This window comes from Flavobacterium sp. CG_9.10 (assembly GCF_015752245.1).
In the GTDB taxonomy this organism is placed as follows: domain Bacteria; phylum Bacteroidota; class Bacteroidia; order Flavobacteriales; family Flavobacteriaceae; genus Flavobacterium.
Map to the genome: position 1 here is coordinate 1 of NZ_JADOVD010000004.1, position 57,671 is coordinate 57,671.

Genomic DNA, 57,671 nt, shown 5'->3' on the forward strand with positions numbered 1-57,671 from the left:
CTAATTCCGAAGAACTATACCCCTCGACTTGCATGTGTTAAGCCTGCCGCTAGCGTTCATCCTGAGCCAGGATCAAACTCTTCATCGTATATTGTTTGCTTAATAAATTAAGCTATTGTTATTTGACTGAAGTTCTAGTGGTTTTTTCAAATCTTTCAATTCTATTACTCTCTTATTATTGTTTTAAGATCTCTCTTAAAACGGCTGTCAATTCAATATGTCTAGGAACGTGTTCTTCTTGTTTAAACCGAATTTATTTCAGTTTCTTTGCCTTGATTAAAACTAATTAAAGTGTCTCTCAAAGCGGGTGCAAAAGTGCAACTTCTTTTCTAATCTCGCAAGAAAAATTTAAAGTTTTTTTTGAAGATTTAAATCCTCAATTTCTTTATCTTTTCTTACCAGTCTTTCAAGGAACTTTGCATGTTTTGCGGAGTGCAAAAGTAATAAGCAAAATCAAATCTCACAAGCTTTTTTTCATTTATTTTTAGAAATGATTTCTAATCCTAAACCCTATACTCACTTGACAATCTTTTAATGAACTTATTAGCTGTCGCGGGTGCAAAACTACACTCTTTATTGCGTTATTCAAGCTTTTTTAAACCTTTTTTTTGATGTTTTCTTAACGTTTGCTTTAACTCGCTGAAAACGTGAATTTTGAAAGTATTTTTTTTTGATCTACTTCCGATCCTGAATCGTCGGGATGGGACTCACCCACGAAAAAGGTTGACTTTATCAGCAAAAACCGTGTTTGTCATTATATATAGGTAGTAAAAGTACAGTCCTATATATAAGGTAACAAATGAATACTAGTCAATGAGGTCTCTCTTTTCGAAGTGACAAAGTCCGCGGTATGTTGTACTAGGTTAAAAAAGGAAAGTAAAACCGACAAGAAAATGGAATGAAATAGCCCTAGCTGTTAGAAATTTTTCCTATATAAAAATAACAAAGTCGCTGATTCGTTGCCCGCGTTAGGGATAGCAGCGAAAAGCACGCAGAAAAGTGGAGGGAAACGCAACTTTATGAGGACTTGTAGTGAATAGCCCGACCGTTTATAAAAAAGAGGCTATTACCTTTATTGATAATAGCCTCTTTTTTATAAAGGGAAACGCCCAAATGAAAGTTTTAATTTGTTTTTTGCACTTTGGACAACCACGAATCCGTAAGGTTGTCATAATCTACTGGAGTTGCTGGATTTTGATTTTGTAATCGTCCAGATTCAAACCCTCTTACCAGTATGGTTTCGATCAAATAATCTTCGTTAACATCGTACGGAGCATATTTAGTTTTCAAGTTGATGTCAAACATACTCGCTGCCGTGTTAGACCAAAAAGCTTTCCAACCGCTTTTGAGATTTTTAACGAGATCGTAAGTCGTTGTCCCTGTTTGACGATGAATTAACTTTACAAGTATTTGGCCTTGCTTACGCGATAGCTTTTTGAGTTTAGATTCAAATTCATTACTAAGGTAATCTTCTACTATCTTGAAATATTTCTTTTTTTCCCTATTCGTTTTAAGTGCTGCCATTCCTTTATTAAGAATAGTCAATCGTTCCGATGCCAGTTTTGCATAAGGATACGTTTTATATACTCGGTTTTGAAGGATTAAAAATTGCTTTTTTGCTTCGGGATCGAGTTTCTCTTTAAAGACTACTAATTCTGGTAATTGTATGGTGTCATTAAGTATGGTATCGCTTTCAGTCAATACATAGCCCATTTTGGTCGTATCTTTTTGGGTAACTTGTGCATTGACATATATTGTAGTAAAAAGAAAAAATAAGAAAAGTTTAATCATCTTCATTAGTAGGAAAATTTAATTGCCAAAATTATACAATATATACACAACTGTAATGCCAAATTTATAATTTAGCAAAAAAATAATTTTATGAGTTCTAAATCAATATTAAAAAAGTCGTCACTTGAATTTTTAGAAAACTATCTTAATAATGCTTCGCCTACTGGTTATGAAAGTGATGGGCAAAAATTATGGATGGATTATTTGAAACCTTACGTTGATACTTTTATAACGGACACTTACGGTACTGCTGTAGGAATTATAAATCCAAATGCTCCATATAAGGTAGTAATTGAAGGTCATGCAGATGAAATTTCCTGGTATGTGAATTATATTACTGATGACGGTTTAATCTATGTCATTAGAAACGGAGGTTCTGATCACCAAATTGCTCCTTCAAAACGAGTAAATATTCACACTAAAAACGGAATTGTAAAAGGTGTTTTTGGCTGGCCCGCTATTCACACTCGAAATAGAAAGAAAGATGAGGAAGTGGCTAAAGTTGAGAATCTATTCATTGATATTGGCTGTGAAACTAAGGAACAAGTCGATAAAATGGGTGTCCATGTGGGCTGCGTGATTACCTATCCTGATGAATTTATGATTTTGAACGAAAACAAATTTGTTTGTCGCGCTATCGATAACCGTATGGGTGGGTTTATGATTGCCGAAGTAGCTCGTTTGTTACACGAAAACAAGATAAAACTTCCTTTCGGGTTGTACATTACTAATTCTGTTCAGGAAGAAGTTGGTCTTCGTGGTGCCGAAATGATCACCAAAACAATTAAACCAAATGTTGCTATTGTCACGGATGTATGTCATGACTCGACTACTCCAATGATTGACAAGAAAATTGAAGGAGATACAAAAATAGGAAAAGGTCCTGTCGTGACTTACGCGCCTGCGGTTCAAAATAATTTGAGAGAACTAATTCTTGAAACTGCTATGGCTAAAGAAATTCCATTCCAGCGATTGGCTTCCTCTCGTGTTACGGGAACTGACACAGACGCTTTTGCGTATAGCAATGGCGGAGTTGCATCAGCATTAATCTCTTTGCCACTGCGTTACATGCATACAACGGTTGAAATGGTCCACCGTGACGATGTTGAAAATGTAATTAAACTTATTTATGAAACTTTATTGAAGTTAGAAAACGAAGAAACTTTTTCTTATTTTAAATAATATCCTCACCGCAACCTTCTCCGAAGTAAAGGGAGAAGAAAGTGATGAAAAATTGATACTACAATACTCTGACAGGTTTCAAAAACCTGTCAGTTTTATAAAAGTCACAATTTCAAAAATCTAATTCTTATGAAAATTTTATTACTTGAAGACGATTTTACTTTATCGAAAGAAATTGGGACTTTTTTTGCTTCAAAAGCTTTCGCATGCACTCCTTATTATGATGGTTTGTTATTGCTCAAAAAATACAAACCTAACGAATACGATTTAATCATCCTTGATATTAATGTTCCCGGGAAAAACGGAATCGAAGTTTGCAAAACCATTCGCGAATTAGACAAAAAAACTCCTATCATAATGCTTACCGCCTTCAGCGAAATTGAAGATAAACTGATTTCTTTTGAAAATGGAGCCGATGACTATTTGGTAAAACCCTTTCATTTTGAAGAATTATTTGCCAGAGTAAATTCGCTTTTGCGAAGAAAGGAAACGCCTCAACAAGCTAAGGAAAAAATTGTGATTCAGGATTTAGAAATTTTTGAAACCGAAATGAAAGTTTTTCGGTCTGAAGTAGAAATAAAATTAACACCCAAAGAGTTTAAATTGTTATTGACATTAGCGAATGCAAACGGAAATGTACTTTCAAAACAGTTTATAGCCGAAAAATTGTGGGACTATCATATAGAAACGAACCAAAATACAATAGAAGTTTACATTAATTTTTTAAGAAAAAAAATAGACAAAGACCATCCGGTAAAACTAATCCATACAAAAATTGGGTACGGATATTATTTAAAAGAAACCGAATGACTTTAAAAAATCGAATATCACTTTTAGTAAGTTTGCTTTTTACAGTCTTATTTGGCTTGGCTTCTGCGTTTATTTTTGTCTTGTATTCTAATTTTAGAAAACAGGAATTTAACGATCGCTTGGAAATAAAAGCGCTGTCGACCATCAAATTATTGGCAAATGTTAAAGACGTCGATTACAAAATAATGAGATTGATAGATAAAAATTCTACTAATGAATTGTATAACGAAAAGAAACTGATCTTTGATTCAAACTTCAAATTAATATACAGTAGTGTTGATGGTACTAAAATTAACTGGTCGGTGGCCGATTTAAAATTTCTAAAAAAGAATAAAACATTTTTCAAAAAACAAGGCTCGAATGAATTATTTGGTGTTTTCTTTGATACCAATGCCAAAGATTATTATGTCTTAATTTCTGCAAATGATAGTTATGGTAAAAGGAAATTAGTGTATCTAGAATATATTCTTATCCTATCATACTTGCTTTTTACTGCAATTTGTTGGGTTTTGACGTCTTTCACCGTCAAAAAAACAATGAAACCTTTAAGTTCCTTTTATCAAAAAATTAAAAAAATAAACGAGAATAATCTCGACACCAGAGTTGAGGCAAAAAGCAATAAAAACGAAATCGATTTGATTGCCACTGAATTTAATTTTATGATGGACCGAATTGAAGTCTCTTATCAAAAACAAAAAGAATTTACCGCCCATGCTTCGCATGAATTGCGAACTCCATTATCCAGAATCACTTCCCAAATAGAAAATAAAATTGGTGGAAATGAAATTGACTCCAATTCGAAAAACTTCTTAAACATTATACTGAATGATGTTAATCAACTGACTGAAGTGATTACTTCTTTATTGATTTTATCTAAATTAGATAACAAAAAATACGAGAATAAAGAAACTCACCGACTTGATGAAATCCTATTTACGGCTATTGAAAAATTGAATAAAATATTTCCTGATTTTATCATTCTTTTTGAAATGGAAGAAAGCGAAAACTTAGATTCTCTACTTGAAATTCGCGGTAACAAAAAATTATTGGAAATAGCTTTTAGCAATATTTTAAAAAATGCTTTTGTTTACTCCGATAACAAACAAGCAAAAGTGAAAATTAGCTGTTTGGCACAGAACCTCATTATTTCCGTTTCAAATACTGGAAATACATTGGATGAAAAAGAACAAAAAAATCTCTTTCAGCCTTTTATGCGCGGAAAAAATTCAAACGGAACTTCTGGATTTGGTCTTGGTTTGCGAATCGTACAACGCATTCTTACGCTTCATAAAGCAAAAATAGTTTATAGTGTTCCTTCTAAAAACACTAATTTATTCCAACTCCTATTTCATATCTAGATCGTAAGTTTTTGTATCGATTCAAAATTGATGGATTTACATTCCTTTAATGTGCCATCAAACTTTGTTGTGCATATATCTTAATCTGAGCTTACCTCCTATTATCATTAAACTCCTTCCATTTTTAAGGTCTTTTTAAGGTCAATTTTAAGGCTTCTTAAAGCCTGTGAATAGCATCTTTGTATCCAATAAAAAACAAATGCAATGGAAAAAATATTGGGATTATCACTGATTCTATTTGAGAATCAAATTATTACTTCACAAAACACTCTCATAATTTAAAGTCACCTTCTCACTATTTAGACTTTGATTTAAAGTTCTAACTAAATTTTAAGCAGATTGTGTTCTTAGGAATTTCAATCTAAAATCATTTATTAAAAAATAAAACCATGAATAAAATTGTAATCCTTCTTAGCATCTGTGCGGTAATGAATTTAGCAAGCTGTAAATCTGACAAGAAAGAAGTTGTAGAAATATCTGAATTTACTGTTACAAAACCAGTTGTAAAAGACACCACTTTTACAAAAGAATACATTGCACAAATACAATCTTTACAAAATGTAGAGATAAGAGCTCAAGAAAAAGGGTACCTGGAAAACTTATATGTTGATGAAGGCAGATCAGTAAAGTCTGGGCAATTGTTGTTTAGCATTATGCCAAAATTATATCAAGCAGAATATTCAAAAGCAAAAGCCGATGCTAAAATAGTCCAGATTGAATATCAAAACACTAAAACCTTAGCCGATAAAAACATCGTTTCTAAATCGGAATTAGCAATGGCTAAAGCCAAATTAGAAGAAGCCAATGCCGATGTAGTCACGGCTGAAACACATCTTTCATTCACAAAAATTAAAGCACCTTTTGATGGAACCATTGATAGAATTCAATTTAAAAAAGGGAGTTTGATTGATGAAGGAACCATTTTGACAAAAATTTCAAATAATAGAGAAATCTACGCCTATTTTAATATGTCGGAAGTGGAGTATTTAGATTATAAATCCAGAGCCAAAAACGATATAAATAATAAAGCAGGCTTGTTACTATCCAACGGTGAAAAACATAAATATCAAGGTCAAATTGAAACGATTGAAAGTGAATTTGACAACAACACTGGAAACATTGCTTTTAGAGCAAAGTTCCCAAATCCTGAATTACTATTAAAAAATGGTGAAACAGGAAAAGTACAATTGGTAGTTCCAATTCATGACGCTTTGATGATACCTCAAAAAGCTACTTTTGAAATTCAAGATAAAATATATGTTTACGTTGTTGATCAAAACAATAATGTCAAATCAAGAAATATTATTATAAAACAGCGATTATCAAATATATACATTATACAATCTGGACTTTCTAAAAATGATAAAATCCTTATGGATGGAATTCAAACTGTAAAAGAAAATGAGAAAATTAAACCTAAGTTGGTCCCTTCTGAACAGATTTTTAATCATTTAGAATTAATCAAATAATAGCGATTTTTAATCATTCAAAACAAGTATTATGTTTAATAAATTTATACAAAGACCAGTACTGTCTATTGTTATTTCGCTTATAATTGTATTTTTAGGTATTTTAGCTTTAATACAATTGCCCATTACGCAGTTTCCTTCTATCTCACCTCCAAAAGTAAATATTACTGCCGATTATCCTGGTGCAAATGGAGAATTGATGATTAAATCGGTAGTGATTCCTTTGGAAAGAGCAATAAATGGAATTCCAGGAATGAAATACATTGCCTCTGATGCAGGTAATGATGGAGAAGCTTCGATACAGGTGGTTTTTGAATTGGGAACGGACCCAAATATTGCTGCGGTTAACGTTCAGAATCGTGTTGCAGCCGTTGTGAACAAGCTTCCTCCAATTGTTGTTCGTGAAGGGGTAAAAATTACACGCGAAGAATCTAATATGTTGCTGTACATCAATATATACAGTAAAGATCCAAATTTGGATGTGAATTTCCTTTATAATTTTGCCGATATCAATTTACTCTCAGAGTTAAAACGTGTTCAAGGAGTTGGAGACGCAGATGTTCTTGGAGACAGAGAATATTCGATGAGAGTTTGGTTGAAACCAGATAGAATGTTTGCTTACAAAATTTCTTCTGATGAAGTAATGAAAGCATTGGATGATCAAAGTTTTGAAGCATCACCTGGAAGATTAGGTGAAAGCTCAGGAAAGAAATCCCAAGCATTTGAATATGTTTTAAAATATCCTGGTCGCTATACCACAAAAGAGCAATATGAAAATATTGTTCTTAAATCAAACCCAAATGGAGAATTGCTTCGTTTGAAGGACGTAGCCGATGTTGAATTTGGAAATGCCTACTACAATTTATATTCAAAATTAAATGGAAAACCATCTGCTGCAATTGTAATCAAACAATCTTACGGAAGTAATGCCAGTGAGGTTATTAAGAATGTAAAAAAGAAATTAGAAGAAATAAAGGGAACTTCATTTCCTAAAGGGATGGATTACGAAATTGGATATGACGTTTCTAAATTTTTGGATGCTTCAATCGAAAAAGTAATACACACATTGATTGAAGCGTTCTTGTTGGTTTCCTTAGTGGTATTTATTTTCTTGGGCGATTGGCGTTCTACTTTAATTCCTGCTATTGCTGTTCCAGTATCCTTAATTGGAACCTTCTTTTTCATGCAGTTATTTGGAATTACGCTTAACTTAATTACGCTATTCGCATTAGTATTGGCAATTGGTATTGTGGTAGATGATGCGATAGTCGTCGTCGAGGCCGTTCACGCAAAAATGGAGGAGTTCCATGTAAATGCACTTGAAGCTACTAAACTAGCCATGAAAGATATTGGAGGAGCAATTATTGCGATTACCTTAGTTATGGCCGCAGTGTTCATTCCAGTTTCGTTTATGTCGGGTCCTGTTGGAATTTTTTACAGACAGTTTTCGGTAACCATGGCTACGGCAATTATTCTGTCTGGTATTGTTGCACTTACTTTTACACCTGCTTTATGTGCTATGATGTTGAAAAACACACATGGAGTTCCTAAGAAAGACAATATATTGAATCGATTATTGGCAAAATTTAATAACTGGTTTAATGGTTTGCAAGGAAGATACCAAAAACTGGTTAGTCTTATTGTAAACAGAAGAGTGGTAACAATGTTGGTCCTTTTAGCGTTTTGCTTAGGAACTTGGTCATTAAGTTCTAGTGTGCCTTCTGGATTTATACCTAATGAGGATCAAGGACTTTTTTATGCTGTTATTCAAACACCTCCAGGTTCAACACTTGAAAGAACGGATCAAGTTGCCGACCAATTGCAAAAAATTGCTTCTGGAATGGAAGGAATAAAATCGATTTCTTCCATGTCAGGTTATGAAATATTGTCTGAAGGTACAGGTTCTAATACGGGAAGTTGTCTTGTGAATCTTAAGAGTTGGGATGAAAGAAAACAGACTTCTCAACAGATAATGGATGAATTGGAAGAAAAAGCCAAAAATATAAAAGGCGCAACTATTGAGTTTTTTCCTCCTCCTGCTGTTCCTGGTTATGGTGCTGCTGGTGGATTTGAACTACGCGTTTTAGATAAAGCTGGTAGTGGAGACTATAAAAAAATGGAAACGGTCACTAGGAACTTTGTAAAAGAACTAACTAAAAGACCTGAACTTTCTTCTGTTTTTAGTTTTTATAGTGCCAGTTTCCCTCAATATATGTTGAAAGTTGATAATGATAAAGCAAAACAAAAAGGAGTTTCTATAGCAGATGCAATGGATAATCTTTCCACTCTTATTGGAAGTAATTACGAAATCAATTTTATTAAATACGACAGACAATATAAAGTGATGGTACAAGCTTTGCCACAATACAGAGCAATGCCAGATGATATTTTAAAGCTTTACACCAAAAATGATCAAGGTGAAATGGTACCTTATGGAGCATTCATGAGTATTGAAAAAGTTTTTGGTCTATCTGAAATCACCAGACACAATCTATATAACGCATCCGAAATAAGTGGTGGTCCGGCAGCTGGATATAGTAGTGGAACCGCACTTAAAACGGTTGAAGAAGTTGCAGCCAAAACACTACCTAAAGGATTTGGAGTAGAATGGGCAGGTATTTCAATAGATGAATCTCGACAAGGAAATCAAGCGCTTTATATATTTTTAATTTCACTCATATTTGTCTATTTGGTGCTATCAGCGCAATACGAAAGCTTCATGCTACCGTTGCCGATACTGCTTTCGTTACCTGTTGGGATTTTCGGAGCCTTCTTTCTACTTAAAGTATTGGGCTTAGAAAATAACATCTATGCACAAATTGCGATGGTGATGTTGATTGGTATTTTGGGGAAAAATGCCGTATTAATTGTAGAGTTCGCAGTACAACGGCATGCCGCAGGGAGGACCGCTATGCAGGCTGCGATTGAAGGAGCGACAGCACGTCTTCGTCCAATTTTAATGACCTCTTTTGCTTTTATTGCTGGATTGATTCCGTTAGTTTTTGCATCTGGTCCTGGAGCAGTAGGTAATCGAACTATTGGAGCAGCGGCTGCAGGAGGAATGTTATTTGGAACGATATTCGGTGTAATAATTATCCCTGGATTGTATTACATTTTTGCGAAAATTTCTGAAAAACATATTCTCATAGAAAATGAAGAAGAAGAAACGTTAACAGAAATTTTTAGAAAATCACTGAAAGGCATATTTTCGAAAAAAAAGAATAAGAAGAACAAGCTTTAAACGAAGAAATCGAATAAAATGAAGGAATTAAAAAAAAGTAAGAAAATAGGTTTCATAATATTATTGGGAACTTTTGCAAGTTGTAAAATGCTTGCTCCAGTTCACTATATCGAAACACCGCAAATACCGCTGGCGTACATGGATTCTAAAGACACCATTAACTCAGGAGCTATAAAATGGAAAGCGTTTTTTCCTGATAAAAATTTACAAAGTTTAATCGATACCGCTCTAACGAAAAACATCGACTTACAAATGACTTTGCAAGACATAGCAATTGCAAGTAATAATGTTCGTGCAAAAAAAGGGCTGTTATTTCCTAGTGTTACCGGTGGTATAGCTGTTGGTACTGAAAAAGTGGGGCGCTATACCAGCCAAGGTGCAGGAGATGCTTCGGCTGAAATTACTTCAGGCCAAATCGTGCCGGAACATTTAAATGATTTTTCCATTGGCATACATGCCAGTTGGGAAGTTGATATATGGAAAAAGCTTAGAAACTCAAAAAAAGCAGCAGTTTCAAGATACTTATCGACTATCGAAGGCAAAAACTTTGTAGTTACCAACTTGATTGCCGAAATTTCGAATTCTTATTATGAGTTACTTTCATTAGACAATCAATTGGATGTTATAAAAGAGACCATTCAGTTACAGAAAAATGCTTTAGGGATTGTAAAAGTTCAAAAAGAAGCGGCTAGAGTAAGTGAATTAGCTGTAAAAAAATATGAAGCTGAAGTATTGAATTCAGAATCTTTAGAATTTGATATCCAACAACAAATAAAAGAAACCGAAAATAAAATCAATTTTCTTTTAGGACGTTATCCACAAGTAATTGTTAGAGATAAAACTATTTTTGAAAGTCAGGTTCCACAGCAAATAAAATCTGGAATTCCATCTCAATTGTTAGCAAATCGTCCTGATATTAAACAAGCTGAATTAGAGTTATTCGCATCTAAATGTGATGTAAAAGTGGCTCAAGCCGAATTTTACCCCTCGTTTAATATTTCAGGTGGGCTGGGATTTCAAGCATTTAAACCGTCATTTCTTTTTACAGCTCCTGAATCAATTGCGTATTCGTTACTTGGAGAATTAACAGCTCCATTAATAAATAGAAATGGTATAAAAGCCGAATTTAATAAAGCTAAAGCGTATCAGATACAAGCAATGTACAACTATCAAAAAACAATTTTGAATGGCTATATTGAAGTGTCTAATGAATTATCTAATATTAAAAACTTAGAGCAATTGTACAATTTAAAAAACAAAGAAGTTCAAGCATTAAATAGTTCTATCGCGATTTCTAATGACCTATTTAGGTCATCCAAAGTAGATTATTTTGAAGTTTTAATGACACAACGAGACGCTCTTTCTTCGAAATTAGAATTAATAGAAGCTAAAGAACGACAATTTAAATCGGTAATAAATGTTTATCGAGCATTAGGCGGCGAATGGAATTAATCGTTTTTAGAGAGAAAAAAAGGCTTTTCAACAGACTAAAAAAAATTGTTAATTGTTAGGTTAGAAAAAAGGCATCCTTATTTATTTAATGGTGCCTTTTTGATTTTTTATATTTCATACACTCGATAATATAATTAGGAATCTTTTTTTACTAATTTTACAACAAACGATCTAAAATGCAATCGAAGGTAAAAAATATTGAAGCCTATTTAAAAGAGATTCCATTGGAAAGACAGGAAGTTTTTACCAAAATTAGAGCAACTATACAAGAAAATATTCCGAAAGGTTTTGTTGAACAAATGAGTTACGGAATGATTGGATATGTAGTTCCTCAAACCACTTACCCCGATGGCTATCATTGCAATCCAAAATTACCATTGCCATTTGTTAACATTGCTTCTCAGAAAAATTATATTGCCATTTATCACATGGGAATTTACGGAAATCCAAAACTATGAGAATGGTTTGTTGCTGAATATCCAAAACATAGTAAACAAAAATTAGACATGGGTAAAGGCTGCATTCGGTTTAAAAAAATGGACCAAATACCATTTGAATTAATTGGAGAACTCATGCAAAAAATAACAGTTGAAGGTTGGATATATTATTACGAATCCCACTTTAAAAAATCTAAATAATAGTTAACCATCATTTTAAAACCATTCACGTACTTAAAAAATTAAGAGAATTATTACTATTATTTTTTAGTTTTAATATCATTTACGGGTTGTTCCGTAATCGAAGGTATATTTAAAGCTGTTGTTGGTGTTGGTATATTTATCGTGGTAGCAATAATAGCCATAAATATACTAATCATAAGGAAAGTTTTCGATAAGAAATAATTTGAAATTAATTACAATTTGATTGTATTTAGCAATTTAACTAAATCAAAAAACTCCCGCAATTGCGAGAGTTTTTATTTTTTATATACTTTTTTACTTTTTAAACAGTGTACATCTTCGTTCTTAATTCTTGAACTTTTTCATCATCAAGATAATCATCAAAAGTCATATATCTATCAATTGCTCCATTTGGCGTTAATTCAATAACACGATTAGCAACCGTTTGAGAGAATTCATGATCATGAGTGGTAAAAATCACAGATCCTTTGAAGTTTTTCAAGGAATTATTGAACGCAGTGATAGACTCTAAATCCAAGTGATTTGTTGGTTCATTAAGCATCAAAACATTGGCTCGTTCCATCATCATTCTTGACAACATACAACGTACCTTTTCTCCTCCAGATAAAACTCGACATGTTTTCAAAGCTTCCTCACCTGAGAAAATCATTTTACCAAGGAAACTACGAATATTAACCTCGTCACGTTCTTCCTCCGTTTTTACCCATTGACGCAACCAATCCACAAGAGAATAATCGCTCTCAAAAAAAGAATGATTTTCTACTGGTAAATACGCTTGGTTTGTAGTAACTCCCCAATCAAAAGTACCTGAATCCGCTTTTTGATTGCCATTTAAAATTTCGTAGAAAGCAGTTGTTGCACGCGAATCTTTTGAGAAAAGGACAATTTTGTCGCCTTTGGCCATATTCAAATCAACCCCTTTAAACAAAATATCCCCATCTATTGAAGCACTTAGATTTTGTACATTCAAAATTTGATCTCCTGCTTCACGCTCTTGATCAAAGATAATCGCTGGATAACGACGGCTTGATGGTTTTATATCAGAAATATTCAACTTACTAATCATTTTTTTACGAGAAGTAGCTTGTTTTGATTTGGCCACATTCGCACTAAAACGACGTATAAATTCTTCTAATTCCTGTTTCTTTTCTTCGGCTTTTTTGTTTTGTTGTGCGCGTTGTTTTGCTGCTAATTGGCTTGATTCATACCAAAAAGTGTAATTACCTGAATAATGGTTTATTTTACTAAAATCAATATCCGAAATATGGGTACAAACTGAATCTAAAAAGTGTCTATCGTGAGAAACTACAATTACTGTATTTTCATAGTTTGCCAAGAAATTCTCCAACCATGCGATGGTTTCAAAATCCAAATCATTGGTAGGCTCATCCATAATAAGTAAATCTGGATTCCCAAAAAGTGCTTGTGCCAAAAGGACACGAACTTTTATTTTACCCTCAAGATCTCCCATTAAAGTATAATGATGTTCTTCTGAAATTCCAAGATTTGACAACATCGATGCGGCATCTGAGTCAGCATTCCAACCGTTCATTTCTTCAAATTGAACTTGCAACTCCCCTATTCTATCTGCATTTTTATCATTGTAATCTAAATACAAAGCATCCATTTCTTTTTTGATGGCATACAATGTTTTATTTCCCATCATTACGGTCTCAAGAACTGTGCTTTCGTCAAACATATTGTGGTTTTGATTCAAAACCGACATACGTTTTCCTGGTTCCAAATGAATATGTCCCGATGTAGGATCCATTTCACCTGCAATTATTTTAAGAAAAGTAGATTTTCCAGCACCGTTGGCTCCGATAACTCCGTATATATTACCGTGTGTGAAGGTAGTATTTACTTCATCAAACAAAATTCGTTTGCCAAACTGAACTGATAAATTATTAACTGTTAACATAAATATTTTTTATAGAAATTTTTGCAAAAGTACAAAAAAATACACAGATGTAAACTAAATAGCAATGTAGTTATACTTGCATTTTCTTTTTATATTCAACTTAAATTTTTAAAAAGTTGATTTTGTTTTTTTAGTTTAATAATAGTTACTCCAATTTTAATATCTTTAAATAAATTATATCTTATAAAAAACTATTTTTTTAACGCTAACAAATAGAAAAACATCAACAGATTGAACCAAATAACTCAATTGATTTAATATGAATAAAAAATGTACTTTCTTATTGCTTTTTATTTCTCATCTAACTTTTTCACAATCGGAAAAATTATTTTTTTATGTAGAAAAGGATAGTTTAATAGGAGTTAGAAATCAAAATCGTAAAATAATTATATACCCAAAACCAACTTGGAATTCGCCATCCTACTACAATAACCGCGAAATAAAATCAGCACTCTTTAACTTAGATTTTAAAGACAAACCTTATTGTTATTATGACAGAAACGGTAAATTAATATTTAAAACTTTTATGACTTCTGAAGGACCTGATACCTTTCAGGAGGGTTATATACGTTACAGTGAAAATAATAAAAGTGGGTTAATCAGCGATAAAGGCCAAAAAATAACAACTGCTAAATACGACTGGGTATCTCCTATAAAATTTGGTTTTGCCTCATTTTGTAATGGCTGTTATTTTGATACCACCGAAGACGAAGAACATTCTCCATTGATAGGTGGAATTTGGGGCTTTGTAAATAAAAATGGAGTTGAAATAACACCATCTTCTGAAAGAAATCATCCAAAAGATTTTGAAACAAAAGACCACAGGTTCATTCCTTATCAATTTGAATATGATGAAAAAGAAAAGCATATTCTTGATTTTTTCGAAAATCGAAAAGACAAAATAGCCCAAATTAACGGCATTAATTGTAGCGAAAACATTCTATATTTTGAAATTGTTGGGCGTCCTTCCGAATTTGAATCTTTTTATAAAATAAAGACTTTTGAATTATGTGATTTTTACATAAATGCAGCTGATGAAAATTATGATGATTTCAAAAATTTTAAAGTTTCTGCAGATGGGAAAAAATTTTATGTTTTATACATTGATTTAGTTAATTACAAAGAGTATTCAGAATATGTTGAAAGAAAAATTCCAGTAGATAAATGGATTAAAAAAAATCTTAATAAATAGTACTACCTACAACCTCCGTATTATTACTTTAGCTTTTTTAAACTTGCATAAACTGCCACTTCAACATCGGCAGGGCTCCTAGAAGTAAATTGTTCTAATAAGCCATTCAGTATATCAGGATTGACTGTTTTTTTGTTTTCTAAAACTGATAAAAGTTGTTCAGATATATCACTTAGGTTTTTAGACAAAGGTAAAATTGGTTGAATCAATGGAGCATTTGCACTTAATTTAATTAAATCTGAATTCATAGTAATCCATTTTTTAAGAAAGTTAGTTACTAAAGTTTGATTTTCTGTATTTTTATTTTCTAAATAGTTGTTGACCGCTATATTAAAATCATACGCATCCGAAGCATCTGCCGTACAGGCATCAGCAAATAAAGTTAATGGAGAAAACATAAAGTATTTTTTTCCTCCTCCATTTCGCTTATAAACCTTCAATGGTTCACAAACATTAGAAAAATCTTCCAATGACTTTGTTTCTTGATTATTACAAATGTTTCTTAAAATTGCATCTTTACTTTTCAAATGCATGATTCCAAGTTCTTCCAATCTGAAGGATATGTTTTTCAATCTTTTATGTAAACTGCTCAAATCATTTATATTCTCATTACTCCATAATCTTTCGGCTATAGCTGCAGTCCTAGGCCAGATTCTGGAATCTATATTCAATGGAGTTACCAGTTCACTCCACATAGTTGCTTCTCCTCCTAATATCCTGTCCTTTTCCTCTGGAGTAAGAATTGTATTTTTAGGAATTGGATCATTTAAATAGTGACTATCTACACTAAGCATCAAATCAATATAAAATCCATTTGATAAAACGGTCTTAAAACCATTTTTTGCCGCATTAATCAATGAACTGCCAGAAGATTCACCTTCATTCACTCCTTTCCAAGAATGAATTATCGCATCTTTTGACATATCTTTTGTCATGATCTCTTCCCATCCCATTAATTCTTTATGATGCTTTTTTAACATGGGAATCAATTTCATCGTGAAATAGGATTGCAATTCATGATTCGTAGCCAATTTATTTTTCTTCTTAAATTCTTGTATTTTAGGATTTGCATCCCACTCTTTACCTTGATTTTCATCACCTCCAATGTGAAAATAGCTCCCGGGGAAAAGCGGGCTAACCTCGTCAAAAATATCACTTAACACTTGATATGTTTTTGGGTTTGTCGGATCTAATGTTGGCGTGTAAATCCCCGACCTTCTTCCAACTGTGTATGTAATCTCATCACTTGTTTTACTTCCAATTTCAGGAAAAACACTAAGCAATGCCGAGGCATGACCTGGTACATCGATTTCCGGCACAACAAGAATTCCTCTTTGATCCGCATATTTTACAATTGATTTAATTTCTTCTTGAGTATAATAATATCCATCCGAAGCTAATTCAGTTAGTTTTGGGTACTTTTTAATTTCGACTCTCCAACCTTGATCGTCTGCTAAATGCCAATGAAAAACATTCATTTTTACCGAAGCCATTGCGTCAAGATTTCTTTTGATAACGTCTATTGGTTGAAAATGTCTAGCTGCATCAATCATCAATCCTCTCCAGATAAATCGTGGCGAATCTGTGATGGTAGCGGTTGGGAAATAATAAGAAGTGCTGGTATTTTGCAACATTTGCAATAACGTCTCCAAAGCATGTAAAGCTCCCAAATCAGTATTGGCAGTAATCATTATTTTATTAGACTGAATGTCAATTTTATAACTTTCATCTTCATTTAATCCTACTTTTCCATTTTGAATACAATTTATTTGTAATTCTGCCGTAGGAACTTCATTGTTTTTGGTTACATAAGCCTGTTCCAGAAATAAACCTGTCCTTGCATCTAATCTTCGTAAAAAATTTGTTGTTCCTAGAAAAATTCGAGGATTTGGATTACCCGTAATATTTACTTTAAAATTTTTAGTTAAAGCAAAAGTGCCTTCTGTCAAATTTATATTTTGAGGCCAAGGCATTAAATCTAACTGTTCTTTTTTCATTTGCGCATTCGATACAAAAGCAATCAATAATAGGATTTGAATATATTTCATGTATTTTTTAATCTTTTTAAAATGTTGTTTTTTAATATTCAAAACGTTTAAAAGCCTCAATAGCCTCATATTCTGCTAATCCTAAATCATCATATAGTTTAGCAGTGTGCTTGTTTCGGTCCTCTGCCCTTACCCAAAATTCTCTCGAATCATTTCCTTGAAACATCACTCTGTCTTTTTGAGACTGATGGTACAAAATCGCATGTCTTTTCAATAATACTTCATCCGGACTTAATGGTACAGCCATGTCAATTTCGTGAATTTCCCATTCCAGCCAAGCCCCTCGATACAGCCATAACCAACAATCTTTCATGTACGCTTTCGATTTTAATTGTTTCATCGCTGCGAATATGGCATTGAGACATACTTCATGAGTTCCGTGTGGATCAGCTAAATCACCCGCTGCAAAAACCTGCTGTGGTTTTATTTTTTCTATAATTGCAGCAACAATTGCTATGTCCTCCGAACTTATTGGGTTTTTCTTAATTTGTCCTGTTTCATAAAAAGGCATATCCAGAAAATGAATATTCGCCTCTTTTAAACCAATATATCTGGTTGCAGCATAGGATTCCCATCTTCTTATCAATCCTTTCAATTTACGGACTTCAACAGAATCAATTTCATTTTCTGATTTGTTATTTAAGAAATCAATAACCGCCACGAAATTAATTTTACTATTATCATCGCCGACGAAATCGTTACAAACTTCAGCAAATTTTAGTGCCTCGTCATCAGTTACGGCAATGTTTCCTGAGGTTTGATACACCACGTGAACATCATGTCCTTGTTTTATTAATTTCGAAAAAGTTCCGCCCATAGAAATCACATCGTCATCTGGATGTGGACTAAAAAGAATAACTCTTTTTTTAGCCGGATTAGCTCTCTCCGGTCTATTAGAATCATCTGTATTGGGTTTTCCACCTGGCCATCCAGTAATGGTATGTTGCAGCACATTGAACATGTTAATATTCAAATCGTAAGCAGAACCTTCTTGTGCCAAAAGATCAGACATTCCATTATTATTGTAATCTCTATCCGTTAATTTCAATATCGACTGACTTGTATTTTGGCTTAGCCAAACAATGGCTTTGCTTTTTAATTCTTGTGTCCAAATGCATTCTCCAACCAACCACGGTGTTTTAAACCTCGTTAACTCTGATGCTGCTGATTGGTCTAAAACGAACGTGACATTGGTCTGATTTTGCAAAAAAGTAGCCGGAACCTCAGAGCTTACACCTCCCTGAATTGTTCTTTTTATAATATCCGCCTTATTTTGGCCCCAAGCCATCAAAACAATTCTTTTGGATTGCAAGATTGTAGAAACGCCCATAGTAATTGCTCTTTTAGGAACATTATCAATACCATTAAAGTCAGATGAAGCATCTACTCTTGTAATATGATCCAAAGTAATGATTCGGGTACCTGAATTAATATGAGAACCTGGCTCATTAAATCCTACGTGACCCGTGCGCCCGATTCCCAATAATTGAAAATCAATCCCGCCCGCATTTTTTATTTTTAGCTCATAATCAATACAATATTTATTTAAGTCAACAATTGAAACAGTTCCATCGGGAATATTGATGTTTTCTGGTTTAATGTCAATATGATTAAAGAGATGTTGATGCATAAAATAATGATAGCTCTGATTATTCTTTTTTGTCATTGGAAAATATTCATCCAAATTGAAGGTGATTACATTACTAAAACTAAGCCCTTCCTCTTTATGCATGCGCACTAATTCTTCATACACTTTTATTGGAGACGAACCAGTTGCTAATCCTAAAACGCACTGTTTATCTTTCTTTTGTTTCGATTTTATTAATTCAGCAATTTCTTGTGCAACAACTATCGAAGCTTCTGTCGAGTTTTTGAAAATCTCATTATGAATTTTTTCAAATCTCGTTTCTTCAAATTTACCTGCACTTTTATAACTAATGTCTGATTTAATTTCTAGGGCACTCATCAACTGTTTTTTTTTAAAATACTAATTTATAAAGATATGCTTTTTTTAAAATGGTATAGGGAAATAAAAGTACCGACTATTTCTTAAACTTATATTAAGCCGCTGACAACATTTCGTTGGCGACGAGAATTTTTTTAAAGGGAACACAATATAAAATACTTACATAGGCGCGACAAAGTTTAATAGATTCTCCTAAAGATTTAAAAAGTGAAATCTAAGCATAAATACTTTACAAATAATTCGGTTAAAATAAGAAAAAGTCTAAAAAACTTCCCTTTTGCTGCTAATTAATGTATATTATATAATTCTCACAAAAATTATTCTATTTTATTTTTTTTTAATTTACTTAACAAATATATTTACGCTCTTGTAATCTTTTTTTTAAAGAATAATTAACTAAAAACTAAACTATTTATAATTATGAATACAGAACAAACGAAGTCGAATAATTCGGCACTTTATACACTCATAACCGTATTTTTCTTTTGGGGATTTATTGGAGCATCAAACGGAGTTTTCATCCCATTTTGTAAGGCTAAATTTGGTTTAGACCAATTTCAAAGTCAACTTATCGATTTTGCTTTTTATGGAGCGTATTATATTGGAGCTTTACTATTATTTATTTTCAGCAGTTTAGCCAAAAAAGATATTCTAAATGGTTGGGGCTTCAAAAAAGGAATCATCAACGGTTTGTTAATCAGTACTTTTGGAGCTATTTTAATGATTTTGGCCGTATCTCAAGGTAGTTATTTATTCATTTTAGGCGCATTATTCATTGTTGCTTTAGGTTTTTCTTTGCAACAGACTTCTGCACAACCATTCGCAGCTTCTTTAGGAGAACCTCATACTGCGTCGAATAGATTGAATCTTGCTGGTGGAATCAATTCACTTGGAACTACAATAGGACCAATAGTTGTTTCATTTGCGTTATTCGGAGTTATTTCTGGGGTCAGCATTGAAGAATTTGCTCAAAAAGAAGATTCTTTAGACTCCATGAGAGTATTATATGTATTTGTAGGAGGTTTATTTTTAATGGCTGCAGCTTTATTCTATTTTTCAAAAAAATTACCTTCTGGGAAAAGTGATTCTACATTTGAACCTGCCAGCAAAGCAATGAAAACGCTAATAGCAATTACAGTAATTTTAGTAGCAATATTTGCTTACATATTCTCTCGTTATGAAGATCCTGAGTTTATTACTCGTTTTATAGATAATAAAGAAAAGGATTATTTGGGTTTAGGATTAACTGTTGCAACATTATTAATTGTTGTTATCGGGTTACTATTCGCTAATACTACGGCACAAAAAAATCCTGAAGGATGGGGAGCAATGAAATATCCACAATTAGTTTTGGGAATGTTAGCGCTCTTTACTTATGTAGGAGTTGAAGTAACCATTGGTAGTAATCTTGGTTCATTATTAGAAACTGATGCTTTTGGTAAAATTGTGGGTCCTGCATTAGCACCTTATATGTCAATGTACTGGGGAAGTTTAATGATTGGTCGTTGGGCAGGAGCAATTTCTGTTTTCAACCCATCATCACAACTAAAGAAAATTTTACTTATTGTGGTTCCTTACGTAGCTTTTGGAGTAGTTTTAGCTGCTAATGCGATTTCTGGACAAGATGTAACGCCATTATACGGTTATGCATTCATAATCTTATTTCAAATTGCAGGTTTCTTTTTAGGAAAAGATCATCCATCAAGAACATTAATGATTTTCGGTTTAATGGGAATGGCAGCAATGCTTATTGGTTTGTTCACTACTGGAACAACTGCTATTTATGCCTTTATGAGTGGCGGATTGTTTTTAAGTATCATGTGGCCGTCAATTTTCTCTTTGGCAATCGCTGGTTTAGGAAAATATACTTCTCAAGGTTCAGCATTTTTAGTAATGATGATTTTGGGTGGTGGAATTATCCCACCATTACAAGGAAAAATATCTGATATCATTGGAATTCACGATTCTTATTTTATTCCAGTTTTATGTTTTGCCTTTATAGCATTCTACGGATGGAAAGTGATTGCAATATTAGAAAAACAAGGAATTGCAAATGAAGTAGAAGTTGGTGGAGCTCACTAAACTATCATTTAAATTATAATACCTAACCAAAAAACCAAACCAACAAAAAAACTCCCATTCACCTAGGTGAATGGGAGTTTTTGTTTATACCGAAATCTCAAATCAGAAATCGTTGCCCGAGCCTGAAAGGCGAACTGGCGAAGCAATATGCAATCTTAAATCTATTTATTACCTTTTTCGAAATCAGCAACAAACTGAGCCAATCCAATATCTGTCAATGGGTGTTTCAATAAACCGTAAATTGCAGAAAGTGGTCCAGTCATAACATCAGCACCAATCTTAGCACAATTTACAATGTGCATCGTGTGACGAACTGAAGCCGCAAGAATTTGAGTTTCATACCCGTAGTTATCATAAATCAATCTGATTTCTTCAATCAAAGCTAATCCATCAGTAGAAACATCATCCAAACGACCAATAAACGGAGAAACATAAGTAGCTCCCGCTTTTGCAGCCAATAAAGCCTGTCCAGCCGAGAATACTAAAGTCACATTTGTTTTTATTCCTTTATCCGAGAAATATTTAGCAGCCATAACACCTTCTTTAGTCATAGGCAATTTTACCACGATTTGATCGTGCAAATCAGCTAATTCTTCTCCCTCTTTAATCATTCCGTCGTAATCCAAAGCATTCACTTCAGCACTTACATCACCATCAACAAGATTACAAATATCTACATAATGCTTCAAAATACTGTTTTTACCAGTAATTCCTTCTTTTGCCATCAATGTTGGATTTGTAGTCACTCCATCCAAAACGCCTAATGCCTGTGCTTCCTTAATTTGAGCTAAATTAGCCGTGTCAATAAAAAATTTCATAATATATAATTTAATTGTGTGTTTTATAATTTGGGCGTGACCTGCTGAAAAAGCCGGTCAGGCTCTTCGCTACAATCTTTTACTTTTTAAAGAAAAATGTAAAAGGATTTCCACTTCGATCCTTCACGCAAATTCGGTGCAAAATTACAACTTATAATGATTCATTAGCATTTTTTCGTACACTTTGTCAGGCAAGATTCTTTTCAAGACAATCGAGAACTTTTGCATAAACGCCCCTACTTTATAATGAATGTCTGGTTCGGTAGTTTGAATAATCTTATACACCGCTTCGGCCATTTCATTTGGATTACTGCCACTATCTACATGTTCATCCATCATTTTTAGGGTATTGCCATAAGGAATTTCATAAGCAGAACCTTTAATTAAAGGAGCGTGAAAACGTCCCGAAGCAATATTGGTGGCAAAATCTCCCGGTGCAACATTAGTAATTTGGATCCCAAATGACTTTACTTCCATTCGCAAAGCTTCTGTAATTATTTCAAGAGCTCCTTTTGAAGCCGAATAAATACTTCGATACGGTAAACCCATATATCCGGCAATAGAAGTAACATTAATAATTAATCCTGATTTTTGCGCACGCATTTGTGGCAACACTGCTTTCATCACTTCAATTGGTCCAAAGAAATTGGTCTCAAAATTATTTTTGATTTCGTGCATTGGAATTTCTTCCAATGCTCCGGTAATTCCAACTCCTGCATTGTTAATAACAATATCCAGTTTTCCTGAAATCGAAATTATTTTAGCTACAGCCGCATGAATTGAATCTGTATCACGAACATCTACAGCTACTAAAGGAAAAACCGAATTTAATACCCGTTCCGGATTTCGGCTAGTACCATAAACAACAAAGCCTTTGTGATGCAAAAATTCACCAATGGATTTCCCTATTCCCGATGAACCTCCTGTAATTAGAACTACTTTACTCATTGATTTTTGTTTGAGGTTAAAAGTTTTATACCCTTTAAAAATGAGTAGCATTAAATACTCAACTCTTTTTTCGAAAGGTCCAAAAATAAAAAAATCCTCCCGAAGGAAGACTACTTTTGTACGAAATAATTCAAAAAAAAATCTCCCGAAGTGGAAGATTAAAAAAAATGGCAAGCGACCTACATCGCATCGCTCAACCGCTTACCCTTGCTATGTTCCCATCCTGGGGGAGTCTGCAGGAGCAGATCGTGTAGGACTTGCCGGTGCAAATATACAATACTTTTTATATTTTTGCAATACCTTTGCACCTATAAAATAACGTTGTATATTGTCTTATTAAAATTTTAAACCATGAAAAATTATAACTTCCTATCTATCATTTTATTAGGAATTACGCTAGCAAGTTGCAGCGATACAAAAAAAGGAGAAAATTCTATATTTACCATCGATAATAGTACTTTCAAGGCACAATATCAGCCTCAAGAGTCGTTGAAGTTGGCGATTTTAAACCCAAATGAGAAGGCCGTTGACAGTATTATATACTATGTAAATGATAAAAAAATCGCATCAAAAAAAGGTCTTGACAAATTGACTTTTGAATTAAAAGACCAAAAATTAGGGTACCAAAACCTAAAAGCCTTAGTTTATTTTGGAGGAGAAAATTCTGAAGCAACAGCTAGAATCGAATTGGTTTCTAATGTTCAGCCTAAATTATTGAAGTACAAAATTGTAAATACACATCCGCACGATATAGCCAGTTTTACCGAAGGATTAGAATTTTACAAAGACACCTTATATGAAAGCACAGGATTAAACGGGAAATCATTTTTCAGAAAATACGATTATAAAACGGGTAAAGTATATAAACAAGTTAATCTCGATTCTAAATATTTTGGAGAAGGAATCACTTTTATAAACGACAAAATGTATCAACTGACTTGGCAAGAAAAAACAGGTTTCATCTATAATGCAAAAACATTAAAACTAGAAAAAACATTTGCTTACGATAAAGATATTGAAGGTTGGGGAATGACAAATGATGGTGAATACATTTATCAAACTGATAAAACGGAGAAAATTTGGAAAATGGATCCGAATACTCAAAAAATGATTGACTACATCAATGTGTACTCCGGAGATTCTAAAGTAAAAGCCGTGAATGAATTAGAATGGATTAACGGTAAGATTTACACTAATGTTTGGCAAAAAGATGCGATTGCAGTTGTGAATCCTAACAATGGTGCAGTTGAAGGAATTCTTGACATGTCAGGCTTGAGAAAATTAGTCAATGTAACTCCTGAAGATTATTTAAACGGAATTGCTTATAACCCAAAAACCAAAACCATTTTTGTTACTGGTAAAAACTGGAATAAAATGTTTGAAATCACCGTTTCGGAATAATTTTATAAAAAATGACAACCTTAATCATCAATATCAAGGAATTACTTCAGGTTAGAGATTCTTCAATTTTGAAAGTATCCGGTGCTGAAATGGCAATTCTTCCAACAATTAAAAATGCCTATTTAGTAATTCAAAATGGGCTTATTTCTGATTTTGGTTCAATGAAAGATTTACCAAATGTCGATCCAGAAAAATGCATTGACGCAGACGGAAAAATGGTTTTACCTTCCTGGTGCGACAGCCACACTCATATTGTGTATGCAGGTAATCGGGAACAGGAATTTGTAGATCGAATAAATGGATTGACTTACGAGGAAATTGCCAATCGCGGCGGTGGTATATTAAATTCAGCCAAGAAATTGAACGAAACTACTGAAGACGAGATTTACGACCAGTCAAAAGCTCGATTGGAAGAAGTGATGCGTTTGGGAACGGGTGCAGTCGAAATCAAATCAGGATACGGATTGACAGTAGAAGGAGAATTAAAGATACTTCGGGTTATTCAAAAATTATCTCAAAATTATCCCATAACCATCAGAGCGACTTTTCTGGGCGCTCATGCTTTCCCATTAGAATTTAAAGAAAATCATAAAGGCTATATTGATTTAATCATTAATGAAATGCTTCCTGAAATTGCCAAAAACAAACTGGCTGATTACATTGATGCATTCTGCGAAACCAGTTACTTCACCGTCGAAGAAACAGAACAAATCATGGAAGCTGGAATTAGATTTGGTTTAAAACCAAAAATGCATGTCAATCAGTTCAATTCAATTGGAGGAATTCAGGCAGGAGTAAAATACAAGGCGCTTTCTGTAGATCATTTAGAAATTATGAATGCGGAAGATATTGAAGTCTTAAAAAATACTGAAACAATGCCTGTTGCTTTGCCTTCCTGCTCTTATTTCTTGAGTATTCCTTACACGCCTGCACGAGAAATGATTGCTGCAGGACTTCCATTGGCCATCGCAACCGATTATAACCCGGGATCTACGCCGTCGGGAAATATGAATTTTGTTGTGGCAACTGCTTGCATAAAAATGAAAATGACTCCCGAAGAAGCCATAAATGCTGCCACAATAAATGGCGCTTATGCGATGGGAATTTCACAAACACATGGGAGCATAACAGTGGGAAAAAAAGCAAATCTAATCATCACTAAACCTATACCCTCTTATTATCAATTGCCGTATGCTTTTGGAAGTAATCTAATCGATACTGTAATCATAGAAGGTGAAATTTTTACATAAAAAAAGAGGAACTTTAAAAGTTCCTCTTTTTTTTACGCAATTAATTACTTTAGAATTTATTTTAAATTAAAACTGGTTTTAGAAACCAATTGATCTTTATCAAATATATTTACAAAATAAGTTCCTTTTGGAAAATCTTTACCTCGCAAATTTTCTGTAACATCAACTGTTTTATTTTCATAATTAACATTAGATACAAAACTATAAGTCAAAGTGTTATCACCAAAAGTTTCTGTTTTCTTATCTCCCAAAACATTGTTTTTACTGTCAATTACTTGAACATAATACGATTTAGCTCCTGATTGTGCTACTTGATTTTCAGCAATGGTAAAACTAATTTTAAGAACATCTGCTCTACTGGCTTTATCTGTAGCAACCTCTTTTCCAGAACTTTTTAATTTAAAGGCTGAACCTCTCGTATTCAAAACAGTTAATTTGGCAGCTTTTTCTACTACTTTTGAAAGCTCTTGATTTTGTCCTGCTAAGGTTTCATTAGATTTTTTAGCTTCTCCAAGAACAACAACTGTACTATCACGTTGTGTCGTTAAAGTTGTATTCTGTTTTTTCAAACCTGCATTTTCAGCCATTAATACTTTCATATTAGATTGTAATGCAATAGCTTGAGTTCTGTATTTTGACAAAGAAGCTACATCTCCTTTTGATTTACTAAGATCATTCATTAAGTTTACTACTTTATCTCTTTCTTGAGTTAATTCATCAGACATAGAAGTATTTTCGGATATCGCAGCGTCATAAGTAGTTTTCAAATCTTGCAAATTTTTCATTACAGTCTCCTTTTCAGTTAAAGTAGACTTTAATTCTGTTTTTACAACTTCGGTATCGGATGTCATTTTAAATATATATACTAAACTTCCCACTAATAAAACTGCTAAAACTGCAACCACCGCTTTTAAACCTGAACTGCTTTTTTGATTTTCCATTTTTTATTTTTTATAATTAAATTGAAATATAATGACTTGATAACGTAAATTTACACAATTATATTATTTTTAACAATATTTTTTTTTAATAATGGAAAAGATTATCCCTTTTACAATCAATGATCTTGCTAAAATTACTAACCATAGAAGTGGTGAAATAAAATTTGGTGAGAAAATGATAATAGTGCCAAAAGAGACTGATACAGTAGAGTTTCTTAAAACTTCTGAGGCTAAATATGTATTATTTGGAATACCCGAAGATATTGGCATAAGAGCTAATTTTGGGAGACCAGGAGCCGCATCTGCTTGGGATAGTGCTATAAAAAGTATTGCAAATATTCAACACAACCGTTTTTGTAAAGGAAGTCAACTCATTGTTTTAGGACAATTAGATGTTAGTGAAGAAATGAAAGATGTGGAACATTTAGATTTTAACGACATTGACGACAGAGCCAAATTAAGTCAGTTAGTTGAAAAAATAGATAAAGATGTGTCTCATATAATTTTCAATATAGTAAAATCAGGAAAAACTCCTATAATTATTGGTGGAGGTCATAATAATTCTTACGGAAATATTAAAGGTTCGGCTTTAGCCAAGGGTAAACCTGTAAATGCGATAAATTTTGATGCTCATTCTGATTTTAGAATTTTAGAAGGAAGACACAGCGGCAATGGTTTTTCTTATGCCTATGAAGAAGGTTTTCTTAAAAAATATTTCATTTTTGGTTTACACGAAAACTATACTTCTAAAAGCGTTTTGGATATCATTAAAAAAATTGAAGATCGCGTGCGCTACAATACGTACGACAGTATTAATATTAGAAAAGAAAAGGAGTTCAATATGGAGATGGGACTAGCTTTGGAATTTGTAAATGATGATTTTTATGGAATCGAAATTGATTTGGATGCTATTCCTAATATTGCTTGCAGCGCAATGACTTTGAGTGGCTTCTCTGTTGAACAACTTCGTCAATTTGTTTCGTTTTTCGCAAAAAATAAAAACGCAACCTATTTACATATTTGCGAAGGCGCTCCAGATTTAGGAGAAGACAAAAACAATCATCTAATTGGAAAGCTTATAGGTTATCTTGTTACCGATTTTATTAAATCTAATACTAATAATAATCTTGCTTTGACAAGAACCATACTATAACGCTCCCAAAATTCCTATCCAAAATAGCATAAAAATAGGCATGAAGAATATTAATACTATCTTTGCAGCACTATCTATGTACTTAATACAAGATATTTAATACCTAAAATATGTTATTCGAAGATTTATCACTTTCAAAAAGTATACAAAAAGCCGTATTTGAACAAGGCTATTTAGAAGCAACTCCCATACAAGAACAAGCTATTCCAATCGTTTTATCGGGAAGAGATATGATCGGTTGCGCACAAACCGGTACTGGAAAAACTGCAGCTTTTGCTATTCCTATCATTCATCAATTGCACAGAATAGTGGGTTCGTCTAAAAAAGCAAGCCCAATACGCGCCCTAATTATTACACCAACAAGAGAATTAGCAGTTCAAATTGGACAAAATTTTGACCAATATGGAAAATATACCAACTTAGTCCAACTCACCATTTTTGGAGGAGTTTCTCAAATGCCACAAGTGGAGATGTTAAAAAAAGGAATTGATATCTTGATTGCAACTCCGGGACGTTTGCTAGATTTAGTAAAACAAGGTTTTATAGATTTAGATCACTTACACACTTTAGTTCTCGATGAAGCAGATCAAATGCTTGATATGGGATTTGTAAATGATGTCAAAAAAATTGTGAAATTGACACCAAATAATAGACAAACACTTTTATTCTCAGCAACAATGCCAATGGCCATAAGAGAATTGGCCGAAATGTTTTTAAAAGATCCTGCAACCGTAACCGTATCTCCTGTTTCGTCAACTGCCGAAAATGTGGAACAACGCGTTTATTTTGTTGAAAAAACAGAAAAAAGAAATTTACTTTATCATTTAATAAAAAATGAAAACTTATCGAATGTTTTGGTTTTTTCAAGAACCAAACATGGAGCAGACAATGTTGTAAAAGCATTACATAAACATGACATTGCAGCCGAAGCGATTCATGGAGATAAGTCTCAAAACGCAAGACAACGCGTTTTAGATGGTTTCAAAAATAAAGAAATCAATGTTTTAGTGGCTACCGATATTGCAGCTAGAGGAATTGATATTGACCAATTACCATTTGTAATTAATTTTGATTTGCCTAATATTCCTGAAACTTACGTGCATCGAATTGGTAGAACTGGTCGTGCCGGAAATGAAGGTATTGCAATTTCTTTTTGCAGTAAGGACGAGCATCAGTACTGGAAAGATATCCAAAAATTAATAAAAGTAGATGTAAAAATTGTAAACGATCATCCGTATGGCTGGCATTCAGGAAGTCCGGAAACAGCTCCTGCTGCAAAACAAAACAATTCTAATCGCAGTGGCGGAGCTCATAAATCAAGAAAATCCGATATTTCAAAACAAAATAAAAAACGTTGGTATTAATTGGTTCCACTTAGAAATTCAATTGTACTAAATCTTTTTTATCGTTTTTATTCAAATAAGTAATTCATCGATAACAAACTGTTTTTAAACGTTTTAACTGTTAAATTATAAATTGCGCTATAGATTTTAGTTAAATTTATATAACTTAATTAAACAATTTAAAACGTACTATTATGGGAAATTTAGTAAAAAGAAACAATTTTGTCGCATCAGTGGATCCTCTTTTTGATGATATTCTCACAAGAGATATTTTTGATTGGACAAACAAAAATTTTTCGGCTATCGGAAGTAATTTACCTTCGGTAAACTTAAAAGAAACAGATAATAAATTAGAAGTTGAATTGGCTGCTCCCGGATTGAAAAAGGAAGATTTCAAAATCGAAATTGACAACAATATGCTTATGATTTCTTCTGAGAAAGAAGAAGAAGAAGAAGAAGAAGAAGAAGAAGAAACCAGAAAAAAAGGTAATTATGTACGTAAAGAATTTAACTATCAATCTTTCTACAGATCTTTCTATTTGCCTGAATATTTAGATGAAAATAAAATTGAAGCGACTTATAAAGATGGAATTCTACATGTTGAGATAGCCAAAATAAACGGCTCCATGAAAAAAACGCATAAAACAATTGCAATCAAATAAATTAATGATTTATTTGATTTGAATAAATCAAAATCGTTAAATCATTGGCGATATTAAACTTTCCCTTTGATTTAGCGATTTTTATATTTTATAAAAATTTACACTGAAAATTTCAATTAATAATGATATTTAAAAGCTTTTCATTTCAAGTTTTAGCACCAAGATTAGTGATGCACTTGAATAATGTATTGGAGTCAAATGGTTTTACTATAATATCGTTTATTCCTGCAGAAATAGCTTCTTCAGCAATTTCTTCTTTATCAAAAGCTGTCAAAGCTACAATGGGTGTTTTTATTCCTGCACTTCGAATCCTTTTTGAAGTTTCAAACCCATTCATTAAAGGCATATTAATATCCATAAATATAATATCAAAATTTTCTTCTTCCAGTACTTTTATAGCCTGAAATCCATCATCGACTATGGAGCAGGAGTAATTATTTTTTTTGAGAATTTTTTCGGTTACAATTTGGTTAATCTTATTATCTTCAACAACCAGAACCTTCAAAAGTTTATTTAACGATAAATCAACTTGGATACTATTTATTATCTCTTTTGTTTTATTAGGGTCAGATTCAAATGCTATTGTAAATTTAAATTCGGTTCCTTTTCCTAAAGCACTTTCTAAAGAAATATCGCTTCCAAACAATTTCAACAACCTTTTTACAATAGATAGACCTAAGCCAGTTCCTTGATAATCATCCTCTTTCCTTCCTACTTGGACAAATTTTTCAAATATCTTTCCCTGATCTTCAATTGCAATACCTACTCCATTATCCTTTATCTTGAATTCAATAAAATGAAATTTATTAGTTACTTTTAATAAATTCACTTCAATAAATACTTCGCCATTTTTAGTAAATTTCAAAGCATTACCAACAAGATTTATTATTATTTGAGAAAGTCTCAGTTTATCACCGATTAAATTTTCTGGAATTGCAGGGTCAATATTTACATCAATACTATTATTATTATTTTTAGCCAGAAACGTAAGTGAATTTTTAATCATATTTATTTCGTCAGAAATATTGAAAGTCAAATTTTCAAGGATAATTCTGTTCTCCTCAATTTTATTAATTTGCAAAACATCATTGACTAATGACAGCAAATACCGAGCTGAAAACTTAAGAGAACTTAAATGTGGGCTGTTAGCCAATTCCTTGTGCTCATCTAAAAGCATATTTGTAATTCCTATAACGCCATATAAAGGAGTTCTCAATTCGTGACTAATGGTTGACACAAATTGTGATTTTAAAATTGATGCTTCTTCTGCTTTTTCTTTTGCGAAAATTAATTTTTCGTTCGTAGAAGAAAGCTCGGTGTTTATATTTTTCTTGAAAATATTGTTTTTATATAATGTAAAAAGAAACATTAATAATATCGTTAGTACAACAATAAACAATAGCATAATAATTTTTGACTTTCTTAAACTTTGCGTTTGTAAGTCTTTTTCATTTTCAATTTTTTCAATTTCTCTTTTATATTCATCTAACTGGAGGTTAATTCCAGCCCTATTTGCCTTTTCAATTCTTTCTTTATTGAAAAGATCAACTGTTATTTTATCATAAAGAACCAAGTTTTCATATGCTTTTTTATAGTTTCCTTTTTTAAACAAATACTTAGAATATTCTTGATGAGTGTAAGACAAATCTAATTTTTCTTTTCCTTCTTCTCCTAATTTGATTCCTTCTAAAAAAGAAGTAGTCGCTTTTTTATTGTCTTCTTTATATGCGTAATACATGCCATTGAGCATATTTAAAGCCACAATGGTCGATTGATTTCCAAATTTTTGATGATAAGTATTGATAAATTTCAAATAAGGATAACCCTCTTCATAAAAACCGATATCAAAAAAAGCCCAAGCAATATTGAGTTTTGTTAAAACAATCTTGCTAGTATCCGCTATTTTTGCGCAATTCGCTAATGAAGTTTTGTAATAGCTAATTCCTGTTTGAAACTGTTTTTTTTCGAAACAATATATATTGCCTAAATTATTATTTATTCCATATTTAATGGTGTCATTGTCGGTTTTGTTGACATAAGAAAGTCCCTTTTTATAAAAAAAAATAGCCTTATCAAATTCAGCTAATTCCTCAAAATTTGAACCGATAGTTTTATAACAGCATGCAATTAGATTGTTATCCTTGACTTTAATTGCCTCATGCAATGCAAGTCTGGCTGTTACTAATGATTTTTCAAAATTAGAATTACGCAAATAAGTAGATGCTTGTTTTGTTAATTTTAAGATTTCATTATTCGGTGTTGTTATAGGTAAAGAATAACAGTTAACATTAAAAAAAGTTAATGTTACAATTAACAAAAAAAATCTAATTTGGGACATATTTAGCTATTATTGAGTCAAATATACAATTTATTCATAAAAAAAATGAAGAATCTATCAATACATTCATAATTTTAATATTTGGTCATTCAAAAAGTAAAACACAGCAACTAATTGGCAATTCAACCTTCTTTTTACATGCTATATACTTTAATATAAAAACAAAAAACTACAACATAAAAAACCCATTTGATAAACAAATGGGTTAGATCACTATTACGGTAAAAGAATATTTTAGATAATTTCCGGTGTCACCATTTCATCTTCAGCTTCCGCTTCCCATTTCCCAACTACTGAAGTGGCTAATGCATTTCCTAAAACATTCGTTGCACTTCTAAACATATCACAAAAATGGTCTATTGGTAAAATTAATGCAATTCCTTCAATTGGAATTTTAAACATTCCGCAAGTCGCAGCTACAACTACTAAGCTAGCTCTAGGTACGCCTGCAATTCCTTTGCTGGTTAGCATTAAAACTAAAAGCATCGTCATTTGAGTTCCCAAATCTAAATGCACTCCATAAGCTTGAGCAATAAAAATACTGGCAAATGTCATGTACATCATGCTCCCATCTAAATTAAAAGAATAGCCCAATGGAAGCATAAAAGAAACGATTCTGTCTTTGACTCCAAAGCGTTCTAGCTCTTCCGTAAGCTTAGGAAAAACTGCTTCGCTACTTGTAGTTCCAAATGCAATAATTAATGGACTTACAATTCTTTTAAGCAAAACAGTCATTCTGCTTTTAAGAAAAATATATCCTACTAATATTAATACAACCCAAATTGATGAAATTCCAATTAAGAAAGAACCAAAGAATTTAAAATAAGTTATGGCTAATTCTTGGAAATCTCTTACTGCAAAGACACCTGCAATAGCACCGAAAACACCAATTGGAGCAAACTTCATTACGTAGTTTACCATTTTTAAAACGATATGAGATGTTTTATCTAATGCGTTGATAACTGGTTTTACATAACTTCCCAAAGACGCCGCTGCCAAACCAAAGAAAATAGAGAATATGACAATTTGTAAAATCTCATTAGTCGCCATCGCTTCAAAGATACTTTTAGGCACAATATGCTCAATGAAGTTTTCAAAGGAAATACTTTGTGTTTTTGCGGTCACTTCTGAAGCAGAAGCTAAATCAACATTTGGTAAATTAAGTCCAACTCCTGGTTCAAGCAGATTTACAAAAAACATACCTAATAACAAGGAAATGAATGAGGCCGTAAAAAACCAACCAAGGGCTTTCCCGCCTATTCGCCCTACTGCTTTGATATCACCTAATTTAGCAATTCCTACAACTAGCGTTGTAAATACTAATGGTGAAATTATCATTTGGACTAATCTAATAAAAACAGTAGCTAGCATTTTGATTTTGCTGCTAAAGGATAGCGCCGCTTCTTGCGAAATAGAATTATGAATAATAATCCCTAAAAGAGCTCCAAATACCATTGCAATAAGTATTTGAGTCGTTAGGTTTGAAAAAATTGATGCTTTCTTGGTTTCGGTTGTATTCATTTAATTGGTTATCTGTTATCTAAAATTGGTTATTATGAAATTGATTATTTGAAATACGTTTTATTAATTAAATAAAAATCAGCAAGGACTATTGCAGCCATTGCTTCAACAATAGGAACTGCACGAGGAACAACACAAGGATCATGTCGTCCTTTTCCTGTCATTTCAGTTATGTTTCCTTGATTATCTAACGTTTCTTGTTTTTGCATAATGGTCGCAACAGGTTTAAATGCAACTCGGAAATATATATCCATTCCGTTGCTAATTCCACCTTGAATTCCCCCAGAGAGATTAGTTTTTGTAGTTCCGTCAGGATTGTATAAATCGTTGTGCTCGCTACCTTTCATTTTTGCCCCACAAAAACCACTTCCAAACTCAAATCCTTTCACTGCATTTATAGAAAGCATGGCTTTACCTAATTCAGCATGAAGTTTATCAAAAACAGGTTCCCCTAAACCAATAGGCACATTTTGAATTACACAGGTTACAGTTCCACCTACCGTATCGCCTTGTTTTCTGATGTCGCGAATATAATCTTCCATTGCACTTGCCATTACTTCATCCGGACAACGAACAGGATTATTCTCCGTTTTCGAAAAATCTAATTCCTGGTACGGTTTTTCTAAAAATAGCGGTCCAACAGAAGAAACGTAAGCATTGATTTTTATTTCAGATAACATTTGTTTTGCAACTGCTCCTGCTACTACTCTACTGGCAGTTTCACGGGCAGAACTTCGACCACCACCACGATAATCGCGAACGCCATATTTTTTTTCGTAGACATAATCGGCATGACTTGGTCTATAATTATCTTTTATATGAGAGTAATCATCGGATTTTTGATTGGTGTTTGGTATAATAAAACCAATGGGAGTTCCAGTTGTTTTCCCTTCAAAAATTCCGGATAGAAACTGTACATCGTCCGGTTCTTTTCTTTGAGTCACAATTGCCGATTGACCTGGTTTCCTTCTCGACATTTCGAATTGAATTGCATCAAGATCTAATGTGATTCCAGAAGGGCAACCATCTATAATTCCGCCTAAAGCTTCTCCATGCGATTCTCCAAAAGTGGTTAATCTGAATAGTGTACCGTAGCTATTTCCCGCCATTATAATAAGTTTTGAACAAATGTATGATTTTAGTTTAGAGTTCAAAACTTTATCCTGCGATTTCGGGATAAAGTTTTATGAAACATTTAAGGATTATTGACTGTAAATTAATCTTGTGCTAGATTTCTTAACCTTTACTTTCATTTCAATTAATACAAATGCAATTAATTTGTTAAACTTCAAAATAGAGAAAATTGAAAAAAAGAAAAGTTGAACTGGTTGTAATTTCAGATGTACATCTTGGAACTTATGGAAGTCATGCTAAGGAACTATATAATTATTTATCTTCCATAAAACCTAAAATTTTAGTGCTAAACGGTGACATTATAGACATCTGGCAATTCAGAAAATCTTATTTCCCGAAAACACATTTGAAAATTATCCAAAAAATTATTAGTATTGCCTCCAAAGGAACAAAGGTCTATTACATTACAGGAAACCATGATGAAATGCTGCGAAAATTTAGTGATATGAATATGGGAAATTTCACCTTGGCAGATAAATTAATATTAGATTTAGATGATAAAAAAGCTTGGATTTTTCATGGCGATGTTTTTGACACTTCGGTACAACACTCTAAATGGATTGCGAAATTAGGTGGATTGGGATATGATTACCTAATACTTTTGAACCGCTTTGTCAATTGGTTCTTGCTGAAATTAGGAAAAGAACCCTATTCTTTTTCTAAAAAAATAAAGGCAAGTGTAAAAAAAGCAGTCAAACATATTTCTGATTTCGAAAAAACAGCAACTGATTTGGCTATTGAAAAAAAATATGATTATGTTATTTGCGGTCATATTCATGAACCCAAAATGATTCAAAAAGAAAATAAAAATGGATCTACCTTATATTTAAATTCAGGGGATTGGGTAGAAAATTTGACAGCGTTAGAATACAACAAAAAAAGATGGAAGTTATATCGCTACTCTGAAGCCAACTATCCTGTAGAAGAGAACCTTTTTGAAATGGAGGATGTTTTGAGCAACCAATTGATTGCATCAATAATTTCATCTAGATAAAAATTTTAAATTGTATCGCGTTATTAAAAACTTAAAGATTTCAAAAGGTGTGAATTTTATAAAATTTAATTAAAATTTTACAAGTAATATTGTTTGCTTTAACAATACCTTTGTAGGACAAAAATTTACTTATGAAAAAAATTATTTTATCAGCGATTATGCTAATTGGATTAGCATTTACTGCTCAAGCTCAAGACATTTCTAAAAATGCATTAGGTCTACGTTTAGGTGGAAATAATGGTTTTGGTGGCGAGCTTTCTTACCAAAGAGGATTGTCTAAAAACAATAGACTTGAATTAGATTTAGGTTGGAGAAACAGAAATGACTACAACAACAACGGATATGATGACAATGCTATCAAATTAGCAGCTTTATACCAATGGGTTTGGAACATTGATGGAGGTTTCAACTGGTACGCAGGTGTTGGTGGAGGTTTAGGTAGCTATAGTTATGACAATAACAATACTCATTACAACGATACTTTCGCATTTGCAGCTGGAGATATAGGTATTGAATATAATTTTGACATTCCATTATTGATTTCTTTGGATTTCAGACCTGAATTTGGTGGTAATGGTTACTATAAAAACAATTACGGTTCTGATGTAGCTTTGGGTTTAAGATACCAATTCTAATATTTAGAATATTTCTAAAAAAAGAGGCTGATCACTATGATCAGCCTCTTTTTTTTATGCTGTAAATTATATAAATCTCGGCTGCAATTATATAATTATAAATTATTATCTAAATTATACATTTACCGTAATAATAACTTTAAACAAAAAAAACAAACAAGATGAAGAAATTAATAGTCTATTTAATGATGATGGTATTGTCATTAAGCGCTTTAGCTACTCCAATGATTGCAGCTGAAAAAACACCAACTACAATAGCAAACAATACTAAAGAAGTACCTGCTGAAGTAAAGATTATGCTTTCCCGATTAGATGAAATAAAAGCAATGGATAAATCTTCTTTGAAATCTTCTGAGAAAAAAGCGCTTCGTAAAGAAGTTCGCGCCATTAAATCTGAGTTAAGATCTACAGGAAACGGTGTATATTTTTCTGTTGGAGCAATAATTATCATAATCCTTTTATTGATTCTTTTATTGTAATCAATTTTTAAATTTAAATGAAAGAGAAGCTTATAAACTTCTCTTTTTTTTCGAAACTAAACCTAATAAAATGTTAATTGATCCATTTGGCACAATTTTGGTTTAATATAAAAACATTGATGATTAGGTTACAATAAAATTATTACTAATTAAATATTTGAAAAATGAAAACATTAAAACTACTCGCCTTAGGAATAATCCTTTTTGCCTCAAGCACAATTCATGCACAAGTTTCAGTAAATGTAAATATTGGTACTCCACCAGCGTGGGGTCCTTCAGGCTATTCTAACGTAGACTATTATTATTTACCTGATGTTGAAGCATACTATGACATTAGAGCTACACAATTTATTTATTTCAATGGAGGAAGATGGACACGAGCTAGATACTTACCAGGACCGTATAGAAATTACAACTTGTATAATGGATATAAAGTAGTGTTGAATGATTACCATGGATCGAGACCATATACTAACTTTAAAAATCATAAAGTGAAATATTACAAAGGTTATCATGGTAAAGCACAGAAATCAATAGGTTCGTATCGTAACAATGACCATAGAGAATACGAAAATCATGGTTATAAAGAAGACAAAGGCTATAAAGGAGAAAAAGGCCATAAAGAAGGAAAAGAACATAAAGAAGGTAAAGGAAAACATTAATTCCTAATTAATTGAAGTAAAAAGAGAACCCAGCGCGGGTTCTCTTTTTTTTTTAGAAATCATTTATAAAAGTTAATCTATTGCACTTTGTTTCTAATTTCTTCAAGTGAATTGAAAAAAGGATTCTTTAAAACTACCCACTTATCTATTCGCGCATTAAATAAAATTTAATCAAGATTGTAACGGTAAATTATATAATTCTCAACTACAATTTTATAATTGCAAATTAAGCTTTAGGCCATACTTTTACTGTGATAAAGTCGGTAAACAAGGTAAAAAAAAATAAAAGTTTATTTCATGATGATCGCGCAGTCATTAGGGACCTATCAAATTATTTTTTTCAAAAACAATATTCAACAAATATGTTAAGTAAAATTTATTGGCACAGTTGTTGGATTTACATAAAAATTACTGACATAAAAAGTTAGTATAAAATTATTATTAATTAAATATTCGGAAAATGAAAACTTTAAAACTACTCGCCTTAGGAATAATCCTTTTTGCCTCAAGCACAATTCATGCACAAGTTTCAGTAAGTGTAAACATAGGAACGGCGCCATCGTGGGGTCCACAGGGTTATTCTGATGTTGACTACTATTATTTACCTGATGTTGAAGCCTACTACGACATCAGAGCTACACAATTTATTTATTTCAATGGAGGAAGATGGACAAGATCTAGATATTTGCCAGGACAATATAGAAATTATGATTTGTATAACGGATACAAAGTGGTATTGAACGACTATCATGGTTCAAGACCTTATAGCAATTACAGAAATGATAGAGTTAGATATTACAAAGGTTATCATGGAAGACCACAAAGATCTATAGGTGCATACCGCAATAATGACCGTAGAGAATACGAAAATCGTGGTGGCAATGGTAACAGAGGTTACGATCGTGGTAATGAAGGTCATGGTAACAAAGGTCACGGAAACGAAGGACGTGGAAACAATGGTCATGGAAATGAAGGACATGGTAACAATGGAAATGGTCGCGGACATGGTCGTGGCTAATTAGATTTTTCATTAAGAAAATTAAAAAAAAGAGAGAGAACCAATTTAGGTTGTCTCTCTTTTTTTGTGTTATCAAGTTTTTATTTTTTCGAAAGAAAATCAAAAACATTTTATAAAAAATTATTTAATTCCTACATTTGGAGTTGTTGCAAATTAAATTCAAAAAAATGCAAAATAAATATATTCTACCTTTAATACTTTTCCTTTTTTGTTTTCAAATAACAAAAGCGCAGCAACCCCAAAAATTAAATTCGGTTGAAATTTGTAATCAAATTCAAAAACTTAATTTTTTAGGATCTGTTCTTTATATAGCTGCGCACCCTGATGATGAAAATACTCGGTTGATTTCTTATTTATCAAATGAAAAAAAAGCAAGAACTGGTTATTTATCTTTAACTCGCGGTGACGGTGGCCAGAATTTAATAGGACCTCAATTACGTGAATTATTAGGAGTAATAAGAACTCAAGAACTTCTTGAAGCTAGAAAAATTGATGGTGGTGAGCAGTTTTTCTCGCGTGCTAATGATTTTGGATTTTCAAAAAATCCGCAAGAAACATTAGAAATTTGGGATAAAAATAAAGTCTTGGCAGATGTAGTTTGGGCAATTAGAAAATTTCAACCCGATGTAATTATCAATCGTTTCGACCATCGTTCATCAGGAACAACACATGGGCATCATACCGCTTCGGCCATGTTGAGTGTAGAAAGTTTTAAACTCGCAAATGATCCAACAGTTTTTCCAGAGCAATTAAAATTAGTCCAACCATGGCAGCCTAAGCGCCAGTTTTTTAATACTTCGTGGTGGTTTTATGGAAGTAAAGAAAAATTTGATGCAGCAGATAAATCTAATTTAATCGACATACAAACTGGAGTTTATTTTCCATCGACTGGAAAATCAAATCAGGAAATTGCAGCATTAAGTAGAAGTCGTCACCAATCACAAGGCTTTGGAAGCACTGGAAGTCGTGGGGAAGACACCGAATACTTAGAGTTTATAAATGGTGAACAATTACAAAACAAAGGTTCCATTTTTGAAGGAATTGATACGAGTTGGAACCGAGTAAAAGGCGGAAAACCTATTGGTGAATTATTGACAACTATTGCGACTCAATTTGATTATCACAATCCTTCAGCCAGCATTCCAAATTTGGCGAAAGCCTATTCAATGGTACAATCGCTGGAGGATAATCATTGGAAAACGATAAAATCTTCCGCCATAAAAGAAATCATTGCAGCCTGTTCCGGATTATATCTTGAAGCTGTCGCGCAAAACCAGGAAGCTACTCCGGGAAGAATTGTAAAACTAAAACTGGAAGCCATAAATAGAAGTGAAACAATCATGCAATTAAGTAGTATAACCACTTTGCCGGAGCAAAAAAATGCGCCGCAAAATAAAATACTAGCTAATAATGTTTCAAATACCATAAATCTCGATTTACAATTGCCAACAACTATTGACTATACGCAACCCTATTGGTTAAAAGACAAGGGAACAGTAGGAATGTATAGCGTCGAAAATCAAAAAAATATTGGGATTCCAGACATTATTCGGGAAGTAAAAGTGGTATTTAACCTGTTAATCAACAACATCGAAATTCCATTTGAACGAACTGTTATTTACAAATATAACGATGGTGTAAAGGGTGAAATGTATAATTATTTAGATATTGTTCCTGAAGTAACCACAAGTATTCTTGATAAAGTTTCCCTTTTTAAAAACGGAAAAAATAAAGAAATAGCAGTAAAAATAAAATCTGGAAAAGATGGGATCAAAGGAGATTTAAAATTGGAACTACCAAATAATTGGAACGTTTTACCTAAATCAATTCCATTTAACTTAGAAAAGAAAGGGACAGAACAAATCGTTTATTTTCAAGTTACACCTCCGGATCAAAATGATGAAGCTGTAGCCAAAAGCATTGCGTTTATTGATAATAGACCATATGATAAAGACCAAATAATTATCGATTACAACCACATAACCAAACAACAAGTATTGAAACCTGCGGAGGCAAAATTTATCAAATTAGATTTGAAAACTAATGATGAAAGAATTGGTTACATTATGGGCGCCGGAGACGAAGTTCTTAAAAGTCTGTCTCAAATGGGATATAAAGTAACGCTACTTAAACCGGAGGAAATAACTCCTGGAAAATTAGCCAATTTTGATGTTGTAATTACAGGAATACGAGCTTACAATACCGTAAAAGAATTAGCCAATAAACAAGCGATACTTTTTGATTTTGTACAAGAAGGAAAAACAATGCTGGTGCAATACAACACTCCTGAAGAGGCAGTTTCTGCAAATATTGCTCCTTTTCCAATGAAAATTTCAAATGATCGTGTAACTGAAGAAAATGCCGAAGTTCGTTTCTTAGCACCAAATCATGCCGTTTTGAACAATCCAAATAAAATTACAGTTAAGGATTTTGAAGGCTGGCAACAGGAACAAGGCTTGTATTATGCAAATAACTTTGACCCAGCCTTCACTCCTATTTTATCATCAAATGACAAAGGTGAAACTCCAAAAAACGGGGCTTTACTAGTTGCTCCGTACGGAAAAGGATACTATATTTATACCGGCTTGAGTTTTTTTAGAGAATTACCGGAAGGAGTTCCAGGTGCTTTTAGATTATTATCAAATATAATTTCTTTAAAAGCTCCAGTAAAAATTCCTGCACAAAAATTTAAGCCATAACACATTAAAAAATGGAAAAGAAAAAATTAAAGACTTGGAAAAAAAGCTATAGTTGGGTCCTTGCAGTCAATGCGATCTATATTTTAATTTTTTACCTAATAATGCAATTATACTCTTAACTTATGCAACTATTTGATTGGATTGTACTTATTGTCACCTTATTATTTATTGTTATTTATGGTGCTTGGAAAACCAAAGGCAGCAAAAATGTAGAAGACTTTATTCTTGGCGGTAATGAAACGCCTTGGCATATTGTTGGTCTTTCGGTTATGGCAACTCAAGCCAGCGCGATCACTTTTCTATCTACACCGGGGCAGGCTTATCACGACGGAATGGGATTTGTACAATTCTATTTTGGACTACCAATTGCCATGGTAGTTATTTGCGTCACTTTTATCCCAATATATCATAAATACAAAGTATATACAGCGTACGAATATCTCGAGAAAAGATTTGATCTTAAAACGCGTTCCCTTGCGGCCTTACTTTTTCTATTTCAAAGGGGACTAGGAACAGGTCTTACCATTTATGCGCCGGCCATTATATTGTCTGCGTTGCTAGGCTGGAATCTCACTATTATGAATATTATTATTGGTGTTTTGGTAATTATTTATACTTTTTCGGGAGGAACAAAAGCGGTAAACGTGACTCAGAAACAGCAAATGTTTGTGATTATGTCGGGGATGTTTATTACCTTCTTTCTGATTTTACATTATTTACCAAATGATATGACTTTCACTAGTGCTTTGCATATCGCTGGAGCAAATGACAAAATGAATATCGTAAATTTCTCGTTTGATCCTGAGGAAAAATATACTTTTTGGAGTGGTATTACGGGAGGATTTTTCCTTGCTTTGGCTTATTTTGGTACAGACCAATCTCAGGTTGGACGTTATTTATCAGGGAAATCTGTTCGAGAAAGTCAGATGGGATTGATTATGAACGGTCTATTGAAAGTTCCTATGCAGTTCTTTATTTTACTTACCGGTGTGATGGTTTTTGTCTTTTTCCAATTCAATCCAGTTCCGTTAAATTTTAATCCGAACAATAAAATAATAGTTGAAAAATCGGCATACAAAGGTGAATATCATTCTTTAGAAAAGAAACTAGACGATTTATCAGAAGATAAAAAAGTGATTAATCTCTTGTACATTGATCAGTTGAATCAAGATTATGACAATCCAATCCTTCGAAAAGAATTAGTTACTTTATCTAATAAGGAGAAAGATTTAAGAGATCGAGCAAAAGAAATTATTCTGAAAGCCGATAGCGGAAGTGAAACTAACGATAAAGACTATGTCTTTTTCCACTTCATTTTGCATTATTTACCCAAAGGACTTATCGGTTTATTATTGGCTGTAATTATTTCTGCAGCTATGTCTTCAACTGCTTCCGGACTGAATGCCTTGGCATCGACCACTGCAATTGATATCTACAAGCGTAATTTGAAAGAAGAAAAATCAGAAAAACATTATCTGAATGCCACAAAGTTTTTTACATTAATGTGGGGGGTAATTGCCATCCTTTTTGCTTGCATAGGAACCTTATTTGAAAATTTAATCCAATTGGTAAATATCATCGGATCTATATTTTACGGAACGGTTCTCGGTATTTTTCTTGTCGGATTTTATATTAAACAAGTCAAATCTAAAGCTATTTTTTACAGCGCGGTTGTAACGCAAATCACCATTTTTATAATCTATTATTTTGCCATCTATATTTACCCAAGCGGAGAAGAAAAACTGGGTTATTTGTGGCTAAATTTCATTGGAGCAATGTTAACGATTATAATTTCTTTAGTTTTACAATGGACTATTTTTAGGAAAGAAAAATCATTAGCCTAACATTTTAAATTCAATATTAGCACGAATAGTTTTCATTATTAATTATAAAAAAATCCCGTTTGCTTAGGCGAACGGGATTTAAGATTAAAAAAAAACAAAGTATTAATTCTTACTCCACTCTGCAATACTTTCCTTATTCATCTTTACATAATCTTGGTTTTTAGCTTTTTCAGCTGCAGCCATAGATATTTTTGCCGTTTCAATAGCACCTTTTTTATCACCAAGTTTTGCTTGTATCAATGATTTTAAACGGTAGTAAAAAAATGGTTTATCCTTATTCATTTCTAAAGCTTTATTTACATAAACTAATGACTTAGCGTTATCTCCATTAGACTGCAATAAAAATTGCGCTGCAGAAAAATAATCACCGGCAGCTGGTCCAGCCAAAGCTTTTTCAATACTTGCCATTGCTGTTTTTTGAGTAGGAACTTCAAACTTTAAAGCAACATAAGAACTCTCCCAATACATTTCTAAATAGGCAAAATTATTATCTAAACCGCTTATCCCGATAGTAAAAGTTTCAACTGGTTTTGGCAAAGTTTCTTCCTTCACCGTGGTTCTTAATACTACGTTAGCTTCGTTCCATTCTTCAGGATTTCCCCAGTTATCTGTAGTTGAATAAAATATGATATCCCAGCTTTCAATTTTAGGAACAGTATACATAGAGTATTTTCCTTTTTTTAAAGTTTTTCCATCAATAACTACATCATCACTAAATGATATTGTTGTGTTTTCATTAGCTCCCGTTCTCCACACTTTTTCAAAAGGGATTAAATTACCAAAAACGGCTCTTCCTCTAGCACTTGGTCTGGAATAATTAATTTCAACTTGGGTTAAACCAACCGTTTGAATAATAGCGGCTTTTGGACTGGCTTGAGGCGTTTTCACTTGTGCCTCAATGGTGAAATTTGCAATAATGATAGCAAATGCAATTAAGATGTTTTTCATAGTATCTGTTTTTATGTTTCCCAAATTTACAAATTCAGGTATTCTTAAATGTTAAATATTCCTTAATTTGGAGTCAATATTATTCACTTCATCCAAACCCAATTCATTGAAATGATTAATTACTACATCCGCTTCCGATAAATCTTGGTCTTTTGAATGAATGCTATTGTAACCCACACAGAAAATTCCAGCAGCTTTAGCAGCTTTCACTCCATTAGTACTGTCTTCAATTACAATACAATTTTCTTTTGGAGCAATCGATAAACTAGCTGCGTGTTCAAAAATGGCAGGATGCGGTTTTGATTTAGGAAAATCTTCTCCACTCACGACATGAGTAAAATATTGATGCAGTTTAAAACGACGAAAAACACGCTCAATAGTAACTTTTGAAGCAGAGGAAGCCAATATCAATTGCATTCCGTTTTCGTGTAATCCTTTGATTAAGTTTTCAACGCCTTCCAGCAATTCTAAATCTTCTTTACTATCAAAAGCATCATTAAATATGTTCCTTTTTCTTTGAATTAAATCCTCAACATTATGATTCAATTGAAAAGCTTCCTTCAAAGTCTGGAATGTATTTCTAGTTGAAAACCCTGTAAATGAGGTATACATTTCTTCCGTAACAGCAATATTCAATTCATCAAATTGTTTAAAATAAGCATAACGGTGTACGGGCTCTGTGTCGACAATTACGCCGTCCATATCAAAAATTACTGTTTGTATCATTTTTTTAGGTTAGAAGTTTGGGGTTAGAGGTTAGATGTTTGATTATCAGAATACTGAGACTGAGACTGAGACTGAGACTAAAAACTACTCCTTTTTAAGCAAATAACGAATCACAGTTTCCGCAGCATATAAACCAAATAATCCTGGCATATAACTATTTGTCCCGTAGAATGATTTTTTAAAATTAGAACCATCCGTCATTTTCAGACTTGATTCATCCTGAATTTCAGAAGAAAAAACGACTTTCAATTTATCAATTTTAAATTCTTTCAAACGTCTTCTGATTGTTTTTGCAAAAAAACAATTGACGGTATTCGTAATATCGGTCACTTTTACTTTGGAAGCTTCCATCTTTCCGCCAGCACCCATGCTGCTTATAATTTTCACTCTTTTTCGCTTTGCGGCGATAATCAAATTCAATTTTGGGGTTACACTGTCGATACAATCCAATACATAATCAAATTCCTCCGAAACAATCTCGAAAGCACGCTCTGGCGAAAGAAATTCTTGTACGCGGGTCAGTTTCAATTCCGGATTGATATCCATTAATCGGTCACCAACTACAGTAACTTTGGGTTGCCCCACAGAAGAATGTAAAGCTGGTAATTGTCTGTTTATATTGGTAATATCAACTACATCTCCATCTACAATGGTCATTTTCCCCACTCCTGCTCTAGCCAAAAATTCGGCTGCAAAAGAACCCACACCACCAAGTCCTACGACTAATACATTTGCATTCTGCAATTTATTTAAACCTTCTTTTTTAAATAAAAGTTCGGCTCTTTCTGTCCACTCTGCCATTATTTTTTTTTGTTTAAAGTTTAATGTTTAAAGTTCTAAAACTTCATCCGTAACTATGTTTAAATTCTATTCTTGAATACTTCCATAAAATTACTATTCACCTGTTTTTGAATTTCTTCAACCGAAATTCCTTTATATTTTGCTGCCAAAGCATAAACAGCATCAATCCCTTCTTCAACTGTATCGGTTTCCAAGAAAAATCGATTATTCGGCATATTTTTAAAAACCAATTCCAACTCCGGATTTAACAATAAATATTTACCAAAAGAAATATAAAATCCATTGTCCAATAACTGTTTCGCTAACTGTTCGCTTTTGGAAAATCCATGAATTAGTACTGGAACCGTAATATTCAATTTTTTCGTAATTTCAATCAATTCCTGAAAAGCGGCAACACAATGAATCACAACTGGTTTTTGATATTTCTGTGCCAAAAGCAATTGTTTTTCGAAAACCATCTGCTGCAATTCCATTGGGATTTCAATACGTTTATCCAGTCCGCATTCACCAACCGCAAGACAATTTGCCTCTTGTAATTTGCTTTCAATAATCTCTAAATCAGCTTCAATTCTATCTTCAACAATAAACCAAGGATGAATTCCAATAGAATAACAGGGAATCGTACCATCAAATTCCTGTGGATATTGATTGACTAATTCCAACACATTGGGCTGATTCGTGAATTTATGGGTATGTAAATTAAAGAATTCCATTAATCATGAAACTTTTTGACTCCTGCTCTTATTTCGATATTCAAATCGTTTTCCAAGGGTACTTTTGGGCAAGAATATTTATGACTGTAAGCACAATATGGATTGTACGATGTATTAAAATCGATGACAATCGTTTTACCTTTAGGCACTTTCATATCAATATATTTTCCGCCAATGTAGCTTTCATTTCCGCAAGTCAAATCTGAAAACGGTAAAAACAAATAGTCTTTGTATTCTTTCTTTTTAGAAAGTTCAATATTCTTGTAAATATTCAGTTTAAATTCTTTTCCATCTAAAACAAAATAAGCTTCACCGTATTTCACATACATTGGCTTTCTTTCCCCAGTGGTTTTCATTTCAAACGGCTTTTCATTAACTGTTCTCACGAATTTTGCTACGACAAAAAACTTTTCATTTATGGGATAAAAATCTAACGTTTTGAATACAGCTAAATCTTCTGAATTCAAAGGACTTGTCTTTGCATCAGAATACTCAGAGTTTATAACTTCTTGAAATTTGGTTACAGATGCCGCATCAAATTTTTCTTGGCCAAAGCCAAAATTCAATTGAACCAAAAGAAACAAAGTAAATAGTGTTCTCATATTAATATCTTTTTGACTTTCTTCTTTAATAATATTGGATTATTTTTTTTCATTAAAAATAAAGTAATTCCTGTTGAACCATTAAGCAATTAAGGTTCACTAAGGATAAAACTTAATTTTCTTAATTTCTTAATGGTAAAAAAATTTATTTTGTCTTCTTTGCGGATAGTCCTATATAATTTTAAGCAAAAATAGTTTAAAAGTTACAATGCCACAAAGTCGCATCACTACAAAGTTTTCTACCTTTACAAAATTAGAACTTTATATATGATCCACACCGCTTTCCAACGTTACATTAATAATTTTAGAGGATTCACAAGAGAAGTATGGATTCTTACCTTGATTACGTTTATCAATCGCGCCGGTACGATGGTTTTGCCTTTTCTATCCAAATATTTAAAAGAAGATTTACAATTTTCTTACGCACAAGTTGGATGGATTATGGTAGCTTTTGGTTTTGGATCCATGTTAGGTTCTTGGCTTGGAGGGAAATTATCTGATAAAATTGGGTTTTATAAAATCATGGTTTTCAGTTTATTTACCAGTGGAATCCTATTATTCTTAGTACAATACATTCGTACTTTTTGGGGATTGTGCATTGGGATGTTTGTTATTATGACCGTTGCCGATATGTTTCGTCCCGCCATGTTTGTCTCCCTTGGCACGTATGCGAAACCTGAAAATCGTACCAGAGCATTGACTTTAGTAAGACTAGCGGTAAATTTAGGTTTTACCGCTGGACCGGCTCTGGGAGGTTTAATCATCATGAATTTAGGATATAGCGGTCTTTTTTGGGTAGATGGAAGTTCTTGTATCGTTTCCATTTTGATTTTTGCATTATTGGTAAAAGAACGCAAAAAACCAGCCGATTTAAACTCGGTAAATAATGAAACCGAAATCCCAGCTTCTGTTTTCAAAGACAAAATATTTTGGATCTTCCTTTTTGTTTGTTTTGCCACTGCCATGTTATTTTTCCAACTTTTCACCACTTTACCGTTGTATCACAATGAAAAATTTGGCTTGACCGAATTTCAAAGTGGTCTTTTACTATCCCTGAACGGATTATTAATTTTCTTTTTGGAAATGCCTATTGTCAGTTTCAGCCAAAGAAAAAGTATTGATAAACTCAAAATTATTCTGTGGGGCTGCGTACTGATGTCCATTAGTTTTTACCTGCTTTTGATAAACACTTGGGCGGGAATATTAGTAATCAGCATCATTATAATCACTTTTGGGGAAATGTTCATCTTTCCTTTCTCCAATTCTTTTGCTTTAAGCAGAGCTCCAAAAGGACATGAAGGACGTTATATGGCTTTGTTTACCATGAGTTTTAGTTTAGCCCATATTGCGAGTTCCAAGACTGGACTGGAGCTCATTGGATATTTTGGATACCAGACCAACTGGTTTTTCATGGGCACCTTAGGACTTCTTTCTGTGTTAGGTTGTATTTGGTTGCAAAAACTCGTTCAAATAGAACAAAAATAATCTTACTTTAATACTTTGAGCTTGACGCCATTGATAAAAAGGGCAAATTAACTAGCTACCTATGCTGCCCTTTTATCAATGCGGTCGTCGCGAACCGTTCGGATATACGCGTTACTTTGGTAGCTATCTGCAAATGAAATTCACTAAACTCCTATGAGAATAATTGCACTGTAAAGTAATCCCTCACGCAGCCTCATTTTCAGAACAACACTGCTGAAACAAAGAGCTTCTATACTTCTTAATTAGCTTCATAAACAATCAAAAACCAGCAACTTGACTTCTTAATTTACAAGTCGGAACAGGTTAAAAACTAAAAAATTAGTTAAATAACTATAAAAATAGTTTACAAACTAAAAATATAGTTGTACGTTTGATTCAAATTAAGAAATTATGCAAAAGTTAACCAACAAAGAAGAAGAAATCATGCACATTTTATGGAAGCTAAAAAAAGCATTCGTAAAAGAAGTCATGGCTGAAATTACCGAAGAGCAACCGCATTACAACACACTTTCTACTATTGTGCGCAATCTGGAAGAAAAAGGCTTTGTAGCACACCATGCTTTTGGAAACACACATCAATACTACCCTACCGTGAGTTTAGAAGACTATAGAAAGCGATTTATGACTACCGCGATTGATAATTATTTCAATAGTTCCTATAAAAATATGGTTTCTCAATTTGCCAAAGAAGAAAAAATTTCGGCTGCCGAATTGCGAGAAATTCTAGCCATGATTGAAAAACAATAAAATAGCAATAATTTCTTACTGTTATAAAACCTTTACCAAAATAATTATTTATGGAAGCAGTCGCTATTTACTTTTTAAAATCCAGTGGATTACTACTTTTGTTTTTTATGGCGTATAATTTTCTGTTGCGCAAAGAAACTTTTTTTACTACAAATAGAAGGTTTCTTTTAGCAGGATTACTAACAGCTACTATTTTGCCGATAGTCGTTTACACAAAAATAATTTGGGTAGCACCTACACCTATTACTTCCGATTGGTCTTCCTTACCAATAAGAACCGTGACTGAAGAAAATCACACTGAGGAGTATATTTATTTAGGATTGGCTTTGACTTATTGCATTGGCGCTCTGGCTTTGTTGACTAAATTTGGGTTTGATTTTTACAGCCTTCGAAAAATATTTAAGGGAAAAACAGTAGCGCACCAAGCTAATTATAAATTTATAGACACAACAGAAAATCTAGCCCCCTTCTCTTTTTTTAGTACTATCGTCTATAATTCGGCTTTGTACAATGCGACCGAACTTGAAAATATAATTGCTCATGAGAAAGTACATAGCCAGCAAAATCACTCCCTTGACGTATTGATTGCACAACTATTTTGTATTCTTTTTTGGTTTAATCCCTTCATTTGGCTTTACAAGAAAGCGATGCTTCAAAACCTCGAGTTCATCGCAGATGGTGAAGCGTCTAAAAAAATAGCTGATAAAAAAAGTTACCAAATCACACTTTTGAAAATAACAACACAGGAAAATTGTATTCCCATTACCAATCATTTTTATCAATCCTTAATCAAAAAACGAATTGTTATGTTAAACAAAAACCGATCAAACAAAAGGAATTCTTGGAAGTATGCACTCGTACTGCCCGCCTTAGTTGCCTTTATGTGTTTATTTCAAGTTGAAGTAGTTGCACAAGAAAAAGTAATCGCAGAAACGAGTAAGCTTAAAGCAACCAGCCCAATTACAAGTACTAATACTAATAATCAGGAAACGGATAGCATCAAGAAAAACAAAATTCCTGCAGCAAATGCTACTAAAAAGGAGTTTATAGATTTAAATACTGAAATTTATATTGATGGTAAAAAAGTAACAAAAAAAGAATTAGACAGCACCAATCCCGATGATATAGCCACAATGGATGTTATTAAAAACAAAAACGAATCCACGATAAAAATTGTTACGAAAGGCAAAACTACAGGAAGTAAAAGTATTTTTAATTCTGATATAGAAAAAACGGATTTGGGATTTGATAATGTCGATCCTAACAATGTTACTATTCGTCAAAAAACAAAAGATACTTATACCGTTACGAAGATGACTAGAGAGGTAAATGGGGTTCCGGGAGATGCTGACTATTATATTGATGGAAAAAAAGTAAGCCCTCTCGAAGCTGAAAGCATGAGCCCAAATCTTATTAGTAGTATGGATGTCAATAAAGATGCTACTTCAAATAAAAATGCAATTCGTATTATTACAAAAAGCTACGTCGATGGTAAAAAAAACGACAAAATTGAAAGCCAAACTAAAAATGAGGATAAAGGGTGGGCTATTAGTTTTGAGACATCTAAACCAGAAGATAACATTAAAAGAATTCAAAATGATAAAAATGTAGATTTTAAAAAAGCCTTAATTATAATTAATGGAAAACAAAGTAATTATCAAACATTGGAAAAATTAGATCCTAAAAATATTATTAGTATGGGTGTACAAAAACCATCAAATGCAACTGAATTTACAAGACAGAATGCTATTAAAAAATATGGTAAAAAAGCTATAAACGGTGTTATCGAAATTACAACAAAATAATTTTAAAAATACTCCTCACAAATAACAGCAAAAAAGACGGTTATCCTAGAACCGTCTTTTTTTATATCTTTGAAAAAAAATCTATGTATAAGGTACTTGCTCAAATCAATAAACTTCTTTTACCCAGTTTCACTAAACAACGATTGGATTTAGGAAAAGCTAAGAAATGGCAAATGGCAATTATTGGTTACCGCTATTATGTGACGACTCGTGCTTTAAGTTAATAAGTCATCGCAGCAAAAATATCATTTCCTTTAATTTTTTCTCTGCCTTTTAGAAAACTGAGCTCCATCAGGAAATTGCATTGCACTATTACACCTCCCAGTCTCTCGACTAATTCGCAAACGGCTTTTATGGTTCCCCCAGTAGCCAAAACATCGTCGTGTATTAAAATCCTATCACCTTTTTGAATTGCATCGGTATGGATTTCTAATGTATCGGTGCCATATTCTAAATCATAGGTCGCAGAAATTGTTTTAAAAGGTAATTTATGAGGTTTTCTTACGGGAATAAAACCAACATTTAATTCCTGAGCGATTAGCATCCCAAAGAAAAAGCCTCGGCTTTCTACCCCAATAACCTTATCTATTTTTTTATCTTTAAGTGTCGAAACCAGTATTTCCAGACATTTATTCCTTGCTTTTGGGTCAATTAATAACGGAGTTATGTCTTTGAACAAAATTCCTTCTTTTGGAAAACCTTGAATATCACGTATATAATTCTTTAGTGGCATATTTTTAATTATTTATTTATAATTTGACTTGCAAATCACACAATTATACCTATATTTGCACCCGCAATAAGGCCTTGTGGCGCAACTGAATAGCGCACTTGATTACGGCTCAAGAGGTTACTGGTTTGAATCCAGTCAAGGTCACTTTAAAAATCCTTAAATATACTGATAATCAGTATTTTAAGGATTTTTTATTTTAATATTTCCACACACCTTTTAGTCTTGATCCGTTTCAATCCTCTATAAAACTAACTTTTCTACTTTTTAATGATTAGCTTCAAGTTCGTCAATTATAGCCTTTAACTCGGGTACTTTGCATAAATCTTTTATATTATACTCGACTTCTAATTGTTCTAAAAATAAAGGACGTCCAAAATCATCACTTTGACGAAATTTATTTATAAACCATTCTGTTACATAAATTAACTCATCATTGGTTTTCTCAAAGATACTAATTACGTTTAATGCTTTGCAAATAATTTCAGTTCCCTGTTTGGCTGGAACGTCATCACGTTTTACAAATGCCAGTAATTCAGTATTATTTTAAAATATTATTTCCATTATCATCTATTTTTAAATTTGAATCCATTCCATTACCTAAGTGAATAATTTTTGGTTGAAAATTACTTTTGTTTTGGCTGGTACTAAGTTCAGTTGCTTTTAGTAATGGAATAACAAATGTTAAAAAGCAAAATAATTATAAACAAGAAATACTTGTAGATGCAATACAATTAGATCATTTGATTGCCTTTAAATTTTTAAAACACTTATCATGGAATCACAATCTTATAAAAATCACATTCGGTATTATCCACCGCATCATTTTGTTTATTATCCCATTATAATGACATTTCTAGCCTTCAGCGTGTATTTTAGTTGCACCACCGAAGACAAATTGATTTGGAATTTTATCAGTGGAATTTTTATTGTGCTGTTTTGTCTGGCTTTCATGTTGCGCCAACATTATGCATTGACTTTGCAAAACCGTATTGTGCGATTGGAACTTCGGTATCGTTATTTTACAATTACAGGGAAAAAATTTGAAGATTTAGAACACCGTTTGAATGATGATCAATTGTTTGCTTTACGATTTGCACCTGATGAAGAACTTGTTCCGCTTACAGAAAGAGCAGTTAATGAAAATCTTTCAGGAAAAGCAATTAAAAAAGCAATTGTAAACTGGAAAGGCGATTTTGATAGAGTTTAACATTTCACAACTATTTTTCTAAAACAATTATTCTGATTACAGGCTTTTGGCTTTATGGAATTTTGTTTCTTTGCTCAAAATTATTACAATACTAAATTCGAATTTTAAATCCGTACATGCCAGAATATTTTTTAGACATTGAATACAGCAACCTGACGTATAATTCTGAAGAGATAAATTTTAAGGAATATGAATGCTGTACTTTTACAAACTGTAATTTTTCTAGTTGCAATTTCATAGCGGTCACTTTTATAGATTGTATTTTCAATGATTGCATTTTTACTGGCGCCCAAATAAATCATGTGGCTTTAAGAACCGTATTTTTCAATCATTGCGAAATAAGAGAGGTTAATTTTGCAATGTGTGACAAACTCATTTTCGAAGTTCATTTTAAAGATTGTAACTTGGATTTCTCCAAATTTTATACGCTGAAAATCAAAGGAACTTCGTTTTCCAATTGTAGTATTGTTGCTGTAGATTTCATGAGTACAGATTTAACCGAAGTCGTTTTTGATAATTGTGATTTATACCGTTCGGAATTTGCGAAAGCAATTGCTAATAAAGGCAATTTCAAAACAAGTTACAATTACACCATTGATCCTACCAAAACAAAAATTAAGAAAGCTGTATTTTCATTAGAAGGAATAAAAGGATTGCTTTATAAACATGAAATTATAGTTCAATAATTTTAAGAAATAATCTTTCCGTCTTCCATAGTAATGATTCGATTTGTTCTTTCAGCAAAATCAGTGTCATGGGTAACAACCAATAAAGTTTGGTTTTGTTCCTGAGTTAATTTATTAAATATATCAAAAACTAAATCACTATTTTTCTTGTCCAAATTTCCTGTGGGTTCATCTCCCATAATGAGTAAGGGATCGTTTATTAACGCTCTGGCAATCGCTACCCGTTGCTTTTGCCCACCACTCAATTGATTGGGCATTTTCAAGGCTTGATCTTCCATATCCAATGTTTTCAAATGCTCCATTGCGCGATGTTCGAGTTCCTGATTAGAGAATTTACCCAATTTTAGACCAGGAAGCATTACATTTTTTAGGACATTATACTCTGCAAGCAAATAATGAAATTGGAATACAAAACCAATTTTTTCATTCCGAATTAAGGCTAATTCTTTGTCTGTTTTTCCAGTAACAAGTTCGTTGTGAATAAATATTTCACCGTCATAATCCGTATCCATGGTGGAAAGTAAATACAACAAAGTCGATTTCCCACAACCTGATTTCCCTACAATTGAAACAAACTCACCGTGATTTATGCTCATGTTTATTTCTGAAAGTACCTGAAATTTTACAGGATCGTAGAAATATTTATTTAAACCAATAGTTTCAAGAACTTTATTATTTTCCATACTTATTTTCCTCTGATAATTTCTACGGGATCCACTTTAATGGCTTTTAAAGCCGGGAAAAGTCCCGCTATAATAGTCGTGAATAATGCAAACACGATTCCTATAATATAAAATATTGGATTATAGTTTATCGGATACGTTTTTACAGTAGGTAAAGCCGCTGTTTCAAATGGAATAACATCAATTATAGAGGAAAAAATGTATCCAAACAGCAAGCCAAATAATCCTCCTGATAACCCTATAATTATAGATAGTGAAATAAAAATCCATTTCACATCGCTGCCTGAAAAACCTGTGGCTTTAAGGATGGCAATACTGTCCATTTTTTCATAAATCATCATATTCAAAATGTTATAAATTCCAAAACCAGCCACAATCAATAATACACATCCTACGGCATAGGAAATTATTGTGCGCACCGTACTTCCGGTTTCAAATTGGGAATTAGCCGTTTGATAATCTATCGTATCGAGATTGAATTTGTTGTGAAACTCTTTGGCGACAGTTGGAGCCGAAACCATATCATATAATTTAATTTGAATGTCTGTAATATATTTAGTAGGCTCTCCAAGTATTTTTTGCGCTGTCGCCAACGAGGTGTAGCTCATGGCATTGTCAATATCAGCAATTCCAATTTGTGAAATACCAACAATTTTCAAAGAAGCCAAATTCCCTTTCGAAGAAGTGATTTTTATGAAATCTCCTTTTACAAGCAGCATTTTATCAGCTAATCCTTTTCCTATTATTATACTGTTGTTTTCAGATAAATCAGCAATTTTTCCATCAATTATATAATCGCTGAATTTAAATAATTTTTCTTCTGCTTGAATATCAATTCCGTTGATTACCCCTGAAATCTCTATAGTTCCTGAATTAAAAAAAACGGGCGTGGTTATTTTTGGTGCCACATCTATAATACGAGAATCCTTTTTTAAATAATTAATAATCGATTTACTGTTATAAATGGATTTCCCAATATCCTTTGGTTTTATTGAATGAATAAAATTAGAGGTGTTATTATAGGTTTCTGATAATGTTATGGGTTGGTTTTCTGAAGGTTTTATTTCATTATACAAAAGAATATGTGGTGTTCTGTTCAACATTAAACCGTCCAACAAATCATTTAAACCATTCATAAAACTCACCAAAGAAATAAACATAGCAATACTAAAAGTGACCCCAACAGCCGCGACAACGGTCTGTTTTAGCCTCGCCTGGAGAAGATGTAATGCAATATTTAAAATGAGTTTAAAGTTCATTATTTGGGCATATATATAGTTTCGTCAGAGGTCAAACCGTCTAAAATTTCTACTTTTTCATAATCACTCAAACCTATTTTCACTTTACGTTTCTCGTCTTTGTTAACTAAAACATATTCCTCTTTTATCAAATATTTCTTTGGAATAGTCATTACCTTTTTTTGGGTTTTAATAACGATATTAGCCTCTGCTGTAAGGTTCGGATAAAGTTTTTTGGGAGGATCTACAAAATGTGCTTCGATTTTAAAGGTGCGGGAACGTTCCACCATTATTGGATAAATTTTATCAATAATTGCTTCAAAAACCTGACCTTTATAACTATCCATTGTCACAAAAGCATTTTGCCCGATCGTGACACGAACCATATCATTTTCATCTACTTCCAATTCTAATAAAAAAGAATTTGCTTTACCAATGATTGCCAATGGAATTTGAGGAGTAATCAATGTTCCTTCTTTTACTAAAACATCAAATAATTGACCGGAGAAGGCACTTTTAATGCCAAAATCACCTTGAGATTTCTGATTGATCTGCAGATTGACTCTGTTTCTATTTTGCTCATTTAGCAATTGAGCTTTAAGTTGTGTCAATTGTTTTTTGGTAGATTCGTAATTGATCCTGGAACTTTTATAAGCTAGTTCTACTCTCTCAAAATCAACTTCCGAAATTCCGCCTTGGTTTTTTATATTCTTGTTCCTGTTGTAAATAGATTCATCTAGGGTTAATCTATCTTTGGCAGACTGTACTTTCATTTCCATTTCAGCAATTTTATCCTGAATGTAACGATTACTTTCAAGACTTAATTGATACGCTAAACGAGCATTTTCCGTGTTTAATTCCGCTTTTTCATTTTCCAGTTCAAATAGTGTTTGTCCCTTGTTTATCGATTCTCCTGCAGTAACTTTTATCTTTTGTAGCGTTCCGTTCACTGTTGAATAAACGGTATATTGCCCTTCTGCTTTTACAACTCCAGATGAATAGACACTTTCTGTAACATCTCCTAAGGTAGGTTTAGTTTCTTCAATATCTTTTTTGGAACAAGATATTAGACTAAAAATAAGTATATAAAATAATGATATTGATTTTAAACTCATTTTATTTTTATTTGAACAAGTATACATTTGGATAAATTCTTACTATCAAATGTACGAAAATATACACTGTGACTGCCGATTCATTTTTATATAATTAGCTGCAAAAACAAAAATTTTAAAAAGTATTTTACCAAATAGTTATAACTGTTTTTCCATTACATAATCTTCCATTAAATAACCAAAATCCAATTCAATATTTTCTTTGGAAACAATTGTGAAACCCATTTTCTGATAGAACGTAAGGGCTTTATTGGATCTATTAACATTTAATGAAAGAGCAATGGACTGATTTTCTCTCGCTAAATTTTCAATCGTGTCTATTAATAACTTCCCTGCTCCTTTTCCTTGGGCTTTAGGAAGCAAATAGATTTTGTGAAGACGAGTACCGTTTTTATTCAAGTAATTATGCTCATAGGAAGCAAATCCCAAACAAATATCAGCATCATGAACTAGTATAAAACGATGTCCCTTTTTATTTAAATTTTCGCTCAAAGTCTCCTCTGAATAAAACAAATCAAGCATATACTCAATTTGTTCTTTGGATAAAATTGCGCCATAAGTATCTGGCCAAGATTGAAAAGCAATTTCTTGAATAGTTTTAAAATCGGCAGTTGTTGCCTCTGAGATTATTAACATTTTGTATTTTTTCGAACTTAAAAAAATTAAACCAAATCTCCTTTGGGGAGGAAAATAGAAAATTTAGCCCCAGCGTTGGGTTCGCTTTTCACTTTTATAAACCCTTTATGATTATCCACAATTCGACTACAAATAGCCAATCCAAGTCCGGTTCCAGCATATTTTGGGTCCGTTTCTAAACGTTTGAATAAAAGAAATATTTTCTCTGCAAATTCTTGTTTGAATCCAATTCCGTTATCGGTGATTACAATTTTATAATAATCATTTTCATTTGCTATTCTATTTTCGAGCATTTCTTCTTGGGTGATTTTATCAGAAGTAATGCTAATTTGAGGTATTACATCGTCTTTACTGTATTTAAGTGAATTAGATACTAAATTGATGAAAAGCTGTTTAAGTTGAAAAGGAATCGCCTTAAGTGTGGGTAATTTTCCAATGTGAATCACTGCATTTTTCTCTTCGACATTTGTCGATAAATCTTGTATCGTTTCTACAAGAATTTTGTTTAAATCCGTTTCAACAAAGACTTTGTCCCCTTTAATAGTTCGGGAAT

47 protein-coding genes, 1 tRNA gene, 1 rRNA gene, 1 other RNA gene and 1 pseudogene (1 of these 51 running past the window's edge) are annotated in these 57,671 nt (G+C 32.6%); 28 read left to right on the plus strand and 23 right to left on the minus strand.

Annotated features, from left to right (window positions below):
* Together IWX84_RS04240 and IWX84_RS04245 are read right to left on the minus strand one after the other, a co-directional pair.
* Nucleotides 1–88: ribosomal RNA gene (locus IWX84_RS04240) — 16S ribosomal RNA — on the minus strand; the annotation flags it as partial.
* 1,034 nt (nucleotides 89–1,122) lie between these two features.
* Nucleotides 1,123–1,797, minus strand: coding sequence for a DUF4294 domain-containing protein (locus IWX84_RS04245; protein WP_196849510.1), 675 nt, complete (start codon nucleotides 1,795–1,797; stop codon nucleotides 1,123–1,125).
* Between the two features lie 84 nt (nucleotides 1,798–1,881).
* Between IWX84_RS04245 and IWX84_RS04250 the strand changes: the two genes are divergently transcribed.
* From IWX84_RS04250 to IWX84_RS04280, 7 genes and pseudogenes are all read left to right on the plus strand, one after another.
* Entirely contained in the window at nucleotides 1,882–2,973 is a 1,092-nt protein-coding gene (locus IWX84_RS04250; RefSeq protein WP_196849511.1) for a M42 family metallopeptidase, read from the plus strand.
* A gap of 129 nt (nucleotides 2,974–3,102) precedes the next feature.
* A complete protein-coding gene (locus IWX84_RS04255) occupies nucleotides 3,103–3,783 on the plus strand; it encodes a response regulator transcription factor (protein WP_196849512.1) in 681 nt (226 codons plus the stop codon).
* Nucleotides 3,780–5,141 carry a sensor histidine kinase gene (locus IWX84_RS04260; protein ID WP_196849513.1) on the plus strand — a complete coding sequence of 454 codons (1,362 nt, stop codon included), beginning with the start codon at nucleotides 3,780–3,782 and terminating at the stop codon, nucleotides 5,139–5,141. The genes IWX84_RS04255 and IWX84_RS04260 overlap by 4 nt, the downstream gene beginning before the upstream one ends.
* 389 nt (nucleotides 5,142–5,530) lie before the next feature.
* Nucleotides 5,531–6,610, plus strand: coding sequence for an efflux RND transporter periplasmic adaptor subunit (locus IWX84_RS04265; protein WP_196849514.1), 1,080 nt, complete (start codon nucleotides 5,531–5,533; stop codon nucleotides 6,608–6,610).
* 31 nt (nucleotides 6,611–6,641) lie between these two features.
* Nucleotides 6,642–9,851 carry an efflux RND transporter permease subunit gene (locus IWX84_RS04270; protein WP_196849515.1) on the plus strand — a complete coding sequence of 1,070 codons (3,210 nt, stop codon included), beginning with the start codon at nucleotides 6,642–6,644 and terminating at the stop codon, nucleotides 9,849–9,851.
* An 18-nt stretch (nucleotides 9,852–9,869) separates the two neighbouring features.
* Nucleotides 9,870–11,303: a TolC family protein gene (locus IWX84_RS04275; protein ID WP_196849516.1), complete on the plus strand. Its 1,434-nt coding sequence runs from the start codon at nucleotides 9,870–9,872 to the stop codon at nucleotides 11,301–11,303.
* 176 nt (nucleotides 11,304–11,479) lie between these two features.
* Nucleotides 11,480–11,941, plus strand: a pseudogene (locus tag IWX84_RS04280) (DUF1801 domain-containing protein).
* A 304-nt stretch (nucleotides 11,942–12,245) separates the two neighbouring features.
* On the opposite strand, the gene IWX84_RS04285 reads toward IWX84_RS04280, so the two are convergent.
* Nucleotides 12,246–13,865, minus strand: a complete 1,620-nt coding sequence (locus tag IWX84_RS04285) for an ABC-F family ATP-binding cassette domain-containing protein (protein WP_196849517.1) — start codon at nucleotides 13,863–13,865, stop codon at nucleotides 12,246–12,248.
* 259 nt (nucleotides 13,866–14,124) lie between these two features.
* Here IWX84_RS04285 and IWX84_RS04290 point away from each other — a divergent pair, with 259 nt between their 5' ends.
* Nucleotides 14,125–15,057 (plus strand): WG repeat-containing protein, encoded by a 933-nt coding sequence (locus IWX84_RS04290; protein WP_196849518.1) that lies wholly within the window; start codon nucleotides 14,125–14,127, stop codon nucleotides 15,055–15,057.
* 23 nt (nucleotides 15,058–15,080) lie between these two features.
* Here IWX84_RS04290 and IWX84_RS04295 read toward each other — a convergent pair whose 3' ends face one another.
* Nucleotides 15,081–17,105 carry a beta-N-acetylhexosaminidase gene (locus IWX84_RS04295; RefSeq protein WP_196849519.1) on the minus strand — a complete coding sequence of 675 codons (2,025 nt, stop codon included), beginning with the start codon at nucleotides 17,103–17,105 and terminating at the stop codon, nucleotides 15,081–15,083.
* Nucleotides 17,106–17,136: 31 nt separating this feature from the next.
* Entirely contained in the window at nucleotides 17,137–19,071 is a 1,935-nt protein-coding gene (gene nagB, locus IWX84_RS04300; protein ID WP_231385412.1) for a glucosamine-6-phosphate deaminase, read from the minus strand.
* Between the two features lie 420 nt (nucleotides 19,072–19,491).
* Between nagB and IWX84_RS04305 the strand changes: the two genes are divergently transcribed.
* Nucleotides 19,492–21,153 (plus strand): MFS transporter, encoded by a 1,662-nt coding sequence (locus tag IWX84_RS04305; protein WP_196849521.1) that lies wholly within the window; start codon nucleotides 19,492–19,494, stop codon nucleotides 21,151–21,153.
* Nucleotides 21,154–21,314: 161 nt separating this feature from the next.
* Here IWX84_RS04305 and fsa read toward each other — a convergent pair whose 3' ends face one another.
* From fsa to ffs, 3 genes are all read right to left on the minus strand, one after another.
* The gene (fsa, locus tag IWX84_RS04310; protein ID WP_196849522.1) at nucleotides 21,315–21,971 is read right to left on the minus strand and encodes a fructose-6-phosphate aldolase; all 657 of its coding nucleotides are present in this window, start codon (nucleotides 21,969–21,971) and stop codon (nucleotides 21,315–21,317) included.
* Nucleotides 21,972–22,115: 144 nt separating this feature from the next.
* Nucleotides 22,116–22,919 carry an SDR family oxidoreductase gene (locus tag IWX84_RS04315; RefSeq protein ID WP_196849523.1) on the minus strand — a complete coding sequence of 268 codons (804 nt, stop codon included), beginning with the start codon at nucleotides 22,917–22,919 and terminating at the stop codon, nucleotides 22,116–22,118.
* A gap of 165 nt (nucleotides 22,920–23,084) precedes the next feature.
* An RNA gene (gene ffs / locus IWX84_RS04320) (signal recognition particle sRNA small type) lies at nucleotides 23,085–23,182 on the minus strand.
* A gap of 88 nt (nucleotides 23,183–23,270) precedes the next feature.
* Here ffs and IWX84_RS04325 point away from each other — a divergent pair.
* Nucleotides 23,271–24,320 (plus strand): glutaminyl-peptide cyclotransferase, encoded by a 1,050-nt coding sequence (locus IWX84_RS04325; protein WP_196849524.1) that lies wholly within the window; start codon nucleotides 23,271–23,273, stop codon nucleotides 24,318–24,320.
* Nucleotides 24,321–24,331: 11 nt separating this feature from the next.
* Complete coding sequence (gene hutI, locus IWX84_RS04330; protein WP_196849525.1) at nucleotides 24,332–25,570, plus strand: imidazolonepropionase; 1,239 nt, start codon at nucleotides 24,332–24,334, stop codon at nucleotides 25,568–25,570.
* 56 nt (nucleotides 25,571–25,626) lie between these two features.
* Here the strand turns inward: hutI and IWX84_RS04335 are convergent, their stop codons facing one another.
* Nucleotides 25,627–26,511, minus strand: a complete 885-nt coding sequence (locus IWX84_RS04335) for a hypothetical protein (RefSeq protein WP_196849526.1) — start codon at nucleotides 26,509–26,511, stop codon at nucleotides 25,627–25,629.
* 91 nt (nucleotides 26,512–26,602) lie between these two features.
* Between IWX84_RS04335 and IWX84_RS04340 the strand changes: the two genes are divergently transcribed.
* The 3 genes from IWX84_RS04340 to IWX84_RS04350 all read left to right on the plus strand — a co-directional run bounded on the left by IWX84_RS04340 (nucleotide 26,603) and on the right by IWX84_RS04350 (nucleotide 29,669).
* Nucleotides 26,603–27,664, plus strand: coding sequence for a formimidoylglutamase (locus tag IWX84_RS04340; RefSeq protein WP_196849527.1), 1,062 nt, complete (start codon nucleotides 26,603–26,605; stop codon nucleotides 27,662–27,664).
* A 110-nt stretch (nucleotides 27,665–27,774) separates the two neighbouring features.
* On the plus strand, nucleotides 27,775–29,028 hold the full coding sequence (locus IWX84_RS04345) for a DEAD/DEAH box helicase (RefSeq protein WP_196849528.1): 1,254 nt from the start codon (nucleotides 27,775–27,777) through the stop codon (nucleotides 29,026–29,028).
* A 173-nt stretch (nucleotides 29,029–29,201) separates the two neighbouring features.
* Nucleotides 29,202–29,669 carry an Hsp20/alpha crystallin family protein gene (locus IWX84_RS04350; protein ID WP_196849529.1) on the plus strand — a complete coding sequence of 156 codons (468 nt, stop codon included), beginning with the start codon at nucleotides 29,202–29,204 and terminating at the stop codon, nucleotides 29,667–29,669.
* A gap of 145 nt (nucleotides 29,670–29,814) precedes the next feature.
* On the opposite strand, the gene IWX84_RS04355 is transcribed toward IWX84_RS04350, so the two are convergent.
* From IWX84_RS04355 to aroC, 3 genes are all read right to left on the minus strand, one after another.
* Nucleotides 29,815–32,007: a response regulator gene (locus tag IWX84_RS04355; RefSeq protein ID WP_196849530.1), complete on the minus strand. Its 2,193-nt coding sequence runs from the start codon at nucleotides 32,005–32,007 to the stop codon at nucleotides 29,815–29,817.
* A gap of 234 nt (nucleotides 32,008–32,241) precedes the next feature.
* Complete coding sequence (locus IWX84_RS04360; protein WP_196849531.1) at nucleotides 32,242–33,528, minus strand: dicarboxylate/amino acid:cation symporter; 1,287 nt, start codon at nucleotides 33,526–33,528, stop codon at nucleotides 32,242–32,244.
* 44 nt (nucleotides 33,529–33,572) lie between these two features.
* Nucleotides 33,573–34,637 carry a chorismate synthase gene (gene aroC / locus IWX84_RS04365; RefSeq protein ID WP_196849532.1) on the minus strand — a complete coding sequence of 355 codons (1,065 nt, stop codon included), beginning with the start codon at nucleotides 34,635–34,637 and terminating at the stop codon, nucleotides 33,573–33,575.
* Nucleotides 34,638–34,831: 194 nt separating this feature from the next.
* Between aroC and IWX84_RS04370 the strand changes: the two genes are divergently transcribed.
* The 7 genes from IWX84_RS04370 (at nucleotide 34,832) to IWX84_RS04400 (ending at nucleotide 42,993) form a co-directional block, all read left to right on the plus strand.
* Entirely contained in the window at nucleotides 34,832–35,656 is an 825-nt protein-coding gene (locus tag IWX84_RS04370) for a UDP-2,3-diacylglucosamine diphosphatase (protein ID WP_196849533.1), read from the plus strand.
* A 131-nt stretch (nucleotides 35,657–35,787) separates the two neighbouring features.
* The gene (locus tag IWX84_RS04375; RefSeq protein ID WP_196849534.1) at nucleotides 35,788–36,291 is read left to right on the plus strand and encodes a hypothetical protein; all 504 of its coding nucleotides are present in this window, start codon (nucleotides 35,788–35,790) and stop codon (nucleotides 36,289–36,291) included.
* 161 nt (nucleotides 36,292–36,452) lie between these two features.
* Nucleotides 36,453–36,770, plus strand: coding sequence for a hypothetical protein (locus IWX84_RS04380; RefSeq protein WP_196849535.1), 318 nt, complete (start codon nucleotides 36,453–36,455; stop codon nucleotides 36,768–36,770).
* Nucleotides 36,771–36,934: 164 nt separating this feature from the next.
* Nucleotides 36,935–37,432, plus strand: a complete 498-nt coding sequence (locus IWX84_RS04385; protein WP_196849536.1) for a hypothetical protein — start codon at nucleotides 36,935–36,937, stop codon at nucleotides 37,430–37,432.
* A 460-nt stretch (nucleotides 37,433–37,892) separates the two neighbouring features.
* Entirely contained in the window at nucleotides 37,893–38,450 is a 558-nt protein-coding gene (locus IWX84_RS04390; RefSeq protein WP_196849537.1) for a hypothetical protein, read from the plus strand.
* A gap of 167 nt (nucleotides 38,451–38,617) precedes the next feature.
* On the plus strand, nucleotides 38,618–41,149 hold the full coding sequence (locus IWX84_RS04395; protein ID WP_196849538.1) for a PIG-L family deacetylase: 2,532 nt from the start codon (nucleotides 38,618–38,620) through the stop codon (nucleotides 41,147–41,149).
* Nucleotides 41,150–41,271: 122 nt separating this feature from the next.
* Nucleotides 41,272–42,993 carry a sodium:solute symporter gene (locus IWX84_RS04400; protein ID WP_196849539.1) on the plus strand — a complete coding sequence of 574 codons (1,722 nt, stop codon included), beginning with the start codon at nucleotides 41,272–41,274 and terminating at the stop codon, nucleotides 42,991–42,993.
* 102 nt (nucleotides 42,994–43,095) lie between these two features.
* Here the strand turns inward: IWX84_RS04400 and IWX84_RS04405 are convergent, their stop codons facing one another.
* The 5 genes from IWX84_RS04405 to IWX84_RS04425 all read right to left on the minus strand — a co-directional run bounded on the left by IWX84_RS04405 (nucleotide 43,096) and on the right by IWX84_RS04425 (nucleotide 46,783).
* The gene (locus IWX84_RS04405; RefSeq protein ID WP_196849540.1) at nucleotides 43,096–43,941 is read right to left on the minus strand and encodes a DUF2911 domain-containing protein; all 846 of its coding nucleotides are present in this window, start codon (nucleotides 43,939–43,941) and stop codon (nucleotides 43,096–43,098) included.
* Between the two features lie 51 nt (nucleotides 43,942–43,992).
* Nucleotides 43,993–44,667: an HAD family hydrolase gene (locus IWX84_RS04410; RefSeq protein WP_196849541.1), complete on the minus strand. Its 675-nt coding sequence runs from the start codon at nucleotides 44,665–44,667 to the stop codon at nucleotides 43,993–43,995.
* Nucleotides 44,668–44,751: 84 nt separating this feature from the next.
* On the minus strand, nucleotides 44,752–45,468 hold the full coding sequence (locus IWX84_RS04415; RefSeq protein WP_196849542.1) for a ThiF family adenylyltransferase: 717 nt from the start codon (nucleotides 45,466–45,468) through the stop codon (nucleotides 44,752–44,754).
* 59 nt (nucleotides 45,469–45,527) lie between these two features.
* Nucleotides 45,528–46,181 carry a TatD family hydrolase gene (locus IWX84_RS04420; RefSeq protein ID WP_196849543.1) on the minus strand — a complete coding sequence of 218 codons (654 nt, stop codon included), beginning with the start codon at nucleotides 46,179–46,181 and terminating at the stop codon, nucleotides 45,528–45,530.
* Nucleotides 46,181–46,783: a DUF1684 domain-containing protein gene (locus IWX84_RS04425; protein WP_196849544.1), complete on the minus strand. Its 603-nt coding sequence runs from the start codon at nucleotides 46,781–46,783 to the stop codon at nucleotides 46,181–46,183. The genes IWX84_RS04420 and IWX84_RS04425 overlap by 1 nt, the downstream gene beginning before the upstream one ends.
* A 267-nt stretch (nucleotides 46,784–47,050) precedes the next feature.
* Here IWX84_RS04425 and IWX84_RS04430 point away from each other — a divergent pair, with 267 nt between their 5' ends.
* From IWX84_RS04430 to IWX84_RS04445, 4 genes are all read left to right on the plus strand, one after another.
* Nucleotides 47,051–48,268 (plus strand): MFS transporter, encoded by a 1,218-nt coding sequence (locus IWX84_RS04430; RefSeq protein WP_196849545.1) that lies wholly within the window; start codon nucleotides 47,051–47,053, stop codon nucleotides 48,266–48,268.
* 390 nt (nucleotides 48,269–48,658) lie between these two features.
* Nucleotides 48,659–49,015 carry a BlaI/MecI/CopY family transcriptional regulator gene (locus IWX84_RS04435; RefSeq protein WP_196849546.1) on the plus strand — a complete coding sequence of 119 codons (357 nt, stop codon included), beginning with the start codon at nucleotides 48,659–48,661 and terminating at the stop codon, nucleotides 49,013–49,015.
* A gap of 50 nt (nucleotides 49,016–49,065) precedes the next feature.
* Nucleotides 49,066–50,820 (plus strand): M56 family metallopeptidase, encoded by a 1,755-nt coding sequence (locus tag IWX84_RS04440; RefSeq protein WP_196849547.1) that lies wholly within the window; start codon nucleotides 49,066–49,068, stop codon nucleotides 50,818–50,820.
* Between the two features lie 83 nt (nucleotides 50,821–50,903).
* On the plus strand, nucleotides 50,904–51,044 hold the full coding sequence (locus IWX84_RS04445; protein ID WP_196849548.1) for an SsrA-binding protein: 141 nt from the start codon (nucleotides 50,904–50,906) through the stop codon (nucleotides 51,042–51,044).
* Here the strand turns inward: IWX84_RS04445 and IWX84_RS04450 are convergent.
* On the minus strand, nucleotides 51,041–51,553 hold the full coding sequence (locus IWX84_RS04450) for an adenine phosphoribosyltransferase (RefSeq protein ID WP_196849549.1): 513 nt from the start codon (nucleotides 51,551–51,553) through the stop codon (nucleotides 51,041–51,043). The genes IWX84_RS04445 and IWX84_RS04450 overlap by 4 nt on opposite strands.
* 70 nt (nucleotides 51,554–51,623) lie before the next feature.
* On the opposite strand from IWX84_RS04450, the gene IWX84_RS04455 reads away from it, so the two are divergent.
* The 3 genes from IWX84_RS04455 to IWX84_RS04465 all read left to right on the plus strand — a co-directional run bounded on the left by IWX84_RS04455 (nucleotide 51,624) and on the right by IWX84_RS04465 (nucleotide 53,446).
* Nucleotides 51,624–51,697 (plus strand) — tRNA-Arg (locus tag IWX84_RS04455).
* Nucleotides 51,698–52,325: 628 nt separating this feature from the next.
* Complete coding sequence (locus IWX84_RS04460) at nucleotides 52,326–52,760, plus strand: DUF6526 family protein (RefSeq protein WP_196849550.1); 435 nt, start codon at nucleotides 52,326–52,328, stop codon at nucleotides 52,758–52,760.
* A gap of 116 nt (nucleotides 52,761–52,876) precedes the next feature.
* Nucleotides 52,877–53,446: a pentapeptide repeat-containing protein gene (locus tag IWX84_RS04465; protein ID WP_196849551.1), complete on the plus strand. Its 570-nt coding sequence runs from the start codon at nucleotides 52,877–52,879 to the stop codon at nucleotides 53,444–53,446.
* Nucleotides 53,447–53,448: 2 nt separating this feature from the next.
* Here the strand turns inward: IWX84_RS04465 and IWX84_RS04470 are convergent, their stop codons facing one another.
* The 5 genes from IWX84_RS04470 to IWX84_RS04490 form a co-directional block, all read right to left on the minus strand.
* On the minus strand, nucleotides 53,449–54,129 hold the full coding sequence (locus IWX84_RS04470) for an ABC transporter ATP-binding protein (protein ID WP_196849552.1): 681 nt from the start codon (nucleotides 54,127–54,129) through the stop codon (nucleotides 53,449–53,451).
* A 2-nt stretch (nucleotides 54,130–54,131) separates the two neighbouring features.
* Complete coding sequence (locus tag IWX84_RS04475; RefSeq protein WP_196849553.1) at nucleotides 54,132–55,388, minus strand: ABC transporter permease; 1,257 nt, start codon at nucleotides 55,386–55,388, stop codon at nucleotides 54,132–54,134.
* Nucleotides 55,388–56,482 carry an efflux RND transporter periplasmic adaptor subunit gene (locus IWX84_RS04480; RefSeq protein WP_196849554.1) on the minus strand — a complete coding sequence of 365 codons (1,095 nt, stop codon included), beginning with the start codon at nucleotides 56,480–56,482 and terminating at the stop codon, nucleotides 55,388–55,390. The genes IWX84_RS04475 and IWX84_RS04480 overlap by 1 nt, the downstream gene beginning before the upstream one ends.
* 138 nt (nucleotides 56,483–56,620) lie before the next feature.
* Nucleotides 56,621–57,118, minus strand: coding sequence for a GNAT family N-acetyltransferase (locus tag IWX84_RS04485; protein WP_196849555.1), 498 nt, complete (start codon nucleotides 57,116–57,118; stop codon nucleotides 56,621–56,623).
* Nucleotides 57,119–57,144: 26 nt separating this feature from the next.
* Nucleotides 57,145–57,671 carry the 3' end of an ATP-binding protein gene (locus tag IWX84_RS04490; protein ID WP_196849556.1) on the minus strand. The gene runs 1,270 nt beyond the window's last position, so the window shows 527 of its 1,797 coding nt (coding positions 1,271–1,797); its start codon lies beyond the right edge, outside the window; its stop codon occupies nucleotides 57,145–57,147.

Excerpts from the sequence above, each read along its gene's own strand:
- hutI (WP_196849525.1), top strand. The coding sequence starts at position 24,332 with ATGACAACCTTAATCATCAATATCAAGGAATTACTTCAGGTTAGAGAT.
- IWX84_RS04385 (WP_196849536.1), top strand. The coding sequence starts at position 36,935 with ATGAAAACATTAAAACTACTCGCCTTAGGAATAATCCTTTTTGCCTCA.
- IWX84_RS04355 (WP_196849530.1), bottom strand. The coding sequence starts at position 32,007 with ATGTCCCAAATTAGATTTTTTTTGTTAATTGTAACATTAACTTTTTTT.
- IWX84_RS04485 (WP_196849555.1), bottom strand. The coding sequence starts at position 57,118 with ATGTTAATAATCTCAGAGGCAACAACTGCCGATTTTAAAACTATTCAA.
- IWX84_RS04395 (WP_196849538.1), top strand. The coding sequence starts at position 38,618 with ATGCAAAATAAATATATTCTACCTTTAATACTTTTCCTTTTTTGTTTT.
- IWX84_RS04425 (WP_196849544.1), bottom strand. The coding sequence starts at position 46,783 with ATGAGAACACTATTTACTTTGTTTCTTTTGGTTCAATTGAATTTTGGC.
- IWX84_RS04375 (WP_196849534.1), top strand. The coding sequence starts at position 35,788 with ATGAAAAAAATTATTTTATCAGCGATTATGCTAATTGGATTAGCATTT.
- IWX84_RS04445 (WP_196849548.1), top strand. The coding sequence starts at position 50,904 with ATGTATAAGGTACTTGCTCAAATCAATAAACTTCTTTTACCCAGTTTC.
- IWX84_RS04420 (WP_196849543.1), bottom strand. The coding sequence starts at position 46,181 with ATGGAATTCTTTAATTTACATACCCATAAATTCACGAATCAGCCCAAT.
- IWX84_RS04335 (WP_196849526.1), bottom strand. The coding sequence starts at position 26,511 with ATGGAAAATCAAAAAAGCAGTTCAGGTTTAAAAGCGGTGGTTGCAGTT.
- IWX84_RS04255 (WP_196849512.1), top strand. The coding sequence starts at position 3,103 with ATGAAAATTTTATTACTTGAAGACGATTTTACTTTATCGAAAGAAATT.
- IWX84_RS04440 (WP_196849547.1), top strand. The coding sequence starts at position 49,066 with ATGGAAGCAGTCGCTATTTACTTTTTAAAATCCAGTGGATTACTACTT.
- IWX84_RS04295 (WP_196849519.1), bottom strand. The coding sequence starts at position 17,105 with ATGAAATATATTCAAATCCTATTATTGATTGCTTTTGTATCGAATGCG.
- IWX84_RS04340 (WP_196849527.1), top strand. The coding sequence starts at position 26,603 with ATGGAAAAGATTATCCCTTTTACAATCAATGATCTTGCTAAAATTACT.
- IWX84_RS04450 (WP_196849549.1), bottom strand. The coding sequence starts at position 51,553 with ATGCCACTAAAGAATTATATACGTGATATTCAAGGTTTTCCAAAAGAA.
- IWX84_RS04380 (WP_196849535.1), top strand. The coding sequence starts at position 36,453 with ATGAAGAAATTAATAGTCTATTTAATGATGATGGTATTGTCATTAAGC.
- IWX84_RS04265 (WP_196849514.1), top strand. The coding sequence starts at position 5,531 with ATGAATAAAATTGTAATCCTTCTTAGCATCTGTGCGGTAATGAATTTA.
- IWX84_RS04360 (WP_196849531.1), bottom strand. The coding sequence starts at position 33,528 with ATGAATACAACCGAAACCAAGAAAGCATCAATTTTTTCAAACCTAACG.
- IWX84_RS04325 (WP_196849524.1), top strand. The coding sequence starts at position 23,271 with ATGAAAAATTATAACTTCCTATCTATCATTTTATTAGGAATTACGCTA.
- IWX84_RS04460 (WP_196849550.1), top strand. The coding sequence starts at position 52,326 with ATGGAATCACAATCTTATAAAAATCACATTCGGTATTATCCACCGCAT.
- IWX84_RS04260 (WP_196849513.1), top strand. The coding sequence starts at position 3,780 with ATGACTTTAAAAAATCGAATATCACTTTTAGTAAGTTTGCTTTTTACA.
- IWX84_RS04430 (WP_196849545.1), top strand. The coding sequence starts at position 47,051 with ATGATCCACACCGCTTTCCAACGTTACATTAATAATTTTAGAGGATTC.
- IWX84_RS04390 (WP_196849537.1), top strand. The coding sequence starts at position 37,893 with ATGAAAACTTTAAAACTACTCGCCTTAGGAATAATCCTTTTTGCCTCA.
- fsa (WP_196849522.1), bottom strand. The coding sequence starts at position 21,971 with ATGAAATTTTTTATTGACACGGCTAATTTAGCTCAAATTAAGGAAGCA.
- IWX84_RS04470 (WP_196849552.1), bottom strand. The coding sequence starts at position 54,129 with ATGGAAAATAATAAAGTTCTTGAAACTATTGGTTTAAATAAATATTTC.
- IWX84_RS04350 (WP_196849529.1), top strand. The coding sequence starts at position 29,202 with ATGGGAAATTTAGTAAAAAGAAACAATTTTGTCGCATCAGTGGATCCT.
- nagB (WP_231385412.1), bottom strand. The coding sequence starts at position 19,071 with ATGAGTGCCCTAGAAATTAAATCAGACATTAGTTATAAAAGTGCAGGT.
- IWX84_RS04480 (WP_196849554.1), bottom strand. The coding sequence starts at position 56,482 with ATGAGTTTAAAATCAATATCATTATTTTATATACTTATTTTTAGTCTA.
- IWX84_RS04400 (WP_196849539.1), top strand. The coding sequence starts at position 41,272 with ATGCAACTATTTGATTGGATTGTACTTATTGTCACCTTATTATTTATT.
- IWX84_RS04270 (WP_196849515.1), top strand. The coding sequence starts at position 6,642 with ATGTTTAATAAATTTATACAAAGACCAGTACTGTCTATTGTTATTTCG.
- IWX84_RS04475 (WP_196849553.1), bottom strand. The coding sequence starts at position 55,388 with ATGAACTTTAAACTCATTTTAAATATTGCATTACATCTTCTCCAGGCG.
- IWX84_RS04275 (WP_196849516.1), top strand. The coding sequence starts at position 9,870 with ATGAAGGAATTAAAAAAAAGTAAGAAAATAGGTTTCATAATATTATTG.
- IWX84_RS04435 (WP_196849546.1), top strand. The coding sequence starts at position 48,659 with ATGCAAAAGTTAACCAACAAAGAAGAAGAAATCATGCACATTTTATGG.
- IWX84_RS04415 (WP_196849542.1), bottom strand. The coding sequence starts at position 45,468 with ATGGCAGAGTGGACAGAAAGAGCCGAACTTTTATTTAAAAAAGAAGGT.
- aroC (WP_196849532.1), bottom strand. The coding sequence starts at position 34,637 with ATGGCGGGAAATAGCTACGGTACACTATTCAGATTAACCACTTTTGGA.
- IWX84_RS04465 (WP_196849551.1), top strand. The coding sequence starts at position 52,877 with ATGCCAGAATATTTTTTAGACATTGAATACAGCAACCTGACGTATAAT.
- IWX84_RS04285 (WP_196849517.1), bottom strand. The coding sequence starts at position 13,865 with ATGTTAACAGTTAATAATTTATCAGTTCAGTTTGGCAAACGAATTTTG.
- IWX84_RS04305 (WP_196849521.1), top strand. The coding sequence starts at position 19,492 with ATGAATACAGAACAAACGAAGTCGAATAATTCGGCACTTTATACACTC.
- IWX84_RS04250 (WP_196849511.1), top strand. The coding sequence starts at position 1,882 with ATGAGTTCTAAATCAATATTAAAAAAGTCGTCACTTGAATTTTTAGAA.
- IWX84_RS04410 (WP_196849541.1), bottom strand. The coding sequence starts at position 44,667 with ATGATACAAACAGTAATTTTTGATATGGACGGCGTAATTGTCGACACA.
- IWX84_RS04405 (WP_196849540.1), bottom strand. The coding sequence starts at position 43,941 with ATGAAAAACATCTTAATTGCATTTGCTATCATTATTGCAAATTTCACC.
- IWX84_RS04290 (WP_196849518.1), top strand. The coding sequence starts at position 14,125 with ATGAATAAAAAATGTACTTTCTTATTGCTTTTTATTTCTCATCTAACT.
- IWX84_RS04315 (WP_196849523.1), bottom strand. The coding sequence starts at position 22,919 with ATGAGTAAAGTAGTTCTAATTACAGGAGGTTCATCGGGAATAGGGAAA.
- IWX84_RS04245 (WP_196849510.1), bottom strand. The coding sequence starts at position 1,797 with ATGAAGATGATTAAACTTTTCTTATTTTTTCTTTTTACTACAATATAT.
- IWX84_RS04345 (WP_196849528.1), top strand. The coding sequence starts at position 27,775 with ATGTTATTCGAAGATTTATCACTTTCAAAAAGTATACAAAAAGCCGTA.